Below are 57,671 nucleotides of genomic sequence, written 5' to 3' on the forward strand. Positions count from 1 at the left end.
TGGGTTAAATCCATAATCACTTTAATGCCGTCTCGATGACCGCAATGGCGGCAATAACAATCTCCGTTGCCGAACTTGTCAGTAAAAGAGAAACGATCGCTGCCTCCGCAGAATGGACAAGGCTGATTCGGTTTAGCTAATACTTCTTCTCCTAAATGCTGCTCCAGAACGCTTTTCCAGTTTCCTTTGAGCTGAGCTTTAACAAGCTGCTGAAACTCATCAGAAGGTTGGAATGAATTTTGCATGATTAAAAATCCTTAAAAATTCGGCGTTCTGTTACCGCACAGCGGAAAGGGAATCCGCCGATTGGTGAATTGATGAACCATCCGAAGATGGGCTTTTGAGAAAACAGAAAATTCTTAACGGTTTTTCTCGGAGCCGGTCGATGAGGGTCGACAACCATTGGCTGCGAACTGTACAGGAATCAAAAAATTAAAAAAAGACGACCTACTCAAGGTGATTTGCGGTTGTATGCAGAAAAAATGAAAACTTATCTGAAAGTATAAATTGTATATATACCTTGGGAGCCACTCATTATTTTGGTAAGTTAAATGATATTGATAAAGGGGTAATGGAGTAGCGGGTATTTTTACGAACTTTTGCTTTTCAAACGGGTTGACAATGGATTTTTCAGAGGTTGGAGAAGAGGAAGGGAAATATTGCAAAACGAATTCCGGCAAAATGTTTAACCGTAAGATGGTTAGAGAATCTAAAATACTCAACAGGGAAGAGAAAAGTCCTAGGGTAAATCACTCGCTAGCGGTGTTTGGCAATTTAGATAGTAAGACTCAATCTTGTTCCTTGGCTGGCAAGGATCATCCTGAAATTTGTTTTTCCTCCAATAACGGCTTGAGCGGTCAAATTTCTGATTTCTAAATGAACTGTAATTTATAATCCGGGCCTTCTTACGGACTGTTTTATATCCTCGAAAACTAAGAAAGGCTTTTGTTTACTTAGCTAAAAATAGGATATTTCGGATAACACCAGAAAATTTGGAGGATACTTTTAATGATTGAACCTAATGAACCTAGAGTTTGAGTCCCTTCCTGAAATTGGTTGACTCTCCTTTAGTGTAAAAACAGTTTTTTGTTGACTTAGCTTGCCTATTACTGCTTAAGGTTGACTTTGGGTTTACCTCTCTTTGAATTCTATGTCAACTTTTCTTAGTCTTAAGTTGAGCTTCGCCGGGTTTCGGCTTGAAGCGTAGCGTAAAGCCGAAATCCGACGAAGGCCGATTACACATCCGTGGAGACTAAGCTCTTCAAGGAATCTTCACGAGCACTTTCCCGTTTCTTGTGAAGCAGAGACGGACAATGGGTAACCTCGTCTGGAGTTAGCATTCCGCAATTTAGATGTGGTTTTTCTCGGCTATAAAAATTCACTGCATCTGCCACTTTTTTAAGGCTTCTGGGAAACTTCCAAGATTTTGTTCCCCAATAATTTCCTTTTTTATGATGCCATTTACTCGCTCAGCAACGGGGCTCTCTTTTGGATCCCCGCTTTTTGTCATACTGGGAAAAACGCAGTTATCCTTTAAAATTCGTGTGTATTTCAGACCTGCAAACTAAGTGCAGAAAGCGGGGAATCGCCGTCGAAAGTATTGGCGGTGTCCAGCGTTTTATCTGAGATATAAATTATTCTTCGCGTACGCTGTGGGCAAGTCAAGAAGCAATAGTGGATTGGTATAGAATGTACGAATTTCCATTTGAAGGAGCTTGTTGTGGCTATCTATGTAACGAAGCCTGCTTTGCCAAATATTGATTCTTTCTTACTGAGGGTTCGAAAAATATTTGAGAGAGAAGTTTTAACTAATCAAGGGCCAGAAGTACTAGAACTTGAGGGCAAAATCAAGAATTATTTAGGTGTAGACCATTTTCACTACGTAACTAATGGGACAATCGCATTGCAATTGGCACTTGAAGGACTTGGGATACGAGGTGGAGAAGTTATCACCACTCCGTTTTCTTATGTTGCAACTACCTCGGCAATTTTATGGCAAAGGTGTAAACCAGTTTTTGTAGATATTGAAATAAATAACTTCACCCTAGACCCGGAAAAAATACAAGAGGCCATCACTCCTGAGACAAAGGCAATTATGCCGGTTCATGTTTTTGGTTATGCTTGTGAAATAGAGAAAATCAATAAAATAGCAAAAGAAAATAATCTAAAAGTTATTTATGATGCTGCTCATGCGTTTGGCTCCTCGTATAAGCATAATTCGCTTGCATCTTTCGGGGATGTTTCAACCCTTTCCTTTCATGCGACGAAATTGTTCCATACAATAGAGGGTGGGGCTATAGTCACACAGAATAATGAGCTAAGTGAAAAACTAGATTTGATCAAACGATTTGGGCATTATGGTGACGAACATTTTACCCTAGGCATCAATGGAAAACAAAGTGAATTCAATGCTGCAATGGGAATAGAGCTTTTTCCGGAACTGCCTAAATTGATAGCTAAAAGGAAAAAGCTATCGGAGATATATGATGAAAAGTTAAGAGGAAGATTGGGCCGACCTCAGAATCAATCAGGACTTGATTATAACTATTCTTATTATCCAGTTCTTTTTGATAGCGAGCAGGATCTTTTGAATGTTTTTCAAAGGCTCAACGAAAAGGGCATATTTCCGAGAAGGTACTTCTTTCCAAGTTTAAATAAACTTCCTTACCTTGAGAAAAAATTTGAATGTCCTAATTCGGAGGACATCTCAAAAAGGATAGCTTGTTTGCCTCTTTTCCCAGACCTAGATGAAAAGAGCGCAATTCAAATAGCTAAAATTATTGTAGGCTAATTATGAAACTCGGAGTAATGCAACCCTATTTCTTCCCCTATTTGCCTTATTGGCAACTAATAAAAGCTGTTGATTTGTTTGTTGTTTATGACGATGTAACTTACATAAAAAACGGTTATATAAATCGTAATTCAATACTTGTAAATGGTAGCCCCTCGATATTTACAGTTCCATTATCTAAGGCTTCTTCATTTAAAAAAATTAATGAAATAGAGCGTATAAACGATTGTAAAACGTCTTCTAAACTTCTAAAAACGGTACAAATGGCCTACAAGAAAGCCCCTTTTTTTAAAGATGTCTTTCCTCTGGTCGAAGATTTTTTCCTTTCTACTGAACCAAACATTGTTTATCCTTTGGTGAGGCAAATAAGAAATGTTTCCTCTTATTTAAATATTCAAACTCCTATCATCTTGTCTTCCTCTTTGACGAAGGACGATACTTTGGCAGGTCAGGAGAAAATAATTGATATCTGCAAAAGGCTAAATGCAAGTACGTATATTAATGCTATAGGAGGGAGAACTTTGTATGAAAAAGAAAAATTTAAAGATCAAGGATTGGAATTGTTTTTTTTGAAAGGAAATCAGCATAGCTATAAGCAGTTTAAGAATAGCTTTGTTCCTAATTTATCAATCTTAGATATATTGATGTTTAACTCCAAAGAAGAAGTAATTAGAAGATTGGAAGACTATGAGCTTGTTTGAAAAATCAAGTGACAAAGGAATTGGTGGTTTTGTCGACTTTTCTGGCTCGAGCCCATCTTTTTTAAATTTTAAGGAGGGCCTGTTTTTTAATTCCGGAAGGAATGCTTTATTGTTCTTGCTAAAGAATACATTAAAAGGGCAAGCAATTCAGGTCCCAAATTACACTTGTCCCGCTGTTTGGGAGACTATAAAAAAAGCAAACATAGAACCTGTTGGTTACGAGATTAATTCTAACTTTGAACCTCTGAATTTTTCACCTGAATTGCCGATGATTGTAAATAATTACTTTGGTTTAAAAGATCGTTTCATAGAAAAATTTGTAAAAAACAACAGTAATATTATTATTGACAACGCTCAGGCTTTCTTTTCTCCTTCTTACGGAGTACCTGCTGTTTATAGCCCTAGGAAATTCCTTCCTTTACCTGACGGCGGAATCCTTCTTTCATCATTTCATCTGGAAGACAAGTATTCAACTTTGCCCTGTACTAGCTCAATTAAAAATCTTAATCACTTATTCTTAAAAGCGGAAAGAAAAGATCAGGAAGGTTATAAGTTATTTTTGGAGAATGAAAAAAGAATAGAGGTCCTTGAAGAAGGGAAAATATCCAAGATAGCTAACAATTTAATGAGGATTTTTGATTACAAAGTTGTTAAAGAAAGTCGGCGTAACAATTTTAATTATCTTCACAAATATTTGAAAAATACCAACGACCTTTCGATTGAGGCAATAGGAGGTTCTGGTTCTCTGGTATCAATACCCTTAGCCTATCCGTTTCTTTGCTGTAAACCAGGGTTAAGAGAAAAGCTTCTAAAGGAACGAATTTATGTGCCGCGTTATTGGCCAATGGTCCCAGAAGTAGAATGTATGAAGAGCGAGCTCTCTAAGTACTTGGCTGAGTATCTTTTTCCTCTGCCCATTGATTCTCGTTATTCAATAAAAGAAATGGAAAAAATCCTAAAGGTAATATATGAGTGAGACAATTAATGTATTGATTTTTCCAGCGGGAGAAGTTAATTCTTTGGAACTGCATGACGCTCTTTCCGGATGCGTCAATGTAAAAGTAATAGGTGCTTCGTCTGTAGATAGACATGGCCCTTACGTTTTTGATAATTATGTTAGCGGTCTTCCAAACATATTTGAAGCCAATTTCCTTGAAGAATTCAATAAATTATTATTAGAAGAAAAGATAGATGTAGTATTTCCAACTCACGATTCTGTGGCCTTATTTTTTGCGGAGAACAAGGATAAGATATCGTGTAAGGTTGTAGGATCAGATTTAGAAACTGCCTCGATTTGTAGAGATAAACGTAAAACTTATGAAGTATTCAAAGAGGAAGATTTCTGTCCTGTCGTTTATGAGCTTCCTCCGGATGATAAAATTTTTTTTATAAAACCAAAGGATGGACAGGGTTCCCAAGGAGCAAGAATCGTTAAGAATCCTAAGGAAATTTCTACTTTAGATCTTAATGATTTTGTGATGACAGAATATTTACCTGGGATTGAATTAACTGTTGACTGTCTGACCGATTATGATGGAAAACTAATTTTTATTTCCCCCAGATCCCGAGATAGAACTATGGCTGGGATCTCGGTTGCAGCGCACCTTTACCCTTTGACTCAAGAAATATCAAAAATCGCTCAAAGAATTAACGCCAAGTTATTTTTCAGGGGGCTTTGGTGGTTCCAAATTAAATTAGATTCGAACAACAGATGGAAGTTATTGGAGATTTCAGTGCGATGTGCTGGAAGTATGGCTGTAACAAGAGCTTCGGGGGCTAATCTACCTCTGGCTACTGTTTATATTTTAACAGGGAAAAAGGTAAGTGTATGCGCACAAAATTATTCGGTTTCAATGGACAGCTCACTAATTAGGAGGTATAAATTAGGAATCACTTTCGAAAATGTGTATATCGATCTAGACGACACGATAATCGTAGGGGGTAAAATTAATCTAAAAGCTATGTGGTTTCTATATCAATGTATCAATGAAAGAAAAAAAATTTTTTTGATAACAAGACACGAAGAATCGGTAAGTGATACATTAAAGAAGTATTCAATTTGTCCCTCAATTTTTGCAAAAATAATTCATATAACAAATAACCAAAAGAAATCACAGTTGATTTCGAATAGTAACTCCATATTTGTTGATAATTCTTGGCATGAAAGAGAAGATGTTAGAAAGAGCCTATCGATCCCAGTCTTTGATGTAGAAGGGATTGAGTTTTTAATGGACTGGAGAAGTTAAATTGAGAAGAGCTTGTTTATTTGCAGGCTTCAATCCAACGAAATGGATTAGTGGCTATGTTTTCAATTATCTACGAGAATTATCTAACTATTGCGAGATTTTTTATCTTTGTGACGGACAATTAGAGAAAGGAGAGTTGGACAAATTAAAGGGGCTTGTAAAAAAGGCCGCTAATATATCTCACGGGAAATACGATTTCGGCTCCTATAGCCTCCTTGCACAAAAAATAGTTGGATGGGAGGAGTTGAAGAACTATGATGAGGTCGTTTTTGCAAATGACTCTTGTCTCTGTGTGAACAGTTTATCTAAGGTGTTTTCTCACTTTGAGAGAAAAGAAGATTTAGATTTTTGGGCTCTCCTGGGAACTGATGAAAATAATACAAAACAAGTTTTTAACTTTCAGGAATACTGGAATTCTTCCATCATTTCTTCCACTTTTTGTCTTGGAAGTTACTTCCTTGTATTTCGTAAAAGATGTTTGACTGATCCAGCAGTAAGATCTTTTTTTATGGATTGCAATAGATTTTCGGATCGGAACGATGTGTGCCTCTTCTGTGAATATGGTTTGACCCAGCTTTTGCACTATAAAGGGTTCAAAGGAGATACTTACCTTCCGAATATCTATAGATTTTCTAGCACTTATATGCTTGAAAGTCTGAACTTGATCAAGAAGAACTTTCCTCTTTTGAAAGTTCGTATTTTTATAGATAATATTGGAGGGGAGAAGAATATAGAATTATTGGCCGCATCGGTTGAGAAGTATTGTGATTTTCCTTTTATAAATCTTGTCAAAGATATAAAAGAAGAACGAAATGTGAAAAAAAAAGCTTCTTTACCGGCTTATCAAAAAGATAAGCCTAAGAAAGCTCTGCACCTTCTTCTTCCTGTGCCATTTCATTATGCTTTACAAACCTTGTGGAGAGATTATTCAGGGCGCTCAGGTGTCATTAATAAATTACGTTTTTTTTATCCTCCGTGTTTTAGTTATGCCAAAAGGGGCCTTTCTTATTTGTTTAAGAGAAAAGGGTCAAAAAACAATTTTAGATTTGTCTTGCTACCCATGCCAGAGGAAGATAGCTACTTGCCGAACCATATAAAAGACTATAAAAAGGATCAACAAGAAAAAATTCTTAAATATAAGGATATGGATAATTTAATGATATTTTTCAATTTCTCAAGAAATACAGTTTCCGGGGGCATGTTATCCATTAACAGGTTTGCAACATATTTGAGAAATAAAGGGTACGAAAATGTAGTTCAATGTGGGGTACCTTTCCAAAACGCAACAATAAACAATGACTATTTTAATTACGGCACAGACTTTCTAGATTTTAATTTACTCATTGAAACTTGCTTTCCACAAAAGGTCCAACTTAATATCCCTGAGGTGTTCATTCCAATATTTCTAAGTAGTCTAACTGTAAAGATGGAAGAGTGGTTATGGAGCAGAAAAGAACTGAGAATTAATATTCTTAATCAGTCTGATGTACTTATGCCCTCAAATCTGTGGATAGAAAGATTAAGAACTCTTTGCAATGGAAGACTAACTATTACAGCGGCTCACGAAAAGTATTGTACTGAGAGTAAAGAAAAAGAGTACCGAACAAACATTTATTTGTTAACTCCATTTCTGCCAGAATTTCATCCAATTCCTTTTTATGAAAAAAGAAAAAAAATTTTGTACTCTCCCGATCACCATCCATTTAAAGAAAAAATAATAGGAAGAATCAGAGCGGAGTGTCCTGACTTCGAGCTAAAAGAAATTAAGAACATGACTTTGGAGAAGTATAAAGCGGAAATTGCTGAAGCCTTCTTTGTTATAACTTTTGGTGAAGGATACGATGGTTATTTTATTGAGCCATACTTGAGCGGAACCATTTCCTTTAGCGTATTCAATCGAATATTTTTTCCTCAAAGTTTTGAATGTCCCTCTACAGTTTTCAAAGACTATGAAAATATGTTACAAGGAATAGTTCCGATGATAAAAAAATTAACTAATGATACCGAGCTCTATCGTAAGTTAGTGAAAGTTGGGGAAAAAGAAGTCAGAAAGTTTACGAATAATGATAGGTCAGAAAGAGACATGGGGGAATTTCTCGAACGTTATGAGAATGAACTTAAGTGTTATTAGAAAGCAGCATTCAAGGCAACTAGACTTACCTGAAGTTTCATGAGGTAAAAGGTACTAACTGTCAGGGAAGAGAATTTAATTATTTTAAAATCATTGGGTTCACGATCTTATTCTCGCTTCTAAATATTTTGTTAGTTTTCGATGCCAAAAATTTGAATTTTTTGAGTAGTCATTATTAAACCTGAATAGTCCTATTGATGTATTAAACAATGATGAGACTGGAAATTGAAGTATAGGAACCGATTTTTTAAACCAACCAGTCTCTTTTAGTTTTTAATATTTATGAGAAAATACGAAATAATTCAAAAAACCTTAAGAGGGGTTAGTACTTTTTTTTTTGAACCCGGTAAAAGCCGTAAAATTTGTTCGTAAATGCCAAAGGAATGGGATCAGAGATACTCTCTCTCATTATTTGAAGAACAATCTCACCTCTTATGAAAACGAATTCAATAGCAAGTTGAGAAAATTTTCTATTCTCACTCCTTTACATTCAATGCCTCTCGCTCTAATGCTTAAAGATTCACTTTATAAGGTAGGCTTAGCTTGTGAAGTGACTTCAAATGAGGAAGAGTTTGCTTCTATCTCGAAAAATACTATTCCTATAGTTCTTGCCCCTCAAATATTTAAGAAACTTCCGACACAATTTATTGCATTCCAATTGGAGCAAAAAGAATCCAGCTGGTTTAATTCAGAATACTTTGATTTATTAAAGAACGCAACATTTGTATTTGAATTCGCAGAGAACAATTTAAATTATCTTTTGGAGAGGGGAATATCATTTAGTCGATTGTACTATCTCCCAATTACTCCTTCTAATTTTCTTTTTTCAAAATCTATCCATCAAGTTTCTTGTAAATATGACCTAGTTTTTTATGGCTGTCTCAATGAAAGAAGAAAAAAAATTCTGGAAGAATTAAAGAAACACTTTTCAGTTTTGGTAGTGACGGATTGTTTCGGCGAGGACCTCCATAAAAAGCTCTATTCCGCCAAATTAGTTATTAACATTCATTACTACCCCAACGCAGAACTTGAATCTACTAGACTAATAGAAGCATTAGGTTTAGGGCTTTCTGTTGTTTCTGAAGATACGCAAAGTAAAGAGGATTTGTTTTTTAAAGATGTTGTTACTTTTGCAAAGAAGGATGACATCGGAGATCTAATAACTAAGATTAAAGAGAGTCTAAAAAACAAGGATTCAACAAACAGTGAATCTTTGGTTTCGCAATTCTCTTGGTTTGAGTTTTACCTTTTTCGCTTCTTGCTATCACAAGACATCATAGACTTCCAATGTTTTATGGATAAGTTCATTTCTAACTTTCCGGTAGAGAATAATAAGATTTGTTTATCTCTCCCGGAAAGTGTAGAGAGAAGGCAGAACTTTCTAAGGCAACCAGAAGGCCAAAGCTATTCTTTTTTTCCAGGATTAAGACATTCCTTAGGATGGGTTGGATGTGGAATGAGTTATAAATTCATGTACTCGCTTTATAAACATCAGCCTTACAAACTTCTTCATATTTGTGAAGACGATGTAGTTTTTGCTTCAGATTTTCAGGTAAGACTTAACATAATTGAGAGGTATCTTTCGAACAACAACAACTGGCAAGTATATTGTGGATTAATATCAGATGTTAATAAGTCACTTAAACTTAAAAGCCATTTTCTAATTGACGGAGAAGAGCTGCTCCTCCTTAACCACGCAGTTGGCTTAGTCTACACAATATACTCGCCTAAGGCCCTTGATCTTCTAAGTAGATGGGATATATCGCAACTAGATGTTCAAAAGAACACTATTGACCGCTATATGGAAAGCAATCTTTCTGACTTTTTAGTAAGTATTCCATTTTTGGTTGAGCAAGATCCTGATTTAACCTCTACGCTTTGGAAGCAAGAAAATTCTAAAATATATTCTGAAGCAATACAATCAGCAGAAAAAGAATTGAAAGGCCTGGTACATTCAAACGTTTGAAAAACTTTCTAAAGAAAGAGAGTGCTACACTCCTTCTAGCTCTGAGAGGAGCCTTATCGGGAGTTATTTTCCTCCATAATTGCATTTAGCTATTGCTTTGGGTTTAAATATTTTCCCTCACATCTTTTTTGCTGTAGGGAATTTCTTTTCAATTTATTTAACTAGAGATGAACCAAAATCGTTATCTTCATAATTTTATAAGATTATTAGTAACCTTAGGGGGGGGGTATTGCGATTATTTCCCTAACATGTGGGTTAACAGAGCTTTTTTCTGAAAAATCTCTTTGTATACTTGTTGAATTTGTCTGCATATCTCTTTTAATTTCTTTTAAAAATAACTCGTTAAATTTGATTTGTTTATTACTAGCCATAATTAATACATTGCAATTTGCTAGCTTTTTTTCTACAAACAATTACATCATCCCTCTTACAGTAACAAACTTAGGTTCATATCAATCTTTAGGAATTAAAAGTCTTTTGAGCATTGTTCTTGCCTCACTTACCTGGTTTTTATTAATTACATCTTCTTTTTTCTTTGGGAAATTAAAATCAAGCAAGACACAGCTCCTATTATTTTTTTCTTTTGTAGTTTTGGAAGTATGTATCGTCGCTCTTCCTATTCATGATTTTTTTAAGACTTTAACTGTGGTAGCAAAAGAGTTAACCTTCCAATCAAATTCATCTGACAAATCAGCAGAGCAGTTGAGTAAAAACTTTAAGAAAATTTTTGTAGCTTCTCCAAACAAATCCTTTAATATTGAGGGTAAAAATATCATCCTAATTTTCTTAGAAGGATTTAGTAATGAAGTGATTGGCCCTAGACTGACACCTAATTTAGAAAGACTCCGAAGCTCGGGCACAGCATTCAAAAATTATTATTCTCATACTGCCGCCACTTTTAGAGGAATTAGAGGACAACTTATTTCAGGCTTTCAACTTGCTCAAGGATACACTGAAGCAAATAATGGCATAGGGCAGGTGAGTTCAGCTGAGACAAGACAAAATTTTTGTTCCCGAACGGTTGAATCAATCCCAAGCATATTGAACGACCTTGGGTATACAACAATTTTTCTTTCTCCTCATTCAAGGGAAGAAGCCCTCTTAAATTTTCTTAATTGCCTGAAGTTTAAACATTCTTATGGATCGGAAGATTTTGCTGAGAATCAAAATGCAACTGACAAAGAGACTTTCGAAGAGATTTTCAAATTAGCCGAACATTATGAAAGAGAAAAGCTGAAATTTTTCTTTAGTAGCTATGTTTGGGGAACACATCACGGAATGGATTCCCCCGATAAGAAATATAAAGACGGTAAAAATCCCTACCTTAATAAGTTCTATAACTCTGACTATTGGTTGGGAGAATTTATTAAAAAATTTGAAAATAGTCCTCTTTTCGATAATACCGTACTTATCGTTACTTCAGATCATTCCACATTTCCCACCAAAGAATTTAATAAAACTTTCCGATTGAATAAAAGTATATTTCTTGGTCAAATTCCTTTAATTATTTATGGCAAAAACATTCCTGAACAGGAAATTGACGCCTCCTATTTAAATTCTCTTTCACTGGCTCCAACAATTTTGGATCTCATTGAACCTAAAAAAAGCATCGAAACTCATTTTCTCGGAAATTCTCTCTTTAGTCATAAAAAAAGTAAATTTGCAAACTACAGTGCAATTGGTTTTGATATTTTTCATAATGATAATGGCACTATAAAAAAAATAGATTTCGAAATGCACCCGGAGCTTAAAAAAACAATAAAAAAAGAAATTTTTGATTTTTACAAATTGGGGGGATGATTTTTAAATTTCAAGGAGAGAAAAAAGTTTCAATTTCTCTTCAATCTCCTCGCTGCGTAAAATGTTCTACGAATTGATATTATTGGTCAGATAGAATTGTTTTTAGGAAAAATTTTTATCAAAGAACTAAAAGGTCATTATGTTCCGTTTTTTTAATAATCTACCCCCCCCCCTGTTCGGTCATTTCTTTCAATTTGACTAAAGGGATTTTTTTCTTAAAAAAAATATTGTTTAAAGTTAAAGATGCATTCTATGAGAAGAAAGAATCTACTCAATACACATCTCCTAAAATAGAAACAAATGAAAAGGTTGAGAAATCACTTCCGGATGGTAATAGGGTGATTTATTTTGAGAGTGACTCAGCGTTCCTGGATATAAATGTCCAGGGAAGTAATAACTTAGTAGAAATTGGCAAATTGCTCCCAGGCATAACTGGTAAAATTTCTATTAACCTCTACGGTGAGGATTGTTCAGTTGTTCTTTCAGATCGTCTTTGGGTATCTCAATACTTAACTATTTGTGTTGGGCAAAATCATCCTAATTTTGGAAAAGTTAGAAACGTGAAAGTCGAACTTGGTTCAGACGTCTCTATTGAGGGATGTGTCATTATCACCTACAATTCCAATACTAAGGTTTCGTTGGGATCACGTTGCATGTTGTCTTTTGGGATAACTATTTATAACACTGATGGGCATCCCATTTTAGACAAACGAACAAATAAAATTATAAACAAGGTGCGTGATGTTGTTATAGAAGAACATTGTTGGTTGGGGGCTAACTCAACTATTTTGAAAAACGTACATATCCCTCAAGATTCAATCGTAGGGTGGGGTGCCGTTGTAACGTCAGGTAGCCTTAAGCAATTTGGGACTAAAAATGATTCTCCTCTTCAGAACTCTGGAGTAATTTTATCTGGCAATCCGGCTAGAATTTGTAAAACTGAAATTACTTGGTCACAAAATGGTAGTGCGGGATATGTGGACAATGTCAATTAAACGTTTAGTTTGCAGCCTTAGCTTCCTGTTTAAAACATCCTATTTCGAATTAGTGACGGAAGAGGAATCCAATTCGCTTTAAACATACTTCCAGAGACTAGGGAAGAGTCGAAGAAAAATATGCTTCGCATACTTCTGAGGGGGCGCCGTCCATTTTGACAGTCCCATGCTCTAGCCAAATTACACGAGAGCAACACTTTTCGATTAACTCTCGAGAATGACTTGCAAGGATTAAAATATTCGATCGATCAACTAATTCACTTAATCGTTTCTCAGCTTTTTGTTGAAAGTTTTTATCCCCAACAGATAGCCATTCGTCCATAATCAAGATTTCAGGTTCGATCATTGTTGAGACTGCAAACGCAAGCCGTAAATGCATTCCAGACGAGTAAGTTCTAACAGGCATCCTGATGAATTCACCAAGCTCGGAAAATTCAATTATGTTTCTAAGCTCATCGTTAATCTTCTTTTTTGGGATACCCAGCAATGCTGCTCTTAGATAAATGTTTTCAAGTCCGGTTGCTTCAGTATCAATCCCTAAAGAAATATCTATTAGAGAGCCAACCTTCCCTTCAATTTTCGAGGTGCCGCAACTGGGGGCATAAACTCCACTAAGCACTCTAAGAAGAGTGCTTTTCCCGGCTCCATTGTGGCCTATTAACCCTACTCTTTCATTACCATTTATACATAAAGAAATATTATCCAGCGACCTGACAACAGTTCTCCCTTTTTCTGTTAGTCCGATCCTTCCACCAGTCGCGAAACCCATCATTGTCTTTTTTAAGGAGCGACCTTGAGAGTTATAGACTGGAATGTCTATCGAAATATTGGAGAGTTGAATGTGAGCCATATATGTTAAAGCCAATAGGCTATACGATCCCTATACTTATTGAAAAAAACAATTGTGATTATCCATCCCAGAAAAGCGAGCGTCAAAGTGTAAACGTAACTTGAAATTGAAGGAGGACAGCCAAGAAGAGGATCACGGACTATTGTTAAAAGTTGGTAAAAAGGATTTGGTTCTAGGAGCATCATTGCACTTCTAGCAGGCAACAGGTTCGGCATCCAAATAATAGGGGTGACGTAGAAGAAGATTTGGAGAACACTCGCCATGATCTGCGTTAAGTCTCTAAATCTTGCACAAACAATTGCAAGGAATAATGACATCCATCCTAAATTGATTAAAAGAAGGACAAATCCAGGGATAAAAAAAAGAATATCCCAATTTACTCCTTTTCCTACGCATATATACACAACTGGGACAACAAACATATTATGGGCGAGGATGTTGAGGTTCCTTATTATCATGCGAAGTATATGACTGAATAAGGGAATTGGTAATTGGCGAATAATTCCTTCAGATGAAGGAAATACCGTAGTAGATTCAGTCAATACGGTTGAAATGAATCCCCATAAGATCAAACCGATCGTCAAAAAGGGAAAAAATTCTTCCATGGGGGATTTAAATAGATTCCCGAAGATGACACCAATGCAGGCGATAGTGATTCCCATGGAAATGGTAATCCAAAAAGGTCCTAAAGAAGATCTCCGATATCTTTGTCTGATGTCACAATATGCCAGGTAAGCTGGCAACTTAATAAGGCTTAAGGATGCGGAGACGTCTCTTAGGCCTTTCCCAAAAAAAATTAAACTCATTAAAATAGTATATTTACTAAAATTCTTTGAAAACGATGCTAGTCTCTGTCATTATACCTAGTTACAATTATCGAGAGTACTTAGAAGATGCTGTCGACAGTGTCCTTTCCCAAACATTTAAAGACTTCGAAATAATAATTGTTGATGACGGTTCTAAGCTTGAAGTCTACCAATTTGTGGAAGAGGTTGCTCAACGGGACGAAAGAATACAGCTATTTTCTCATAAACACAGACAAAATAAAGGGCTTTCGGAAACTATCCAACTAGGGATAAACAAAAGCAAAGGTGAGTGGATTTGTATATTAGAAGCAGATGATCTTTGGCGCCATGATTGTCTTGAAAGAAGGATTGAATTAATCTCTCAAGAAGTATCCATCCTCGTTAATGATCTTAATCCCATATTAATGAATGCTGACTCAGACAGCTGGTTTCGAGGTTATGTACCACGAGTGATGACTCAATTGAATTTTAGGCAAAGAAAAAAGACTCCTTTCCAAGTTTCCGATTTAATGATGTGGGAAAATGTTTTCCCGACTTTCTCTGCCGTCATGTTTCGAAAAAGTTTGGCGCAAAGAGTAAATTGGAAGACTCCGGTCCGTGGTTGGACTGATTGGTTCGTCTGGGCTCAAATGTCGCAAGATGCCAGAGTAAGTTACTGCTCCGACAAATTAACTCATTGGAGACTTCATTCTGACAGTCAAAACAGTAAAAAAGCAGGGTTAAAAACTTATTTGCAAGAGTATTCGTACTTTAGAAAAGCCTTGTATGACGAACTTAAGAAAAACGGGCGGCATGACAGTAGAATAGTGCCCTTAAGACTGCCTAGCATAGTTCCGTTAGGCAGGAGAGCTTTTCTTTCCGTAAAGCAAATCGGTATTAAAAGTTTTTTAGAAAGCGTTTTCCAAAGATTAAAACATTAGATTATGGCTAAAACACTATTAGTTACGGGCGGAGCAGGGTTTATCGGCTCTTGCTTTGTATTGCAAAGAGTTCTGGGCGGCGACACTGTTATCAACTTAGATAAACTCACTTATTCCGGAAACTTAGAAAATCTTAAATCTATTCAGGCTAATAAAAATCACATCTTTGTTCACGGGGATATCGGTGACGAAAAACTTATAAAAGAACTTCTAGAAAAATATCGTCCTGACGCTATAGTTAACTTCGCGGCTGAAAGTCACGTAGATCGCTCTATCCATGATCCAGATGTATTTGTTAAGACAAATGTTCTAGGGACAGAAGTCTTACTGAGAGTTGTGAAAGACTGGTGGAAGGAGTTAGAACAAGAAAAGAAGGAAGCTTTCCGTTTCCATCACATTTCTACAGATGAAGTTTTCGGAACTTTGTCCTTAGAAGCTCCTGCGTTCACAGAGGAAACTCCTTTTGCACCGAATAGCCCGTATTCTGCATCCAAAGCTTCTAGCGATCATTTCGTCCGAGCTTTTCATGAAACATATGGTTTGCCAACTTTGATAACCAATTGTTCTAATAATTACGGGCCGAGACAATTCCCAGAGAAATTAATTCCTTTAATGACCTTGAATGCACTAGCTGGAAAGAATCTTCCAATTTACGGCACCGGAGAAAACATTAGAGATTGGCTGCATGTAGAAGATCATTGCGAAGCGATTTATCTAGTACTAACAAAAGGCAGAGTAGGCCAAACCTATAATGTTGGCGGAAAATCCGAGAGAACCAATCTCTTCATTGTGAATAAGATTTGTGAGCTTTTAGATGAAATTAAACCACTTGGTGCTGGTAAATCTTACAAAGATCAAATTGTTCATGTAACGGATAGACTTGGCCACGACTTTAGATACGCCATAAATTGTTCCAAGATCGAAAAAGAACTTGGTTGGTCTCCCAAACATACTTTTGAAGAAGGTATTAAAGAAACAATCGAATGGTATTTGAACAATCCTGAATGGGTAAAAAATATCCAATCAGGAGAATATCGTAAGTGGATTGAACTCAACTATGCGGAGAGACAATAATGGTTAAGCAATGGAGAGGAATTATCCTAGCCGGTGGAAGCGGGACGAGATTGTATCCATTGACTAGATCCATCAGTAAACAGCTTATGCCGGTTTACGATAAGCCCATGATCTATTATCCCCTGTCAGTGCTTATGCTTGCTGGCATTAAAGAGATAGCAATAATCACTACTCCTGAACAGCAGATTTTATTCAAAGAGCTGCTTGGCGACGGTACCCAATGGGGATGCACTTTCGAATATGTAGTTCAGAAAAAGCCGGAAGGGTTGGCACAGGCCTTTTTGCTTTGTCAAGACTTTATAAAAGGCTATAACACCTGCTTGGTCTTAGGAGATAACTTGTTCTTCGGCCAAGGCTTCCCACTTTTGTTAGAAGCTGCTAAAGGACGAGACTCTGGGGCAACTGTCTTTGGCTACCATGTTTCCGATCCCGAAAGATATGGCGTTGTTGAATTCGATGAAAACAGGAAGGCCGTTTCTATTGAGGAGAAGCCGCGTTTGCCTAAGTCCAACTATGCGGTGACAGGACTTTATTTTTATGACGACAAAGTTCTTGAAATAGCCAAAAAAGTCAAGCCTTCAGCTCGCGGCGAACTTGAAATTACAGATGTTAATTTAGAGTATCTGAAAAGAGGCACTCTCAATGTGGAAATCATGGAAAGAGGAATAGCGTGGCTGGATACGGGAACCCATGAGTCTTTGTTAGAGGCGGCATCATTTATCCATTCAGTTCAAGCCAGACAAGGTTTGATGATTGCCAGCCCGGAGGAAATTGCGTGGAGAAAGGGTTATATAACGAGTGAGCAATTAGAAAAGCTAGCTAAGCCAATTGCTAAAAATTTGTACGGGCAATACCTTTTAAACCTTTTGAGATAATATAAAAATGATCGTTGAGAAAACTCCTATCGAAGGCGTTCTCCTTGTTAAGCCCAAAGTATTTGGAGATAAACGCGGTTTCTTTGTCGAGACATGGCAAAAAAAGAGATATGAAGAAGCCGGAATTAACCTTCCTTTTGTTCAGGATAATTACAGCATGTCAACAAAAGGTATTCTTCGCGGTCTTCATTTTCAGAAGAAACACCCTCAAGGAAAATTGGTAATGGTCTCTCAAGGAGAGGTTTTTGACGTTGCAGTAGATTTGCGTAAAAATTCTCCAACTTTTGGTCAGTGGTTTGGATCCTTATTGACTGCAGAAAATCAACATCAACTATGGGTTCCCCCTGGAATGGCTCACGGATTCGTAGTGCTTTCTGAGACTGCGCATTTTCATTACAAATGTACTGATTATTATCATCCTGAGGATGAAGGTTCAATTCGGTGGAATGATCCAGAGGTTGATGTCAAGTGGCCAATTTCTTTTGAACCGGTCGTCAGTGAAAAAGACGCGAAGGCACCTTTCTTTGCCGATATAAAAGATTCCTTCTGAGAGAAGAGAGAATGTTAAAAGTAGCTATAACCGGTTCAGAAGGAATGTTGGGAACAACGCTTACCTCAACTTTGGAAGATGTTGAAGCAATTCCGCTGACGAGGGAGACCTGCGATATTACTGATCCAACCCAAGTGGACCAAGTAATCCGTAATACTCGTCCGGATGTGCTTATTCACTGTGCGGCCATGACTGCGGTTGACTTGTGTGAGTCCGAACAGTTTTCAGCTTGGAAGATAAATGCTTTTGGAACAACCAATGTGGCTCGAGCCTGCAACACTTATGGTACCAAGCTTATCTCCATCTCCACAGATTATGTTTTTGATGGAACTTTAGACCGTCCTTATCACGAATATGATGAGCCTGCAGGGGCTTTAAATATTTATGGAAAATCCAAATGGGCAGCAGAGCAGGCTGTCCGAGCACATTGTCCAAATCATTTAATAGCTCGAGTTTCTTGGTTATATGGAGAACAAGGACCAAGTTTTGTTCACACAATGCTTCGTCTAGCCGATGGAACTAGAGACTGCCTTAAAGTCGTTAACGACCAGGTTGGTAATCCTACAAGCACGGATTCTGTCGCATCGGCTTTGAACGTATTGATTCATAGACCGGAACTGGTTGGTACCATACATTTGACATGTGAGGGAGAAGCAACTTGGTATGATTTTGCAAAAGCCATCTTCAGAATAAAAGGGGTCGAGCAAAAAGTACTCCCATGTTCTTCGGAAGAATATAAAACTCCAGCCAAGAGACCCAAGAACTCCCGTCTTGAGAAATTAGTTTTAAAAGAATGCGGACTGTTCGAGATGCCGAAATGGGAAGACGCTCTCTACAAGTTTTTAAGGAAAATTTAATCTCGCCTTTATTAGTTCTCATTTTGCGTTCACTGGTGGAGGGAAAGATGATAGTTGTCTCTCGTCATGGTTCCGTTAAAGCAGAGACTATCATGAGTTATATTGGGACTGCCCACACGCCGGGCGATATCTGCATAAGTTCTCTCTCGGCTACTTTCAATTAGCACATAGAGGTTGGTGAGCTACGTGGACTTAAACTAAAGAAGGGGTAGATTTTAAATTAACCTTCCCCCTTTCTTTAAGTCAGGGCAAGTTCCGCTTGTACAGAAGAATTCGTGCTCCATTGTGGCCTACCTGCTCCTAATACTGTCAATGACAATTGTGGACAAAGCCTATAGTTTTCCGAACGCTTTTCTTTTCCTCTAGCCTCTTCCTGTATGTCTCCGGTCAACTCCCTTGCCGCATAATGTTTATTTCTCAATTAAATCGATAGCCCTTTACATACTACTGACACGTCTTTCATGAAGAATCTTTCACCGGTTTCATTTGTTTTGAATATGTCTTGCGATCTAAGATAGCAATTTTCTAGCAAGTGTCGGGTGCTAGAAACGGTAACGAAAAAGACTCAAGTTACGGCATTAAAGCTGAAGATGCTTTCTTGAAAAGTCATCTAGATGCACCAAAGAGTAGATTTGTCGAGAACTTGTTCAACCAGCTTTCGAGCCAAATGAAGGCATACTTGTAACGTGCTGGAGAGGGAGGCGTTCTCTAGAAACTACTGCTTTACTGTATTTGTAGTCAAAAGAAATCTATCTGGCTTTAATGAATAAGTTACTTGAACAGAAAAAGGGCTTGTTCATTTCAAAAAAGATTAAGAGCTTGATGTTTTGCTATGGCTTAAAAAGATGAGGTCGCCTTATCGGAATGTCTTTACGATACGCTCGAGGAAACGAGGGAATTCTGCTTCAATCACTCGATAAACTGAGATAACTAAGAACAAAACTGTCAGCAATGCGAGAGAAAAAAGATAAACCACGCAGCCTACTTTAAAAGCTAAAGCGATAAGAGTCATGAACATTACTCCTTGAAACTGCGTGGTTTAAATTGGAGGAAAGTCTGGAACTCTCTCCTCCTTGGTTAACATTGATATAGCTAGTTTGTTATTGTTTTAGAAGATACCGCATACGGCAAATCCGAAAGCCACGGAAAATACAATTGCTAATACGCCTGGAATAAAGAACGAGTGGTTAAATACCCATTTGCCAATGCGTGTTGTACCGGTATCGTCCATCTGAACAGCACCTAAAAGTGTCGGGTATGTCGGAAGCACGAACAGGGCTGAAACAGCTGCAAAGGAAGCGACCAGCATGTACGCATTATCCGGATTTGCAGCGGAGATTCCTAATGCGGCGACCACTGTCGGAGTGATGGCCTTAGCAGTAGCTGCCTGTGAGTAAAGTAACATAGCTGCTAAGAAGAAAACAACTGCAAGTAGAGCAGGGTACTGACTGATGGTCTGAGATGCAAAATCTTTGATTTCTTTAGTGTGACCTGACACAAAAGTATCACCCAGCCATGCTACGCCCAATACGCAAATACAAGCAACCATACCTGATTTAAAAACAGAAGTGGAAGCAATATCTCCGAGCTTAACATTGCAGAGTGTTGTAATTAAAGCACCGACCAACAACATCAAGCTGATGATGGCTGCATCACGAGGAACGACAACTTGTTTGATAAGGCCCACAGCCGGAGAAATGGCAGATGCGTAAAGGACAACGCAGACAACCCCGATTAAGAAAACCCAGACAGAGCGCTTAGCAGCTGGGGTGATATTCATTTCCTGCAAACCGACAGGAGGTTTAACCAAACCTTCTTTCAGGCGTTCTTGATAGATCGGATCTGTAGCTAAATCCATCTTGCTGATGAGAGTCATTATGAATGCTGTAATCATGCACCCAGCGAAGGTTGTCAGCAGCCATACGCCTAATAGCGTCGGATAACTCCATCCAAATGGTTCGAGAACACCGGTCATGTAAATAACTGCGGCAGAAACCGGAGAGGCGGTGATAGCGATCTGGGAAGCGACTACCGCGATAGACAGCGGAACCGAAGGACGAATGTTTTCGCCTTTAGCCACTTCGACGATAACCGGAATCATAGAGAAAGCGGTATGGCCTGTGCCCGCAAAAATCGTTAGTACATAAGTAACCAACGGAGCGAGATAGTTAATGTATTTTGGGTTCTTGTACAGAATCTTTTCTGCAATGTAAACCAAATAATCAAGCCCCCCGGCTAATTGCATGGCAGAAATTGCTGCAATAACCGAGGCGATGATCAGAATTACGTCCCAAGGAATATTTCCTGGTTTCATGCCTAAGCACAAACCAAGAATAAGTACGCCGGCACCGCCGGCGTATCCGATGCCGATACCGCCTAGCCGGACACCTACGAAGATTGCGCCTAAAAGCACAATAATTTGAAGAGCGACTATGAAGTCCATAAAGCCTCCATAAGTATTAATTTGTCTAAGTAAATGATTTCGAAAGTATGATTAGAAAAAACCTCCCGGAGAACAACCTAGATTGTTCTCCGTTGGAAGCATAGGTTCTGAAAAAGAGCCTAACTAGAGGGTAAAGAAAGCCTTTTTAGTTAAAAGGCGATCTTCAAAGTAGCGCCGACACCATTGGATTTGATCTTGCTACCGTAAGCACCGTAGTAAGAAACTCCTAAAGAAGCGCGTTTGCCTAACTGGGCTTCGACTCCAAGACCAACTGCTGCAACTGCGGAGAGTTTTTCACTCTGAACCTTAGCAGTGGCACCGTTGCCAAATTTGAGAGTAGATTTGCCTCTTGTGTCGCCCATGAATTGGGTCCAATTCACATCGGCAACTGCCTTGAACTTGGCTGAACCAACTTCAAACGGAACCTTTGCGCGGACGCCAAGATTAGAGACCGCTAAGTTCTGGTTGTCAAATTGTGTTTTAACCGTGCCTCCGGCGTAGTTGTCGCTGACGTCATCGGCTGAAAGATGCATCCAAGACAGTCCTACATATGGTTCAACTTCGACTGTGCCGAGATTCAAACCTGTATAGGCTGCTTCAGCAAAAATCTGAGCAACGCCGGCGTTGTAGCTGGTAGACGAGCCGAAAACTTGGTTCCCATAGAATAATCCGCGTGCGGAATCTCTGTCTTGACGAGTATAGGCGAAGCCGTAGTTCAAGCGAACCGGGTTCAATTTAGAGTGACCGTAGATACCGAAGTGGAGATCATTGGAATCAATCTTGCCGTCGCCGCCAGCTTTAAACTTGGTCTTGCCTGCTCCGAAGAATACACCGACCTTATTGTCTGCATTGATATCGGCCTCTAAGCCTACTAAGCCTGTATAGAAATCAGATTTCATCTTAGAGGCTGCAGCCCGATCCATCTTAGACCAGTTGCCGACTGCAGTCATCCACAAACGGGCACGACCGTTATCAACATCAGCAACCTTTGCTGCGCCATCCACTCCTATAGCTTGGTCTTTAATTGCACGTGCTAAAGTCTGACCATTAGCAATAGACATGGCATTAGCCGTAACGTGAAGGTCATTGCCTAAAGATGCAAGTGTTTTGGAGGTTTCTTCCTTGCTGGAACTGATAAGACCGTCGAATAAAGCATCATCTGCCATAAGAGCTTGCGCAACTGAGGCTTGATTGGCATTATTCGCATAACTTGCCAAAGTCTTGTCATTCTTTTGTAAAGTGCCGGTGATGGTGTTGCCTTCTACGGTAACGGTGTGATCAAGCAACGCATAGTCAGGAGTAACAATTGCGTTGTCTGCGCCCTCAAGTGTTTCGGCTGAGATTGTTCCGGTTTGGGGGGTGCCTTCGTAAGCTAATTTGAAAGCCTCCCCATCTAAAGAAGTCACCGAAATTTGAGACCCTTGATTAAATTTGAGACTGCCAACTTGAACGTTTTGGTTGGCGATCACTGCATAAGTACCGCCCTTGTTCACTTCTATATTAGCTTTCTGAGGAGTAGCTCTGGTTACTCCGCTAACAGCGGATTGAAGTTCGCCTTTTTGAGTAAACGTATCGTTATAAGTTTCAAGAACACCAAAGGTACCGCCGTTGACTTTCACGATCCCTGATCCAAAGGATTCAGTGAAACCGTATAATGAGCCTTCCTCAACGGTAGTTCCTCCGGAGTAGCTGTTGTTTCCGGTCATCACTAAGGTACCGGAACCGCGCTTGACTAAAGAGCCATTGTAAAGGCCGTTGTCAATCTTGTTCTGAATAGCGGCTGCTCGTTTGGCAAAATATTCTGCTCTCCAGGCTTTTGCATCTTCTTGGGAGATAACGTGATTCGTGAAATCAGCGTCTCCGTCCCCTACAACGAAGTTTTCCCCGAGCTCGTAGTCTCCTCCAGCGGCGATATCAGTGCCGTTCTTGGTTTTTTCCATCCAAGCTTTGTCTTCTTTTTCTCTTTGTTTAAGAGCAACTTCAGAGATGTCATTTGTCCATACATCAAGAGGAGTAGCATTCAAGTTGTAATCGAATTTTCCAAGGAATTGGCCTGGGCCGTACATGCCTTTATCAAGGTCCGGGACGCCCCAACCCATTGCATCAGAAACTTCTCCTTCAGCCGGAGTAGTTCCGTCCTTGTTATCCCATCCTTGCATATTGGTACCATCTGCGTTTTTATGATTAGCAGTGGTAAACATGACATCGCGAACTTGAGTTGCATCCATGCTCGCATAACGAGACATGAGCACAGTCATTGCGCCTGCTACGTGAGGAGCTGACATCGAGGTTCCGCTGCTGTTCCCCCATAAAGCAGCTCCTGTGTTGGTATCTACTTTAGAACCGTAAATCCCGCTTCCGGGAGCTGCAATCGTCCACCATTTTCCTAGACCGGCTTCGTTCCAAGTGTCCATTAATTTGAACTTGGGATTATCATCTGTGAAGTCTGGGGATTTGCCTAATCCCGCTACGGCGATCCATTGGCTTTCAGCCTCCGGATTGAAGTAGGGGAAAAGCGGGCGGTAGAAAGGATTGTCAGAGTTTCGATTGCCGGTGGTAAAAATTTGAACCACTTTTGTACCCTTAACCGCATCCCAGGCTGCATCAACAAAGCTCTTGTTCATTCCATCATATTTTTTGTTGTGATAGAAGTACTCATACTCTGCTTGTGCAATTGTGCTTGTGGGGATATGTCCTGTGAAAGATACACGGATATCTCCGGCCTGAGGATTTTCAATAGTCCCGTTATTGGGTTTTTCCATAGCGGCTTGCACTTCACTAATGGTGGGTAGAGCATTAAAAGTATCCCATTTAGTCCCGTTAAATTGTTGCAATATGCCGATGCGGATGTTAGTACCCCAAGAGTTATTAATTACTCCTCCGCGTTCAGCTCCATTGGCGGCAACAAGCTTGTCGGCAAGGGACTTCCAGTTGGTGTAGAAATATTGATAATCTTGGAAAGGACCATAATTGTTGTTATCTGTTGCGCCCGTATTTCCAACTATCACGTTCGCACCCCAAGCAACGCCGTGGAATTCTGAACCGTCACGGTTTGCACCGACTGAACCGGTAACGTGAGTACCATGAGAGTCGTTTACTCCATCCATCCAGTTTCCTGTAACTTCAAAGGTTTCGCCTTTCGTAAAAGGTTGTCCCTTATTCGGAGTAGGCTGTTGGCCGGCATAAATGGCTGAAATAACTGATTGTGGATAACGGTTGCCGTCTGAACCATAAGAACCCGTGACGTGATCTCCGGTGATTCGATCAGAATTTAGATCTGGATGGGACAGAAGTGCGCCCGAATCCATGACGCCAACTGTAACTCCCGAGCCATTAAATCCTAAGGAATAGGCGGTGGAAGCGTGCATTGCTGCAAGGCCCCAGTCTTTTTGGTATTCAGGAGTCTCCCACGTAGTTTTATCACCTATCACTCCGGTTTCAACGTAAGCAGCAACTGCAGAGGCAGCACCTATAAGCAAGGAAGTTGCTAGAGCAATACTCAATGCAGATTTAGATCTTTTGCCGTGAGATTTTTGAACCTCACTGGTCGTGACAAAAGCCTGTCTTGCATCGCTCCAAATTGATTTAAAACATTTATTCATTATTTCTCCTCTTGAGTATTGAGTAGCCATAAAACCCTTCGGATTGGAGGGTTTTACTTAACTACGGTAGTTATTTTTCTCGCAGAGGTGGTATTTAAATACCGAGAAAACCATGAAAAAAAGACTAACTTACAACCATAAGGTTAACTTCTTTAAATATAAAAGTTTTATTGAGAATGTATGTAATTGTTTGATTAAAATAATAAAATTTAAATTACATGGCTGAGTTCTTAGTTTTCTATTAAAACACCTACTAATTTACTAATATAAGATTCATTAAGTTCATTAAACTCAATTAAGAGATGTACGACAAACATTTAAATGTCTTTCTTACGGTTGCAAATTCTGGAAGTTTTTCGAAAGCCGCTAAAAAGCTAAAAATCACTCCGCAAGCTGTGCTCAAACAAGTGCAACTATTGGAAGAGAAGCTCGGCGTAAAACTTTTTTTAAGGACTTCTTCAGGTGTAGTTCTTACTGGGGGGGTAAATCAATTTTCAATGATGCAAACTATATAATTTCATTTGCAAATGAAGCACGAAAACGAGCAAGGTATATCGAGGACGGAAAAGTTAACTTAGTTCGTTTCGGTTTTTCTTGTCTAACCTCAGTAGATTATTTATCAAATATTTGGCCTTTGGTTTTGGAACGATATCCACGATTAAAGTGTGAGATAGTGCCTTTTGAGAATGATGGCTTGACGGTTTGGCAACTTTTGACTCATATGGGCGAAAGAATAGACGTTATTGCTGGTGCTTTCGATGATGATTTTTTAGAAAGAAGAAGTTGCCAAGCTTTGAAACTCACTGAGAAACCGTTAAAGATACTTCTCTCGGTTTTTCATCCCTTAGCCTCGAAAAAAGTCCTGTCAATATCTGATTTGGAGGGGTACGAGATTTTGGTTTCGGGGGATCTATGGATGCGAAGGTACGATGCGGCGAAATCATTCTTAAGTAAAAATTCAAAAATTAAATTGACTAACTACCAGTCTCTGGAGTTTTCTCTTTTGAATGAATGTGCTAATAGCTCAACAATGATCCTCGGTTTAGACGTGTGGGCAAATAACCACCCCTTGATCACGGCTGCAGCTTTGGACTGGGATCGGAGGCTGCCGTATGGAATCATATTCTCTAAAACCCCGTCTATTCCTGTTTCAAGGTTTATCGAAATGGTGTTCCCTGCTATCAAGAAATTGGGCTTTAATCCATTCAGCCAAATATAAGCAGAATGCTAAAGAAACGGAATGAGATTTTTATATCATCACATTGAATGGAAGCTTCTTTCGCGAATTGGAACCGACATGCAGTTCGAGTTTCCTCATTTTAGTATTTCTAATATTTCCGGCATTCTTCGCATAACCAACCCTCAATAAGAGCCTTAAATTTTCGTCCTCTTTGGAATAATCGGTTCTAAAAAACGTCAATTTTTGTAGTGGTCGGCCATGTGGACAAACTGGATTATTCAGCTCTTAAGGCCCTTTTGAACTATTTTTTCTCGGTTCTCTATGAGTAATCTCTCGCATTCCTCTTATCTGTCTCTTGTGGGGAATAAGGAGTAAACATTTAAACCAAAAGGGAGGCGGCTTTAAATTAGCGCCTCCCGTGGCTGTCTTTCATTTAGGTCATTATCTGCCTAAACAAAAGAATCTTTACTGCACCGGTTCTACTTGCCGGCAATGCTGTCGATGGCAATACGGCCGAAGCAAATTGCTTTACCGAATGCGGTTCCGGTCATGTATGCCGCTCTGTGTACGCCACCGGTCAATTCACCGGCCGCATACAAAGCAGGTATCACTTCGCCGAATACATTAATGACCTGAGCCTTTTCATTAATCTTCAGACCGCAGTAAGTACCGATCAAAGCGGCAGTGGTCGGCATGATATAGAACGGGCCTTTTTCTAACGGAACCGGTTTGCCAAAACCGCTGGTCAGGGAAGTACGTCCAAACTCATCTTTACCCTCCTTGATACCTTTGTTGTACTTTTCAACGGTTTCTTTAACCTGTTTCGGATCCAAACCGGCTTTCTTTGCTGCCTCTTCAATAGTTTCACCGAAATAAACCCATTTCTGACCGGCAGGATCATTGGTTAATGCCGTCATCATTTCAACGCCTTGCGTATCATTTTTGAGGTCATAATCAAGGATGTTCTTGTCAAAGACCTGATAAGAGTACCCGTCGGTCTGCGCTAAGGAAGCATCTCCTTGAAGCTTGTAGGATTGAGACTCATCAGTAAAGCGTTTGCCCTCTTTATTAATCATGATGGCACCGCTATAGGTAATAAGGCTCATATCTTGAATGATCGTCGGTTTGAGCTTGAATCCGTACGAAGCTTTGATGTAGGTAGTATCAAGAGTATCTGCGCCGATTGCCTGAGCCATCAAGATGCCGTCGCCTTGAGTGCCGCCGCCGGAAATGGCATCGGCCTTAGCCATGATGGGATTAAATTTAGCAAGCAGTTCCGGATTTCTGGAAAATCCGCCGGCAGCAAGAACCACTCCTTTGGTAGCGCCGAGAACGACATCTTTCTTATTAATGGTTGCCTTGACTCCGATTACTCTTCCGGTTCCGCATTCAGTAACCAGGCGGTTGGCTTTAGCGTTAAGGACAATTTCAACTCCTCGATCCTTTGCATACTTGGTCAAAGCTTTGATAACTTCCGGAGGGTTGAAAGTATGAGAACGCGGAACACTCATGCCGGACGCGGCCATGACGCCTCTAGGGTGAACATCTAACGTCTTAGTTAAAAAGTCATATTGAATCTTTGACATGTCCACAAAAGCTCGGACGACTTTCGGATCGTTCTTGCCTTTGCCGGTCTTAATCATGTCGTTGTAGAAAATATCGGCCGTATCAGTTTTGCCTTTGGCTTTTTGAAGATCTGTTCCGAAAGTAGAGAACTGACCGCCGCATAAGAGGCTTGAACCCTCGAGTAAGCCGGTTTTTTCCAATACGATGGCTTTCAAACCTAATTCACCGGCTCTGCATGCTGCTGCAAGACCCGCACCGCCCCCCTCCAACGATTACAACGTCATATTCTTTGTCAAAACCGGCAGCATTAGCCTGCACATAGGGAAGGGTGGCTAAAGTGCCTAAGCCGACTGTCTTCAAAAGATTTCTGCGAGATAGTGTCATAAGGTCCTCCTTGTTCAGCTTAAATGGAGCTCAGAGAAGATAACTCGTTGTTTTCTTACTTCTCTAAGTAAGATTCAGTCTAGAAAGCGAAATACGTAAGTATGTTGATGTAGATCAAACTTTTGCACGGAAAATACATTGGGTTGTTTTCAAAGGCGAGATGAGGCTATCCTTTCTTAATCTGATAAAAATTTAAAAGACTTCCAAGGAAAAAATCCAGATGCTGAGAAGAACAGTTCTCGCTTTACCAAGCTTATTTTTAAGCCCGACCCCGGCTGACAGGTTTTTATCCTCAGCTGATGCCTCGGAATTCATAAAGAAAGAAACTTTTCAGCTTCCCGGAGATGTGGAGTTATTAATAATTGGCTCCGGAGTTGCCGGTTTGTCGTGTGCTGTCCGAACAGCCGAACTCGGCGACAAATCTATTTTGCTTGTAGAAAGAGAACCTCTGATAGTGGACTCAGATACCGTTGATGATGGAAGAGCTTGTATTTCAGAAGATAAGACTGCTGGAGTGATGGAATAAGAGAAATGAATAGAGAGGCTTCGCAGCGAAAGATAGTGTGTATTCAGTGAGATGATTGGTTTGTGTTCCAATTTTTGTACAAGATTTCAGCCCTCTAATTGTAAAATGGTAAAAGTCTGGGCTAGCCTACTAACAGTATTCTGTAGACTTGTGGAGATTGCCGTATTGCCAATAAACTTTAAATCCATTTTTGTGTATTTTCAGTAATTTGAAATGCAGAATGTTTATAACTTTTTGAATATATGGAGGGAGTGATGAAGTTAAGAAGCTTTTGCGGTCGTAATGTTAGAGGTTATCTAAATTTTGACCTTAAGTTTGACGAAAGCTTAAACTTTTTAATAGGAATAAATGGGTGTGGTAAAACCACAGTTCTTAGGCTGTTGTATGGTTTAGTCACACCTTCTCTGGAAGAGTTGCTCAAAATTCAATATTCCTCTCTTTCTCTCCGTTGTTATGATGAAGTTAAAAATGATTTTGAGATTGAGATATTTTGTAAAAAAAATATCAAAAGCTTGACTCTTCAGGTAATAGACGTGAAGAGTGGGGAAACTGTAGAAGATTCGTTTATGCTTTCAGAGATTGAAGAAGAATCTGATCGTTTTGAAGAAAAACTTTGGTTGATAGACGATATTCCAAGAGCGAAGAAATATTTTGAGAACTCCAAAGTTGTCGCAAAAATTAGAGAAATTCAAAAGTACCAAAGGCCGTTATTCTTAGGTCTGAATAGAAGAATTGAGGGATTGAATCTACAACTTCCCAAAAGGAAATCTTATCTCTTTTATGAGCGAGAACGCTCTGAAGAGAGAGTTGCAGATTCTGTCATCCAGGCTTTACGAGAAATTGAAGATTTAATTCATGACTTTGTTAGAGAAAATGCTAAAAAACAGCTTTCCCTCTCCGATGAGTTCAGAAAAAAAGTTTTTGCCGAATCTTTCAGAATTTCTCCATCAGAGAACGTCTTTGAACTCTCTTGGCAGAAAGACATGAAGCATTTGAAGGAACAGCGACAACAAATTCGAGATGCTTTTGAAGAGCTCAAGATTAAAGATTTGTTAAGAGAATGTGATGATTTTTTAGATGATGTTTCTAAGACCCTGGACACGCTGTCAAAGTTAGAGAAGGATTGGACCTCGGAAAAGAAGGGACTTTTAGCTCTCACTAGATGGATGATGAGTAAATCCCAATTAGATAAGATAGATAAAATCATCCAGTATGCTAACGAATATAGACAAAATCTTCAGAGGATTAGCGAGCCTGTGACAAAATTTATAGAAAGCGTAAATCTGTTTTATAAAGAAGTTGGAAAGGAAATATTGATTGATCAAAAGGGCGATGTGCAGATCAGAATTAATGGGATCAAAAAATCGATTTCGATGTTTGAACTATCCTCTGGAGAAAAACAGCTTTTGATACTGATGGCTCACGTTGCATTTCACAAAAAAAATCGGGCGAAGTCTTTCCTGATAATTGATGAACCAGAGTTATCACTTCATATTACATGGCAGGAAATTTTTATAGATGCACTATTAAAAGCTAGTCCGGAAACCCAATATATTTTGGCTACGCATGCGCCTTCGATTGTTTCATCAATTTCACGCAGTAGAAATTGTATCGACCTATCATTGAATAACGAGGCTCCTAAGAAATGGAATTAAAGTTTTCTCTGAGCCAGCTTGAAGTTGTTCCTTTATTTAAAGCATATCGCAATGATATTGATATTTTCACTGAGGATGAGGAAGAAGATAGGGAATTTTATAAAGTTATATTTAATAGACTTTTAAAAGATACCGGAGTAAGAGTTAGCGATGTTTACCCTCTGGGCACTTCTCGAGCGGTGATAGAAGCCAGTAGGGGAGGAAGGTGTTCCGCTCGGCCCGCGTTATATTTAGTTGATGGAGATATATTTCTTTTGTATTGTCCAAAATCACCAACTAATAATTTATTTGTGTTAGACAGCTATTGTATTGAAAATCTTGTCGTAGACGAGAAGGCGACATACGAAACGATTAAAACTTTTTTGGGAACTAAGTCGCTCTCTGAGATTAAGTCAAAGTTTAAATTTTCTGAGTTAATTGACGGTTGTAAGAAAGAGTTGATTGATCTTTTTTTTATCTGGGCTATTCAATGCAAATATACGGAAAATTTTAAAATGGATAATATTGGGCGCTTTTATAATAACAAGACTCACGATCTGTCAAAAGGAAAAATTAAAAAGAGGACGAAGGAGATTGAAAATTCTCTGATTGATTCCGGCAAGATTCAAAGAAGCCAGCTAGCTTTAGAGATAAGCAAGTTGAGGGGGAGGTTTTCTTATTCCAATGAGACTTTTTTTAAGATAGTTTCAGGCAAAGATTATTTAATGCCTTTGTTGAGTCGTCAGGCTAGAAGAAATCTCAATCTGCGCTTCGAAATAGATAGACATGCATGGAAGTACAACTTGGCTTCACATTGTAATATGGATAGGTTTGCGAGTTTAAAAGAAAAGATTTTGTTGATATGTAGTCAAAAAAAATCTTAACTTGGTAGTGCAACTTCTCTAGAGGTCAGAGATAGCGCCTTTTAAAATTTCTTATATGTCAATGAAGAAGTCAGAATTACCAAAAAATAACTTTTTTGTCTTTCATTCTTTAGTTTCTAATTAGCGGTTGTGTCAGCGAAGCGGACTATGCTGTTAATTAGTGGAAGAGCTTGACCTCATGAATTTTGATGACTAACGACATACTAAACTCATAGATTATCATTTCTGAATTGAGACCTCAGGTCAGCCATTAAGATTGATGTTGCTTTTTTGGAAACTTCTGTCTTTAAAAAACTTTAAAATTTAAAGAAAAGGCAATTTCTAGCTCTTAAGTGCATCTCGGGGAGGAGGCATTTTTAATTTGAGTAAAATAGCTTTTTTAGAATGAAAAGCTGGTTGCTCCATAAAGCAGTGCGAATTTCTGGGTTTCTCTATGCTGCTTACTTATTGATTGTTCTTTGTAAACCAAAGACAATCACATAAAGCTCTTAGCAAAGAACTTAGTGGAAACTCAGCTGTTTAAGGAAAATAAAAACAATATTTTATTTAAAAATGAGTTTGTTACTAACTAACACTTTAGTTCCTCAACTGGCCGGTCTGATTGAAGATATGATTCTTGACGGCACATTTAAAGTGGGAAGTAAGCTGAAGGAGTCTGATTTAGAAGAAAAATTTGGAACTAGTAGAACTCCTCTCAGAGAAGCGCTTCGGCTGTTGGAGTCCCAAGGCCTCATCGAAACTATTCCACGCAAAGGAAGCTTCGTAAAAAAAATAGATATCCAAGAAATTTCTGATATAAGTGAAATCAGAATAACTCTTGAAACGTTGGCGGTTAAATTAGCTCATCAGAGGATGACGCCCGAGGGCTTGAAAAAATTAAAAAAAGAATTAGACGGGATGGAAAATGCTTGGCGCATACAGAATGCCAAGGGCTTCATGGAGTTTCATGAAAAATATCATTCAACATTAATTTCCTTGACTGGCAATTCTTGGCTCGAAAAAGAACTCTATAACTTACGCAAAATAATGCGTTGGCATCGGTTTTATTACCAATACCACGCAGCAAACTTTGAATATTCTTTAAAAAGCCACCAAGAGCAATATAAGTTATTGTCAGATCCTCTTTCAGATGAAGAAGTTCTGTGCCAAATTGATGCTAAGACAACTCGAAGAGGTTGCGAACTATTATTGGAACATATAAAGAAAACAGAGCAATCTTTACCTGAGAAAGATTGCTCTGACTAGTGGAGACTACTTAATAGAAAGAGAATGAACGAATTGATAAAGATCGGCAATATCCTCCTCCTCAATTGTTCTGACTCTTTCTTGAAGTTCGTTCATTTCGCTTTCTGAAATAAATGGAAGAAGTGTTTTTGCCTTGGCGACTAAGTCTGGCCAATCTAAGGGCGTTTCAGGTTCTCCCAAAGGATCGGCAATAAATGCTGAAAATTTTTCACCCGATTTCATTTCAAGTGTCACACGGCTTTGCTCATGAAAAGGATGAATCGCCTGGATGTCAGGCGCCACACAAACCGTACATTTTTCAACTAAAGACAATTTTGATTTGTCTCTTAGGCTTGTCTCGCCAAAACTTTTTTCAGAAACCGAGCCGTCTGCAATGGCGGTGCAAACTGTAAAAGGTAAGCTAAACTTCGCATCTTTGACTGAAGAGATTTTCTTGTTGCCTACGACATCATAGGCCGCCTGGTACGTTTCTATAACTACCTTTTCTATTTCCTCTGCGGACACATTTCCTAATTTCCGATGAAGTTCTAGGCCTGCATCAATCCCGCCATGCGTATGCCGGCAGCAGGGATAAGGCTTAAATGAGACCCCGTCGCTTCGCCACATTGAACCAAAATCTTGGAATAGCCTTTCATCAAATTTTTCTTCATGAAAGCCTTTGAAAAGTCCTTGTTTTCCTTCCAAAATTTTGTCAGCTCCAGTGAAATTTTGAGAGGCCAGTTGGCAAACAAGTATTGAATCTGCTACACCGTGACCGACATGCAGTATTTTGCTTTGTGCCTTTGTTGCATTAAATTCCCAAAGACCGGAGCAAAGAGTTCCGGCATTTCCGAATGCATGTCCCAGCTGATCGCGTGTGAGTTTATTCAATTTACCGACAGTAATTGAACCTCCGAGAGGACCGGTGGTCCCAGTGGTATGCCAAAGCGCATAATGTGACAATCCGAGAGCAGCGCCGACTCTAAGCATAATCTCATAGCCTGCAATACAAGCTGTAAGAAAATCTTTGCCGGAAGAGTGCTGCATACATCCTGCAAGAAGAGCTGGAGTTATGACCATTACTCCGGGATGGGATAGCCCCGTTCTGTCAGAATCGTCCATTTCTAGGGCATGCCCCGATGCTCCATTAAGCAATGCGGCGTAGTAAAGTGAAGTAGGGTGAGTTAACCCAAGAGGAGTGATGCCGGTTTGCACATCGTTCAAACGGCATAAATATTTAAAAGCATCGACCTCTTTTGTTTTTGATCCGGCTACAGCGCAGCAAATTAGATCAAAAATGTACTTTTTCATCTGTTCGCACGTGTTTGGCGCTGTGTCGTCAAACTTCAAATTGAAAGCAAAATCCAAACACGCCTTGGTGATGTTGTTCATGCCTTATCCTTTTATGACGTTGTCAATAGCTTTTTGAGTGAGTCCAAGATAGTTGCTGGGATTAAGAATATCTACGATCTCTTGTTCCGTTAAATATTCTCGAAGTTCCGGCATTTCTTTGACGTATTGTCCGTATGGGATCTTCTTTTCGAAAGACTCCATTGCGATTTTATGGACGATTCTCATTGCTGTATCTTTTTTCCCGGACTTGATGGAAAGAAGTAAAGCCAAAGGCTCAGCCATCAGCAATCCTTCATCTTTATCAAGGTTTTTACGCATGTTCTCTTCATGCACTTTTAATCCTTTGAATACTGTCAGCATTTCTTTCAACATGCTATCCATGAGAATAGCTGTTTCCGGCATACGGACATCTTCCACAAAGAATGGAGTGTCGTCTCGAAGATCGCGGTGGAAAATCTCTCCTTGGGCCGTGGCATTGGAACGAATTAATGTTGCCAAGCCTTTAATATTTTCGCAGAGGACCGGGTTTCGTTTCTGGGGCATAGTGCTTGAACAGATCTGGTGTTCTGTGTCAAACGGCTCTTCTAATTGCATGACTTCATTTCTTTGGTTAAACACAATGTCATCAGCAATTTTTTCGCAAGTATTGGCGATCAAAGAACAAAGATACATGTACTCAACGAATCTTTCATTGCGGGGCTGAACTGAAATGGGAGGAACGGTTAAGCCAAATTTTTCAAGAACCTTAACTTGCATGTCCCAGCATTTCTCTCCAAACAATAAATTGTACGAAGCAAAGTTTCCAGCGGCTCCTGATACCGTTCCTGTACAAATTCTTGGTAGAGCTTGGTCAATCCTTTCAATGTGTTCTTTGAAAGCCTGAGCCCAGGTTGCAACTACAAAGCCGAAGGTAACTGGGATGGCGTGTTGACCGTGAGTGATTCCTGCCATGACTGCATTGCGATATTTGTCAGCTAAGGGTAGGAGAACAGAAACGATCTGTTCTAAGTCAGCTCTATAGCTTTCTAATGATTTCTTGATCCTAAATGCCAGAGTGCTGTCCAGGACGTCTTGAGAAGTTGCACCATAGTGGATAAATTCTCCGGCCCCATTTTCGCAAATAGCCTTATAAGCTCGGATGAGGGCAACGGTATTTAAATTGGTGGTGGCAAAAATGTCTGCAATCTTGTCAATACCAATAAGATCAATGTTTCCTTTTTTTGTGATTTCATCGGCCACATCTTGGGGAATCATTCCTAACTCAGCCTGAGCTTGGGCCAAGTACACCTCGAAATCAATCCATTGCTGCAAAATCCCTCTTTCGCTCCAAAGGTTTCGCATTGCTTCTGTGCCAAAACCTTTTTCGTACATCTCATAATCAAAAAAATGCATTCTATTTTTCATAATCATTCCCTTGTGTTGAAGGTAAAAATTGTTGAGAAGAATTACCAAAGACCGATTAATTTCCACCAGATGGAACCAAAGACAACCACGATGGCTAAATGAAGCCAAGACAGGATGAAGCCAATCTTCCACCATTCGGCATTTGTGAAATAACCGGCATTAAAGAAAATTGGAGCAAACCCACAGGTGTACTGAGTAAGGCAAGCCGGAGTGTTAGCAATGAAGGCCAACATAAGAATGGAAAGAAGAGGAGGGCATCCAGCGCCTAACATAACTGTCAGGCTGGCTCCGTACAAAGCCACCATATGGGCCGTAGAACTGGCAAAGGCGTATTGTGTATAGTTAAAGAAGATGGCAATGGCTAGTGCAACAACCCACCAATCAGCGCCGACAAAAATACTTCCCAATCCGTTCCCAAGCCAGACCATAAAGCCTTTTTCTGTCAGGGCACCGGCCATACAAACTAGGACTCCCATCCAAATCAATGTGTCCCAGGCTCCTTTTTCTCCTAGGACATCATCCCAGGTAAGAATGCCGAAGTACAACATCACACACACAGCGATGAAGGCAACTAAAGTTGATCCAATTCCTGTGAAGTCTCCTAACATCCATAACGCAATGGACAGGAGGAAGATGACACAAAGGATAACTTCTTTTGAAGAAATGGGACCCATTGCATCAAGCATCTTTTTCGCTTCGATCTTTGCTTCAGGCGCTTTTTTAAGTGTTGGAGGAACAACAAAATAAACTGCCAAGGGAACCAAAGCAATTGATGCGATTCCCGGTAATAAAGCAGCTAATGCCCAGCCTCCCCAGGTCATCTCGAGATTTGCTAGATCCTTTGCATATTGCATCACCAGCACGTTCCCAGCCATGGCTGTCATGAATAGGTAGGAAATAAAAGCCTCTGACTGAAAGTAAGACTGGATTAAAAATCTTCCGGCACGATTTGGATTGTGATCTGGTTCGCTATCCAAGGCTTTGCACATGCTTCGCACGATTGGATAAATGACTCCTCCTGCCCTTGCGGTACCCGAAGGAATTCCGGCTGCCAGGATAGAACCGCTGATTGTTAATCCATAAGCAACTTTAAGAGTGCTGTCTCCAATTACGCTCAATATCTTGAGAGAAAGTCTTTCTCCTAACCCTGTCTTAAGAAAGGCCCGGGAGAACATGAAAGCCATGACGATTAGCCATAGCAAACTGTTGGAAAAACCTGCGAGAGCGACTTTTAAAGGCAATGCCTTAAAAAGAATGGCTGCTGTAATGCCGAAGATTGCTACATAACCGATGGGTAGAGGAATAAAAATAAAACCAGCAATTGTTGCCACCATGACCGCTAAGACATGCCAGGCTTCAGCGGTCACACCTTGAGGAATAGGTGAGAACCAAAGAACCAAACCGATAGCGATAGTGATTAGAAAACCGAGATTCTTTTTCATATCGACTCCTTTTAGGGAAAGAGCAATATTTTTTTGAATATTGCATATTGTATACAATATACAATATGTGTAAAAAAGTCAATAAGAATGTGTTCAATTATTTCTTAGATTCGGAGACAAAAAGGCCGCTTCCAGGTTCGAAGATTCCTCTAAAGAAGAGTTGGGATTACAAGATTTTTGTTGCAGCTCAATTCTCTCAGGGAGGTGTTATCCTCCTTTTTTCTAATGTACGGTTATAAATTTAAGAACTTACATCTTCTTAGGAGTTGGACCTTTTGGCATCTTTCTTACTCTCCTATCCAACTTCAGATTTGTACAGAACGGATAACCACCTGGAAAAAACTTACAAAGCTGAGAAGGGGGAAAGAGAATTCATTTAGCAGCACAAAGCGTTGCATAAAAGGTTAACTGTCTAGGGGGGGGGCAAAGTAATGGAAGAAGGTAAGTTATCTGAGGCAATTATGAGAAAAAAGTAATCTAACTCCTCCCAAAGCTTCTACTTAAAGGAGTCTGTTACCTGCCAAAAGGACTGATAGGGTCGATAAAAAATGATGAATCAATAACGAGATTCTAGAGAAAGAAGACGTTGCGTAATTCTGCAGATAGTCGCCTGCCGCTCTATTATCGTTTTCAAAAGTCTATTGACTATCTACGGAGAAATACCGGATAAGAAGAGTGCAGAAAGGATTGGACAAATGATGACGGCGGTAAGAGCTTCACATGAAAAATTTACTTAACTAAACAGAAGAGGATTGCTAAAATCCAAACATCCCTTCCTACTCAATTCCTAAATGGAGGAGTCCTATGATTTCACGCCGTAAAGTAATCAAACTTTCAGGGGCCATGGCTGCAATGGGTTTATCTCTTAATCCGGCTTATGCCTGGTTAACAGGCCAACCTGAAAAAACAATTTCCTGTGATGTCCTTGTTATTGGATCCGGAATTGCCGGAACAGTCGCCGCTCTGCAGGCTCAAGAAGACGGCGCAAATGTTTTAATGATTGACAAGGCAGCAAAAAATCAGAGGGGTGGAAATTCTAAAGTTTGTCTGGGCTCTTTTTTGATGCCGGAAAACAATTCTGAAGAGGCCAAAAAAGCTTTCATCGAGGACGTGAAGAAAAAATCCCTCGGTGGAGGACGTTCAGATCTTTACGAAGTCCTTGCTGATAATATTCTCGATTCAATAAAATGGGCTGAATCAAATGGCGCAGGCTTTGAGCCCTGGCTGCAGCAGGCTCCTTGGAGAGTAGGCGTGCGTATAGCTTCTCCGGGTCAATACAAAGGTATGCCGACCCTCCTTAAGACTCTGTTCGATAAATATATAGAAAAAGGTGGAAAGGTCCTATTTAAGACAAAGGCTAAACAGTTGCTGGTAAATGGTAAAGGTGCTGTCGATGGAGCAGTCTGCCAAACAAAGGACGGGTTAGTAAAAATTTCTGCAAAAGCTGTAATTTTGGCTACGGGCGGCTATTCGGCTAACAGAGAGATGCTGGAAGCGGCGCACCCGGGCGGAGCAAATATTTTGATTCGCGGTAATAAATTTATCACCGGCGACGGTATTCGTTTGGCTCAAGAGATCGGTGCAGGAACAAGAGGGATGGCTGGAGTTGAGTCATTGCATCTTCCCGTTGTGTATGACGGTCCTAATGGTAGAGGCTCTCCGACACGAGCTTTGCCGTACTGTTTAGGCATAAATGCTGAAGGTAAGAGATTCGTTGATGAGTCCTTAGGTTACGCCTCATTTGGCAAAGCCACTCTCCAACAAACCAGACAAACGGTTGCGTTGATATTCGATGAAGCAATGTTGCAAAAAGAAAAACGCATAGGAATGTCGGTCGAATTGTTTAAACGTGCCAAGGGTGGACTAATTGAGGCCAATGGGTATGAGCAGCTGGCTAAAGAGATTGGAGTCCAGCCTGCTGCTTTGAAATCTACTCTGGAGGCCTATAACGCATCTGTAAAAGATGGAAAGGCCCTAGGCGCAGAACCTCCGAAGACAAATCTGGCCGAGAAAATTAATCTCAATGGCAAGCTCTTCGCTTTCTATCCTCTTACACCTTCAATAACGATGGTTTACGGAGGACTTACCGTCAATAAGAATGCTCAAGTGACAGAACCGGATGGAACGCCAATCAAAGGTCTTTACGCCGCCGGAGAGACTATCAATCTCTACTACCACGACTACCACGGAGGCGGGATCCTTTCTCAAAGTCTAGTATTCGGAAGAATAGCCGCTAATCAAGCTGTCAAATACGCTAAAGAATAGAAGGTGAAATTTGCTGCGCGTCTTGCCATGCTTTCAGCATCGGCGGGACGCGAATCTGTTTTTAATTTAGCTTAGACATTGAAATACTTTTTGACTTCAATGGCTGAAGAGACTCCGAGTTTTTTATAGGCAGACGCTCTATGGTTTTCTATTGTCCTTTCACTGAGGCCTAAAGCCTCTCCTATTTCTTTATTAGACAAGTCCTGAAGAACTTTTTTTATAACTTGACTTTCTCGCGTAGACAAGGACGCTAGTTTCTTTTGCCTTGTTTCAGAATCTACACCAAGCCCCTTTAGATCCTGCTGCAGAGCTTCTGTAACCTTTTGAAGGAGAATAGCTGGAGAAATGGGCTTTTGTAAAAAATCATATGCCCCGTTTTTCATCGCCAGCACTGCTGAATCCACTTCGCCATGGGCCGTCAGAAAAATAATAGGATGTTCAAAATGCCTCTCTTTAAGGATCTTTTGGACTTGAAGGCCGGACAATTCGGGCATTTTTAAATCTAAAATTACGCAGCCGGGGACAGAATACGCGTCTGAAGTCAGGAATTCGTGCCCGCTTAAATAAGTGCTTACCTCAAATCCTTCTAATTCAAGAACGGTTTTCATCCCACGCAATACGGCTTCATCGTCATCGACAATTCGAATTCTGCTTTTCTTGTTATTCATAACTTTCTTTATCCTCGATGATTGGGAGAATACAATCTACTTGGACGCCTCCGGAGGAGGATTTCCGAAAAACGATCCTTCCTCCGTAATTTTCTATTAATGAACTTACTATCAACAAACCAAAGCCCAATCCATTCTCCTTTTGACTAATTTTGGATTTGCTTAGGCTTTTAATAAAGGACTCTGGGACTTCTGGTCCGTTATCGGCGACTGACAAGACAACCTCCCCGGCAGTTGGCTTGAATATGGTGATAGTAACTTTGGGTCCGCTCTGCTCGGCACATGCTTCATATGAATTTCTTAGAAGATTTATGATGACTAACTCGAGATCAAGACCGTCCGCTAGCACATACACCTCACGGGAAAGAGCCCGGAGTTTAAATTTACAGTTCTTGTGCAGAGTGGTGGTGAATGTGGTGATTGATCTTTTGACAATATCTGTAAGTTCAATGGGAACTGGTTTTGCCTTTTTCCCTATAAGGAAAAATCTGGTTTTCTGAACAATCTCATCTGCTCTGACGGCCTGATTCTCTATGTCTTTTACTAATCCTAGGACTTCTTTTTTGTCCTGTTCCTCTCCCTGTAGGCGTCGGAATAAAGAATAGCAAAAGCATTGGATGGCATAGAGCGGTTGACCTAATTCATGAGCAAACAAAGAGGAAAGTTGATTGAAAGCTCCGGTTCTCTGCATCTGTTCTAGTTTTTGTGAAGTCTCTAAAGCTTGTCTTTTTAAATCCTTTTCTCTAATGAGTGCCGAACGCAATTGTTCTGTTCTTCTTCCCACCAAGGCGCTGACAACGTAGCCGTATGAAATCAGTCCTAGGATGATCAATAAAATTGCGAGAAGAAGATGCCAATATTTAGTTATGACATTTTTTAGGGTCCAAGCTCTATCGGCAGTCCAAGCGTCTAAGTTCAACATCCTAAGAGTTTTGTCGGTCTGCCCGAAATCAGTTGCTACACTCCAATAACTTCCTTGGTCGGACGGGGACATGGCCAGAAGAGATTGAGTAATTTTTCTTGAAAGCCTCGGGTTTAAGGAGGGAAGGGAAGAAAGAGTCAAACCTGGGAAAAGAACGGTGCTGTGGGCGCAGCGTAAGGATGAAAAATGTCTCGGTTCTAATACTCTCAGCCAACTAGTAGGGAGGTCTTCTTGTTCAATAATGCTTTCCAGGAAGCAAGCCGGAAGAAGAACGGCGTCAATAGTGTCACTTCTAAGGTTGTCTAAAATGTCTCGAATCCCCGTTGAAAAAGCTACTGTTTCTTTAAAAAACTGATTAGCCTTGAGTCCTCTGGAAGTTAATTCCCCTTGTAGGGCAATAAAGCTTAACGGGCCGAATTCAGAACCATATCCGATTCGTTTGTCTTTTAAATCCGAGATTTCTAAAAATTCAGTTCTGTCTCCTTTAACAAGGAGGACAGCTCCGGCACTCTGGTTTGGGTCATCATCCTTAACAGTCTCGACAGAAACAAGATCTCGCGCACCCTGTCTTGCCATTTGCCTGTAGAAGAAACTGGAAGAAAGGATAAGATCTACATCATGATTTCCTACCGCCTTGGATAATTCATTTTCCTCTAAAAATATAATTTCCAATTTATGACCAGGCTCGAGCACCTTTTTTAATAAATTGAAGGTAGACGTTACGAGTTCAGTATGCAGACCTGCCTTGACATAGTCGGCCACGCCTAACCGCACGGATTCTGCAGTTGCTTTTGTTGATAAAGGAGAAAGAAGGCAAAAGGCCAGGAGAAATGGAGCAAACTTCATGAGAACTCCGTCGCCGATCTTCCAGCAATTTCTCCAAAGACAAGTGCTTTGCCTAGTCCTGTGCCGGTTATGTAGTTCATCCCGTGAACCCCGCCCATTATTTCGCCTGCAGCGTAGAGTCCTTTAATTGGTAAGCCGTTTTTCTTCAGAACTCGACAACTGCAATCCACTTTTAGTCCGCAATAAGTGCCCATGATTGCTGCGATGGAGGGCATGATATAAAAGGGAGATTGCGCAATCGGGACTAAGTCTCCATAACCGGAGGTGAGAGAAGAACGGCCGAACTCGGGGTCAAAGTGATTTCTGACAAAACTATTGTATTGAAGAACTGTTGTATTAACGCTATCGGGATTAAGCCCGGCTTTGTCGGCTGCTTCAAAAATCGTTTTTCCTACAACGGCGTAACCTGGTCTCATCCCTTTATCAAAAGGGCTCCATAACAAATTATCCACAGGGCGTCTCGACATCTGCAGTCTTCTAATATTTTCATCGAACAGGATAAAAGAGCTTGAGTTGGCTTGTGTAATCGAAACTTCTCCTATGGTCTTATAAGATAACGACTCGTTTACGAAACGTTTTCCTTCTTTATTGAGAATGATTGCGCCGCTGTAATAAATGGTCGTGAAATCGCGAATAGTCGAAGGATTTTTTGTAAAACCAAAAGACGCCTGAATTGTTTCTCCTGGGACGATATATCCTCCTTTTTGAAGAGCCATGAGAAGACCATCCCCTTGAGAACCAATGCCGGAAACGACCTTGACAGCTCTCATGTTTGGTGCAAGAAGGGAGAGCAAAGCTTGGTTCCTCGCAAATCCTCCGGAGGCAAGGATTACTCCGTTTTTACTCAACAGGTTAGTGAACTTTTTGCCTCTTGAAACAAAGACTCCTGTAATTCCAGCTGGTCCCTCTAAAAGATTAATGGCGCGAACGCCGGTTTTGATTTCTATATTTCTTCTTTGAAGTTCTCCCCGAAGCAATTGAATGAGTAACCCTGAATTAAACATATGAGAACGAGGTCGACTCATCCCTGAAGCTGCCATTAGATTTTGTGGAAGAAGTCCTCGGGATACAAGCCATTCGTAGCGAATTGGAATGTTGTTTACCAATAAACGGACCAAGTTCTCATCATTCGTATACTTCCCGGAGAGCATCATGTCCCTGAAAAAACGCTCCTTAGAGTCCGTAATATTTTTACTTCTTTGAAGAGAAGTTCCTGCTACAGCGATTGCTCCTCCTGACATGCCGCTTGAGCCCCCAATAATCGGTTCTTTTTCTAGGACTAGAATTTTTTTCTGACCGGCATCGTAAGCGGCAATTGCTGAAGAGAGAGCCGCAGCTCCGGAACCAACGATAATTAAATCGTAGCTTGGACTTTCCTTGGCCATAACCCAATGGAAGGGATTTGTTGCAAGGATTAAGCCAATTCTCTCCACTACCGTTCTACGTTGCATATCACTCTCCTCTAATTTGAATACTAACTTTTGTCTGGTATTTGAGCTATATAGAAAAATTCCTAGTGTCTTATTTGGCGCAAACTTGATCTAGATCAAAGTACCTAGGTACTGAGAAGATTGGAATTGAGACAGACGGTGAATACTGAAATGTTCTAAAGGCCTTCACTGATCTCCCTACTCAAACAATCCGTATAAAGGAGAACTATATGAATACTTCTCGCAGAACCTTTTTTAAACTCACTTCCGCCGTTGCTCTTGGCACATGTGGGACAGCTTGGGCCGTTCCAACAAATCAGCCTCAAAAGTGGGATGAAGAATACGATATCGTGATTATTGGTGCTGGCGGTGCAGGTCTTGCTGCTGGTGTCGAGTCAGTACAGCAAGGAATGAAGGCGATCATTATTGAAAAGATGCCCTTGATTGGAGGATCTAGTCTCCTTTGCGGAGGAAAGTTCTCTGTTGCTGGAACTCCTGAACAGAAAGCTAAGAATATTGCTGATGACGAGCAGCGCTATTTTGACGATATGATGAAAACCGGTGGATATCAAAACGATCCTGAATTAGTAAAAGTTTTCATTAAAGAAAGTCGCAAACACTATGACTTCGTAACGAAAGAATTAGGAATTCTTCCTCATGAAATAACGGCAGCGGCTGGTATGAGCGTTCCAAGAGCTCACGGCTTCAAACCCGGCGAAGTATTAAGCGCTATGAGAGATTATTTTGTTAAGAGAGGAGGAAAGCTCGTTACGGGGATGAAAGCTGAAAGGCTGACCTGGGATTATAAGAATTCAACGATTTCCGGCGTGAAGTGTTGCGGAAAAGATAAGAAAACTATCTACATTAAAGCAAATAAAGGTGTTTTGTTAGCATCTGGCGGCTTCAATCGCAATCCGGAATTGCTTAAAAAATACGCCCCTCCTATGGCCAAAGCTGCTGTAATTGCCGGCGTAGGTACCACCGGAGATGGTCTGCTCATGGCTCAAGCATATGGCGCAGACGTCCTAGACATGGCATACGTGAAAGCCACTTACGGATTCAAGCTTAACCCCAACACCATCGGAGATATGGCTCAAGTCTATTACGGTGGTGCGATTATGGTTAATAAAGAGGGCAAACGATTCGTTAATGAATCTTTGTCGTACAAATTGTTGGGCGATTTGGCTCTTAGCCAGCCGGAAGGCAAGAGTTTCATGATTTTTGATGAGCCAATGAGAAAGGCTCAAATGGGCAGAAGGGCGATTGATAAGAAATTATTCGCACCAATCGATGAAGGGAAGAAACTTGATTTCTTGTTTACTGGACAGACCCTCGAAGAAGCTGCAAAAAATGCTGGACTCCCTGTCAAGGCTGTCGAAGAAACAGTTGCCTCTTATAACAAAGGCGTTGAAGCAGGCAATGATACCGAATTTGGTCGAAATTCTCTAACTAGCGGACACGGTAAACCAACCAAAATTGAAACGGGTCCATTCTATATCATGCCGACCACTGCGGCATTGATCGGAACATATTGTGGCTTGAGAATTGATACAAAAGCCCATGTTATTGATGTATTTGGAGAGAAGATAAATCATCTTTATGCTGCCGGCGAAATAGTTGGAGGCGTGCACGGTGCAGCTTATATGACTGGAACAGCATGGGGTAAAGCTATGGCGTTGGGACGGTTGGCTGCAAGAACTATCGCTGGAAAGTAAAAGATAGTTTTTAAGCGTACTTTGTTTCTTAGCCAATTTTTAAACTAATCGGCCTCAGAAGGGAGGCCGATTAGCCAGTTGAGGGTGAGTAGAGTAATCAGACTTTGAAACAACTAGTTTTGCGTCGGCTCTAATTTCATAACCTAGTTTTTTAGAGGAGGCTGTTCGCTTGTGGGAAGTAGAGGGAACAAGCATCGGACGGTTGCTTTGTTTTTCTGACTATCTTCGATCCTTTACATAGAAGCTTAACAACCTTCTAAACAAACTAAAGTTGTTAAATCAAACAAGACAAAATTTCAGATTTGTTTGAAGCTTACAGAAGCTCAGTACTTTTCTGATCATTTTAAAAGGAGTTTTATTTGGGGGGCCAAACAGTAAAAGTAGGCGCTTTGCACGCCCTTTTCCTCCCCAAAAAATAAGGTTACTTGTGTCTTTTGACGTAAGGAGCCATATTGACTCCAAAATGAAATTCGGGTTCTTCCCCAAGTTTAAATTCTGAAAAGTTACTTATTCCATCATTTCCGTTTCCATTTTTTGTTCCTGAAGTAATCGCATGGTTCCCGGGTTCGGCGTAATAAGTTGTCATTTCTCTTGATTCTAATTCGGCAATTTTCTTGTTGTTGTCGAAGATATAAAAAGTGGAACCAGCAGCCACCAATGCTCCATAGTCTCTCATTAAGGTGACTTTGATTGGACGTTCGGGCGTGGGTGTAGCTTGTGCTAGAGGCTGCACCACGATGGCTTTATCGGGCGTTAGGTGTGAAGTCGAGCAGCCGACTAAAGCAAAAAATAATGGGATTAGAAGTAATTTTTTCATGGTCTTACTCTTTTAAGCATTTTTCTTATTTTAACGAGAAAATCGTTTTTTATATTCTGCACTCGCCATGTCATACAGCTTTTTAGCGTCAGAGGCATATTTTATGTTCACGAATTCTGATTTGCCAACCCCAGAAATCCAATAAAGCTTTCTTTCGAATAGGCTCTTAATTTTGTTTTGTGAAACAAGCGCTTCATCGGTAACCGCGAGCAAGTGAACTTTAACAAAGTGTGGTTTCTTTTTGCAAGCTACGAGTTCGGACAGATACGGAGGTCTGCAAAGGGTGTTGTTTTCAATAATCTCGCCTATGCCTGCAATTCCTTCAAGAGGTTTGGTCTTTTTTCTTCTTCCTTTTGTCCCAAACCACAAAATACACCTTGTTTCTTTTTCGATATGTTTATCTGAAAAGTGACGCCAGACCATAACGCCTTTTTCTTTTTTGTACGCCTCTTTGAAAACGTCGACGTCAAAATCTGCCTGATTCCAGTTCAGTCTGAAGATTTGCATGTTTTTCATATGCTCTCCTTTGGGCTTAGTGAAGAATAGAACAAAATTTAATCAGATGTCTTAAAAATGCAGAAAAAGCCCATTTTTGTATAACGTGTGGGTAAATATCCGTCTTCTTAATTGTCATTATTCAAGAGAACCAGAAACTTCTGATGAATAAAGTCGGTACGATAATGGATCAGCTCAAAGAGAAAAGAGTTGGAATGAAACGCTCTGTCTGGTCTAGCATAATGCAGTCGGATAGAACGGCCTCGCCTTGCTGCTATTATCTAAACAACAAAGAAGAACTGCCGACGTTTCTGGCGGACCCTGCAGTGCCGTGCGACTCAAATCTGATTGAAAATTTTATTCGGCCGGCCGCTGTCATTCGGAAGAACTTACAATGCCTTCAAACAATTAAGTCCGCCCAAAGCGTCTTTGATATCTTGTCGGTCTATAGAACATTACAACTCAACAAAGTTGAAGATTCTCAAGGATTCCTCCGGCGCTACTGCAGGAGTTTGTTCCTTTACATCGTAGAAAATGCTTGGACCGCGGCGCTGAAAGATGGCAAGGACCCAGCTAAGAAAATTAAGCGTTACGGTTTTAAAGAGCTCCGCAAAGGATTTGACTTCTCTGCTTGGCTGCCTTGGAAGGTAAACCTGACGAAAAAATAGTCAACCTGCTATAGCCCTCATCATAAAGAGGCCCTCATTTACAAAAAACCGGGTCTTGGGATTCTTACAATTGAAGATGGACCGAATTTTTTCTATTATGTAAACGTCTAGAGATGTCTTTTTTCAGAACTTAAAGAACAAGAAAAATGGCTGTTTTGAGATTCCCGCACATTGATTTCTTATCCCTAAGAAACGAATTAATTCATAATTTAGATTTTTATCTCAATATTGATCATCCCATCCGGGCGAGAAAGGTTGAATGTCCCCATGAATATGCCGCGAAAATCAATTCGATAGTAGATGAGGGATTAAAGGCATTCAATACTGAGTTTCTTTCTATTTCTTCGAAGGTTGTGAAGGGAAAAACTGTATATTTTTATACCAATGAGGGAACAAGATTGGTTGATACGCTGATTGGAAGATATTTAAGGCGTTTTTTTCAGATTAACTCTCCATCAAGAAACGCCCTAATAGATCTTCTTTTAAAACATCTTCAAGAACCTTTGCCTTACGGAATACTCAGACTAGATATCAAAAATTTTTATGAGAGCATCAATACGGCTGAGTTGATGAAAGAAATTACCCAATCTGACCTTCAATCTGAGCATCTTAACTTCATCAAAAACCAGTTCTTAGAGGGAGGAAGAGGGATTAAAAGAGGTCTTAGTCTTGGCAATGTTCTTTCCGAAGTATGTCTTAAGAAATTAGATAACATTTTTAATCAAATCGATGAAGTTATTTTGTATGAGAGATTTGTAGACGATATTTTGATCATCTATGACAGTGAGAAAGGAGATGCCCCCAGTACTCTTCTTGATTTTCAATCTAATTCGCTTATAAAGGAGTTTCTGAATAGATTTACTCTAGAATTTCATTCTGATGATGGAAAATTATTTAATACAACGATTCCATCTGTTTCGGAGGCAAAGGGCGACAAAAAGAAAAAAGAGGATCGCAAAGAATTCGATTACCTTGGATATCATTTTTCTGTTAGCAACAAATATATGGAAGCTCCGGGGCAAACAAATCTAAAGAAAGGTGAGAAAAATTCTCAAGGAAAAAAGGAAAAACAATCAAAGAAAAACTCTCAACTTCGTTTGGTTGAGGTTGACCTATCAGAAAAATCATTTAAAAAAATTGAGGCTCGCCTCAGGAGGAGCTTTTCCTCTTACCACACAAGCATATCTAGCATCGCTTTGGATCCCCATATTTCTGCTCAAATGGTACCGATAGATAAGTTTGAGGCCTCTCTTAATGTTTTCTCAGAGCTCAAACTCCTAGATAAAAGAATCTCTTTTTTGGCGAATAATTACAGGCTCTTTAACCAAAAGAAGAAAGTTCATTTCATTAACGGAATCTATTTTGGCTTCAGAGCTGTCAATACTCTCGAAGGGAGACTTGTCACTCTCGATAAGCTTCTTTCTCAACTTATTTGGAGAGAAAAGAGTAACGCCTCTTCTGCCTTTCTTCAGGGGGAATTAGACAAGCTAAACCGCCATTCTTTTAGACAAGGTTTTCAAAAACAAATATTTGTACATTTTTCTGTTAGCTCACTGAAAGAAATAAAGAGATGCTGGAGGCAAATATGAAGAAAAAGTACAAAATTAAAAAAAAGGATAGCATTCGTCCTCTTTTGACTGAAGTCTTGCCGTTTGAGACACCTTTATTCTTTTCAAATTCGGGTTTTTATTTACTCATTAACAAGATATTGAAGGAACATGACCAAAACGGCATTGACTTTTTTAAAGAATTGGGTTTCGAAAATATCACTAATATCCTGGAGGAAAATTACGATTTTTCTGTTCAAGAAAAGGAGAGAACGCCTTTCGTATATTCAATTCAAAAAGATGGGAACAGTAAGCGATTTCTTGCTATTCCTCACCCTATTTCTCAATTAAACATATGCCATTTTTACAGACACTTCTCTAACTTTATGGTTTATTTTTGTTCTAAGAGTCCTCTGAGTCTTAGACATCCTTATAAGATAGCTACTTCCTACTACGATTTCTCGGGTGCAAAAGATTTCTCTCGTTTTAAAACTGAATCTCAGGTTCAAGATGAGAACGAGGATGTTCAAAAATATGCCGCAAGTTACTTCGCTTATAAGCCTTATACCAGACTCTTTCATTATATAAACAGCGATGTTTTTTTCGAGGCGGAGCAACAATTTTCCTTCTTGAGAAAATTAGACATTTCTAATTGTTTCGACAGTATTTACACGCATTCTATTGTCTGGGCTACCAAAAATAAAGAACTTGCCAAAAGATACCGAAGGGAATTCAGTTTTGGAAATCAGTTTGACACGTTGATGAGAAGCTTGAATTGTGGAGAAACTCTAGGCATTATCATCGGCCCTGAGATCAGTCGAATTTTTGCGGAAATAATTTTACAAGCCATCGATTTAAGAACCGTTAAACTATTGGGCGAAAAACATCTAAAGTTAAACTGTGACTACAGTATTAAAAGATATGTTGATGACTATTTCATTTTCACTCATTCCGAGGAGGACTCAATACTAATTAAGTCGATACTTACTGAGGAGTGTAAAGCCTTTAAGATGAATTTAAATACACAAAAAGAGCTCTTCCTTAACACCCCTTTTGTCACTGAGAATACCTGTGGTATCGAAAAATCAAGAATCGTTTTGAAAAGCTTTTATTCAAGTTTTTTAAAGAAGAATAGAGAACATCTCACGATAGTTCCAAGAAAAATCTGGTCTGTCGATAATCTTGTTCGTTCTTTTGGAAATAAAGTAAAGGTAATATCTCGAGAGAATAGCCTAGGCCTTTCTAAATTGTCTTCTTTTTTACTTGGCAGCCTCAGCCAAAAAATGATTATTTTAACCAGAAATAGAAAGATAGAGCCAGGAGAGATAGAAAATTATGAAAATGCGCTTTCTGTTCTTTTGGGGGCAATTTTTTACATATACGGACTGAGTCCTAGCGTTAATTCTTCTTACAATGTTGCGCTTTCAATAGCACTTGCATTGCGCTTTTTGAGAAAAGAACAGCAAACGAAAAAAGACTCAAGAACGGGAGCTCCTACTAAATTGTTTTATGCAGTATTCTCCTCAATAGAAAAATTTTTGGAAAATCAGTTGCGCTGTTCACGCCCTTCTGCTTCTTTGGATGCACATTTAGAAATACTTAATCTTCTAATTGCTTCGAAAGAAGTAAAGCCATCTTTTTTCCTTCCTAATGAGCTTCTAAAAGAGATTTTTATAAAGCATAGAAAAGAAAATACCAAAAACTATTTTTTAATAACATCTTTTCTTTTTTATATAGGAGAAGACGCGCACTATACGGATCTCAAACTTTTTTTAGAAGATGAAATAAACACATCGTTTGAAACAGAGATAACCAACAAGCCACTGTCATGGGATTGCGAAACGTTTCTCTTTGTCCTCGATATGTTGTCATGCCCATTTCTTCCGGAAGAAAAAAGAATAAATTGGTGTAAAAAAGTTTTTAGTACAAAAAACAATACCTCACGGTTTGAATATATTTCCCAGAACTATTGGTTTACTAATTGGAGAGAATCAGATCTCTTGAATCTTTTAGAGAAAAAAAGAAAACAAATTGTCTATTAAAAAAGATATAACCCAAATTTGCTATTTTGATAAAATGCAGGGGAGGGCAGTTCCACCTCTCGAAGATTCATTGAATTATTCATTGAATTGTAATTTTTTCTACACACACACAGAGAAAACTGCTCTCCCTTTGAATCTCCGGTGCCCTTGATGTCCTCTTCCTTTTTGTTGAAGATAATGTCTAACAAGAAAACTTCGAGGTCTTTGTGCTGCCAGCCTTGTCTAAACTCAGTTCATATACCTGATTATGTGCTCCGCTTGAACATAAAGTTAAGGAGTTGAACTATTTGTCTTCATTTTTCTTGTAATTAACTCCAGAATCTCGGTTGTCAATTCTTTTTTTTTATTTTTTTTCTGCGCCGGCATTGAGTCAGCTAAAGACCATGCTTCCGTCACTTGGAAATAGACCGGCGGTGAGTTTTTTGTTTGAGAATCAGGAAGTACTAAAAGTTCCGATAAAAAACTAGAGAACAATGTGACAAGAGCGTTGAATTCGATGCTGTAATGCCAAAACTCTTGCCGAGAATAGTCTACATAAGGGCAATCTTTGGGGGGGATTCTCCAAAGTTCATAATGTTTGCAGAAGTTGAGCTTAGAAAGCGAAATTCCCGGCTGGATAAGGATCTCGGGAGGAAGACGCCATTCCCCTCTCTCATGTTTAAAACAGTTGTCGAGATCCCTGATAAGATTCAAAAAATTTAAGTATCTTCCAATAGGAGGAAGGAATTCAAAAGAACAGTCTTTTGTCGAGTCTATCACCGTTCCGAAATCTTCAATTTTGTACTGGTTAAGTTTGAGTTCAATCTCAAGATAAGGAACCAGAAGAATTAAAAGAATTCTTCGTATAGTGGCGATGATTTTCCTGGCCAGAGCTTGGTGAAAGATCAGATGAGAGGGAGAGGTGAAAGAGTTTGGGGTATTCTCTTTTTTTGGGAGGAGGTCGTGAGATTGATAAAAAAGTTGAAGATCTAAATTCAGACTTTTAAGCTCCAGCAACGCCATCATCCCTGTTCCAATTTGACTCGGGTCCTTCTCGGTTTTTTCTTTTACTGCTAATATGAATGGACAAACTGGGTCTATCCAATCCTCCTTATTTTTAACATAATCCGGCAATACCAGCGGTCTTGAATGAAACCTTAAACTTGGATGGAACATGCACACCACTTGATAACTTGGAGTAACTCTCTGTCTAGGGACTATTGTCCATTGCTTGGTATTCTCATCAAAAAATGGCCAATCTCCAATTTCTATCGAAGGAGGGTAAGGGATAGAAGTCGTGCCCAGCTCAGGTTCTTCACTTCTCACGCAATTGATTAAAAGGGCTCCGTCGCTTTTTCTGTAATGATGTTGATTAAGAGTAAGAGGTTGGGTCATTTTCTGTTTCTTTTCTATGGTTTGACGGAATAATCAAATGGCATGGAGAGCTGAATGGAAATTGCCGGAAGTGAAACTTTTTCCCGGTCTCCGCAGTAGGTGGATATGACATCACGTCTAATGGATTTGAGCCCTCCATCTGCAGAAAAAGTAAGAAGAGGGATCAGACTAAAATTTAAGAAGCAAGAACTGCCTTTTTTATAGAAATCCAGGAGCTGTTGGCCCCGAACAGGAAGAGAGTAATCAGCTAGGAGGTCAACAATTCTCTTCAGCTTTTTAGAATTTTCTTCGGATAGTTCTGTTACTTTCATTCCGCTTTCTTTGATATCGCTTATTGTCAATAAACTGTTATGGGGTAAGTCATTCTCTAAGAAGAGATTGAGAAGATTTTCTAACGTCTCTTCAGACAACTTCTTTTCCTTAAGTCTTTCTAAGAGTGCTCCTTTTATTTGATTCTTAGCTCTTAGAGCTTGGGCCATGACTATAGGGTCAGCGTTTTTATAGAGGGAGAGTAAAGAAGCGGCCCTCTCCTCAAACGAACAATTTTGAGAAAGAATGGCAGTAATATCCGAAACAGATACCGTTGGTGTCTTTGGATTAGTAAAGTTGTTAACCATGGGGTCAAACGGGCTAAAGAAGGAGCCCTTAGAGGCGATTAACTCGTCACCCATCAAAGCCAACAAGGAAGCTGCACTAAGTGCTTTGTCGGGAACAATAATAGAAAAGTACTCACAATTCTCTTTAATTAACTTGACAATATTCAAAACTGTTGGAAAGTTTCCTCCCTTGCTAGAAAGAAGGATACCTAATTGCGGAACCTTTTCTTCATCAGAAAGACCTTTTCTTTCTTTGATTTTTCTGAGTTGTTCCGCAATAAAATATTCCGCTGGATAGCTTATTTCTCCGGGCAGTTCATCGGAAGAGGAGGAGAAAAGGGAGATGATCGGCATTCCGAGGCTTTTTTCCGTTTCTTCAATTTCCTTTCTCACTTCTATGAGAAGAGGATCGATGATGTTCTGAGGATTTTTTTCTTTCTTCATAATTGATTGCTCTTTTTCTCTAATTTTCTAAGCTCGCTGCTTTGTTCCTTAGTGATGAGATTTACCGAAAGTCCGACTTTTTTGAGATCTGTGAAATAAGCGCAAGAATCAAAACTTCCTAATTCTTTTAAAAAGTAGTCAGGCAACTGCTCAGGAGCCTTGTATTTGGGGTTTGTAATTAAAAGCAATTCTTGTCTTAAGAAAGCAAGATGTTTCTCCGCCTTTTCTCTTGATTCCAAAGAAAATGCTTGAATTTGCAAATGTTCAATAAACTCTTTTACTGCTTGGGAGCTATTTTCGAAAATCTTGTTGACGAATTTCAACCAAGGCTGAAACTCATAGGGGTTCAAGTGCCACGGTTGTCCGTTGTGGACCACTAAAGGAAATCCATGCATATAAAAAGTAGGATCGATAGCAGCTAAAGACCCGTAGGATGAGATGTAGACTTGTTCGGCGCCAAGGGCTAACACGGTTGCTAGACTTCCTGCTTTAGAACGAATCCATAAGTTATAACGAATGTGAAGCGATTTTAAATATTTAATGGTTTGGATAGCGCTCCCAATATCAAAAGAAAAGCTATTGATAACGAGGTCTATCCTTTGAATATCCGTTCTTTTGACTGTCTTTTTAACCTCTGTTAAAAGTCCCGATTTTCTTTGGCTTAAAAAGGTCATCTCTTCTTTAAGAAAAAGATAACTCAAGAGACCATTTCCATCATTTGCGAGGGTTGAGAATTCGTTCAAGCAGGGCATAACAGTTTGTACCTTTCTCGGGAAGTTCGTTTAAGAATTCTGGGACATTATCTTTTTTAGCTTCCGAGATAGCGTGCTGTATAGAGCCAATATTTAAGATTTCCTTCGGGATTGTCGGTTTTTTATAGTTCGGAAAAAGTTTATTCATTTTATCCATGCATTCTGTTGAAGTTTGAATCCTTGCCCCGACTCCTTTATGCAGTACGAGCCAATATTCAAACTGGGGAGCACTGAATATCAGAAAGCACCTGTCCTTTTCCTGAAATTCAAGCAAAGGTTTCATCTGTTTCTCATTCCAGTTATCTTTATCGCAGACAATTGCCACAAAACTGCCGTGAGGAAACTTCTTGATCTGATCTGTAGCTTTTCCGAGCAGGGAAATTGGATCACTTTTGTTATTGCTGCATTCAACCTCGATATGCCAATTTGAACATAATCCTTTAATTGCGCAGAAGTAAGCCCGCTCTGTCTTTCCCTCGCATACGATCGAGAAGATAGGCTTTAAAGTTCTCCCGGGTCGCTTTCTTCTTCTTTGGTTTAGCATGGTTGTGTCTCAGAGAGAGAAAATTTAATCGGAGTCTGACAAGGAGTTTCTTCTACTTCTCTGAGATTTGTGAAGGAAATCAAAGAGCAAGAGATTGTCTCCGGATACACAGGCTCTAAAAAATTTTCATTATGTTCAGCACCTGAAGCCAAGAGTCTAGGCAGTCCTCCCATTATCCCTTGCAAGTAACTTTTTTGAATGTCTTTGTCCACCCGTAAGTCTTTAAAGTCTGTGACGGGATACATCTCCGATGAGCCGTCCTCAGCTCTTTCACAAATCCAAAGTTCGTCTCTTCTAAAGAGTTCTTGATCGATTAGTTGGACATCGTGGGTGGTAAAGATTAATTGCTTCCGAGAGTCTTCATTGCATTCCTCTAAATACCTAGCAATTAGGTGACTTGTGAGCTTAGTATGTAAACTTCTGTCAAGTTCGTCAATAACATACGTTAGGCTGCCATTGGATGAATTCAATTTGTCGAATGCTGGCTTCAGATCAAGGAGCCTCAAAGAACCGTCAGATTCATCCGTAAAAGAGAAAAGTTCTTCGGCTCCTTGGGTGTTCTTGTGAACAGTCATGAGCTTCTCAGCTTTTATCCCATTATTTTCCTCTTCATGAGTAATTCTTAAGGCTCCTCGCCTAGGATCCCTGACATTCAAAACAAAACCAGAAGGTAAGCCTGAACTGAGACGTTTAATGTCTTCCGGAAGTTCTTCAGAGACAGGAGTGGCTCTTATAGAACAAATTCCTGTTCCAAGTACAGAAAGATCATCTTCTGAATTTTTTTCAAGTTTTGCTATGGAGATGGAATTAGGGGTAATTATTCTCAGTGAGTCCTTAAACCAGTTAAAAACGGGAAGAATTTCGCTAATCTGGGCTCCTCCCAGAAGACTTAGTGCAGTATAGTTTTTCTGCAAAAAAGGAGTTAAAAATTTGATAGAGTCGGGTGAAATTTCTTTTCTTAAGAGTTCGCCGGAAGTTAGTTTTGTGTCCTCTCTTTGGAACAAAATTTTTTCAGAGCTTGTGTTTTTGAAAGAAAGCCTCTCGTTTAATATCTTTTGCTTATTTAACACTAAAGAATAACTGTAAACGCCATCGTTAAGCCATAAATCAACACCTAATTCAGTTGGTTGATTTTTGGTTTCAGGGTCAAGGCGGAATCCAAATGGTTCTGCGGACACAAAGACCTTGCTGGGATCAACAATGAGATTCTGAAGAAAAGAGAAGGCCTTGACGAAGTTCGATTTGCCCGAGGCATTTGGTCCGAATATGGCGCTGATGGGCAAAAGGTTTAATCTAAATTTTTTTAATTTAACAACTGTTTCAGAGTGATTCTTCTCTCTACCTGCTTCCATTGTGAAAGAGACTTGGTTTTTAAAAGATTTCCAATTTTTAATAGAAATGGCAATTAACATCTTATGGCCTCATTGTCTTTTTTGAAATTATTATACCAGTTAAGAGAAAAAATCACCTAATTTGCTTAAAAATTATTGTATTTATCAAATTTTTTCTTTTAGACAGAGAATTTTTAGTGTTAATTTGCTTTGCGTCCGGACTGTTGGAATTGTTGTATTCAAGATTTGTTCAATGTTTCACCAAATCTCATTCGTAGGGATTGTTCTTGCCAGAAGGGAAGGGAACCATTGGCTCTGGTAGGAGAATCTTCTCTTTCTCCCCGACTTTGAAAGTTCAAGAGTAAAAAAATCCTTCGATGTATTGATGCCCAAGGCCTCGAAGGATTTTTAAATTTTTTCGCTTGTAGTCCTACAAAAGCTTGTAGATGACAGGGGTAACCGTTTCCTCATCATTATGGAATTTTGTTTTCAAGCACCGCTCAAGATCTGCTCTGTTGGACAATGTCGGCAACTCCTCTAATCCGCAGCTTTTCAGTATTTCCGGCAAGAAACTCGTTTTTATTTCTCTTTCTCTAATTTTCTGCACTAGCTCTTCATTAGACACATCGCGCCAATTTCTTCTGAGATTTTCAAAGCTCTTTAGCTCTAAGAACAACAACTGTTGATCCGATTTAAGGACTGCTACTTTTGCATCTTGCAATGAACGGATAAGCATGTCGATTGATAATTTTGTTCCTCCCATATGGACTGCATGCTGCAGCAAGCGAAGAACCAATAGACTTAGGACACAGACACCAATATGCCCTCTGATGTGAACTGAATTCCACACGCGAACCGGTCTAAAGCCTAAATGACTTTCATTATCCTAAAGCAGTCTTCAATCTGGTTGAGGATGTGATAAGTCGAAGCGACATAACGGCCAATTCTATTGAGCCTTATTTTTTCCTCCTCCGGCTCTAATTGCTTTTCTTTATTCTGTTCTCCGGCCAGCTCCGGTGCCTCCTTATAGACCATCCCGGCAAAGTCAGCTAGTCTCTTCTTTTTTTCGTAGACTTTTTCATCTACGCCAACAATAATCTTCACGGCTTTCTTTGCTTTGGCTCGCGCTTTTTTGTTTATTTCTTTCTTTGCGTCTTCAGTTTCTTCGGGTTCATCTTCAGGCAGCACGGTCTCTGTCTTTACCATCCCCCGCCAACCGTACTTGGACGCTTTCAATTCTTTTCTTTTCGCCGCTTTCTCCTCGATGACCTTTCTCCAGGCCTCAAGAATGGATTCGTCACGTTTTTTTCTTTTCTCGCTGAAGGTAAACACAAGAGTGGTACTAACCGTTTCCGCTGGATCCCGACTGTTTGTCTTTTGATAATCGGCAATGACTTTGAATTTGCCGTGCTCCGGACTTCCGATTACTAAGTCTTCGTAGCCCGATAAATCAGTCATGACATCCGTAAGCTTGCCTCCGAGGTTACTGACTTTCTGCGACATTAGAAAGCCAAAGCCTCTATCTTCTAGCATCTTCAGATTGGATGCGGAGTTCAAACCTCGGTCTGCAACAAGTACCGTTTTTAGGAAATTGTATTTCTTCTGCAGCGTATCAATGGCCTGTGCCATTGTTTTGAATTCGGAGGAGTTTCCCGCAAAGACTTCGAAATCCATGGGAAAGCCGTTCTTATCGATTACAAGAGCGACAGAGACCAGCGGTAAATCTGTTCGTTGTTCTTTTGATGGACCACGCATCCGCAAATATCTTAATTTTTTGCTTTCTATTCTCGCCCAGACGTCGCTCGGAATTTTGCACAGGTCAATTTCGTCCTCTTCTAAAAGAGAGGCCTCCAGATTGCCGGCTTCCACCTCTTCGATCAAAGCGTCATAAAGCCTTTCGTGATAGTCCATCTGTCGTTGGTAAGAGAGGATTCAAAGTAGGTGTTGGTGACATCGTAGAACACTAGGCTGGCCCTGTCTTTTCCAAAGTCTTGATCCAGTTTGCGGTTTATTGTCTTGAAGAGCTCGTCTTGGTGGTCATTGAGCCATTGCAGGGTTTGATAACACCCATTAAGTGTTGCATGCTCTCCGATAGGATTTCCGATAAAGCTATCGCGTCGATCAAATTGAGAGATAACGGAAGCAGGGTCGATGATTTTGCAAAAGACCATGTAGGAAAGAATCGAGTTCAGAGAGTAGCGGGCTTTGCAGCCGGTCTTTTGCAGATAATTAATCCGAGTCTGAAGAGTCAGCGAATTCCAAATTTTACGCAAAGGCCACCAGGCATAGCTCAGAGTAAAGCAGCCTTCGGTATTGGCCGGAGTGTCTGCTGTGCATAGAACACCCTGTAATTTAGTGGCTAGTTCAGATTGCTTCTGAGCTTTGCGTGCTGAACTTTGTTCAGCGTATTTAGCTTTTAAATGCTCAAGAATATCCGGGTCGTTAGTGGACTTTTGCAGCTCATCAAGCCGACCGAATACTTGAACAATTTCTTTGCGAACTTTCTTTCCTTCTCGAAAACTGCGCACCAAGCGGGCATAGGTAATTTTCTTGTCTTTTCCGCCAGAATAGTTTCTACATGCATAAGACCTCCGGCAATTAGCCTAATTGTTGCATTTACATTAGGAATGCATTGAGAAAATATAGAAAAGGCAAAAAAATTAGACCCAATGGGTCTTTTAAGAAGTTGGAGAGTTAGATAACCATTAAACTCTGGCTTAGCCAGCGTGGAAGGCTTATGTCGTAACGGACTGTAGCCATGTTGCAGTATTAAAGCTGAGAGCACTCTACATAAAGGTCACGAGACATACGCTTTGGTGCTTTGGCTATGCATAACCAGTTTAAAAAAGCTCTCAAGCTAATCGGAGCTGAACGCCTGGGAGAGGGGCAGGGCGCGTCCCCAGGCAAAGATGCTTAAATAGTATTTGTATGCAATAAAACGGAAGATCTATCTCACAATAATTTCATCTTGAGCTCGAAGCAAAAGGCTGCCCCAAAATTTTCAGAGCAGC

At 39.8% G+C, this 57,671-nt stretch carries 50 protein-coding genes (1 of these 50 cut by a window edge); 25 read left to right on the forward strand and 25 right to left on the reverse strand.

Features of this window, described 5'->3' with window-relative positions; translation table 11 throughout:
• Positions 1-245, reverse strand: the 5' end (the start) of a protein-coding gene (locus tag ACYQ4O_RS00790) for a DUF7146 domain-containing protein (RefSeq protein ID WP_281523646.1). 739 nt of this gene lie to the left of the window's left edge; the window shows 245 of its 984 coding nt (coding positions 1-245); its start codon is at positions 243-245; its stop codon lies beyond the left edge, outside the window.
• A gap of 376 nt (positions 246-621) precedes the next feature.
• Between ACYQ4O_RS00790 and ACYQ4O_RS00795 the strand changes: the two genes are divergently transcribed.
• The gene (locus ACYQ4O_RS00795) at positions 622-876 is read left to right on the forward strand and encodes a hypothetical protein (RefSeq protein ID WP_281523645.1); all 255 of its coding nucleotides are present in this window, start codon (positions 622-624) and stop codon (positions 874-876) included.
• A gap of 502 nt (positions 877-1,378) precedes the next feature.
• On the opposite strand, the gene ACYQ4O_RS00800 is transcribed toward ACYQ4O_RS00795, so the two are convergent.
• A complete protein-coding gene (locus tag ACYQ4O_RS00800) occupies positions 1,379-1,510 on the reverse strand; it encodes a hypothetical protein (protein ID WP_460174445.1) in 132 nt (43 codons plus the stop codon).
• Between the two features lie 210 nt (positions 1,511-1,720).
• Here ACYQ4O_RS00800 and ACYQ4O_RS00805 point away from each other — a divergent pair, with 210 nt between their 5' ends.
• From ACYQ4O_RS00805 to ACYQ4O_RS00840, 8 genes are all read left to right on the forward strand, one after another.
• Entirely contained in the window at positions 1,721-2,791 is a 1,071-nt protein-coding gene (locus ACYQ4O_RS00805) for a DegT/DnrJ/EryC1/StrS family aminotransferase (protein WP_460174446.1), read from the forward strand.
• A gap of 2 nt (positions 2,792-2,793) precedes the next feature.
• Positions 2,794-3,492 (forward strand): WbqC family protein, encoded by a 699-nt coding sequence (locus tag ACYQ4O_RS00810; RefSeq protein ID WP_281523643.1) that lies wholly within the window; start codon positions 2,794-2,796, stop codon positions 3,490-3,492.
• Positions 3,479-4,468: a hypothetical protein gene (locus tag ACYQ4O_RS00815; protein ID WP_281523642.1), complete on the forward strand. Its 990-nt coding sequence runs from the start codon at positions 3,479-3,481 to the stop codon at positions 4,466-4,468. Before ACYQ4O_RS00810 ends, ACYQ4O_RS00815 begins: the two co-directional genes overlap by 14 nt.
• A complete protein-coding gene (locus tag ACYQ4O_RS00820) occupies positions 4,461-5,738 on the forward strand; it encodes an ATP-grasp domain-containing protein (protein WP_281523641.1) in 1,278 nt (425 codons plus the stop codon). The genes ACYQ4O_RS00815 and ACYQ4O_RS00820 overlap by 8 nt, the downstream gene beginning before the upstream one ends.
• Before the next feature lies 1 nt (position 5,739).
• Entirely contained in the window at positions 5,740-7,869 is a 2,130-nt protein-coding gene (locus ACYQ4O_RS00825; protein ID WP_460174447.1) for a rhamnan synthesis F family protein, read from the forward strand.
• 508 nt (positions 7,870-8,377) lie between these two features.
• Complete coding sequence (locus ACYQ4O_RS00830) at positions 8,378-9,835, forward strand: hypothetical protein (protein WP_460174448.1); 1,458 nt, start codon at positions 8,378-8,380, stop codon at positions 9,833-9,835.
• Positions 9,836-10,216: 381 nt separating this feature from the next.
• The gene (locus ACYQ4O_RS00835) at positions 10,217-11,635 is read left to right on the forward strand and encodes an LTA synthase family protein (protein ID WP_460174449.1); all 1,419 of its coding nucleotides are present in this window, start codon (positions 10,217-10,219) and stop codon (positions 11,633-11,635) included.
• A gap of 194 nt (positions 11,636-11,829) precedes the next feature.
• The gene (locus tag ACYQ4O_RS00840) at positions 11,830-12,630 is read left to right on the forward strand and encodes an acyltransferase (protein WP_460174450.1); all 801 of its coding nucleotides are present in this window, start codon (positions 11,830-11,832) and stop codon (positions 12,628-12,630) included.
• Between the two features lie 97 nt (positions 12,631-12,727).
• Here ACYQ4O_RS00840 and ACYQ4O_RS00845 read toward each other — a convergent pair whose 3' ends face one another.
• Together ACYQ4O_RS00845 and ACYQ4O_RS00850 are read right to left on the reverse strand one after the other, a co-directional pair.
• Positions 12,728-13,480 carry an ABC transporter ATP-binding protein gene (locus tag ACYQ4O_RS00845; protein ID WP_281523636.1) on the reverse strand — a complete coding sequence of 251 codons (753 nt, stop codon included), beginning with the start codon at positions 13,478-13,480 and terminating at the stop codon, positions 12,728-12,730.
• Between the two features lie 5 nt (positions 13,481-13,485).
• Entirely contained in the window at positions 13,486-14,286 is an 801-nt protein-coding gene (locus ACYQ4O_RS00850; RefSeq protein WP_281523635.1) for an ABC transporter permease, read from the reverse strand.
• Positions 14,287-14,321: 35 nt separating this feature from the next.
• Between ACYQ4O_RS00850 and ACYQ4O_RS00855 the strand changes: the two genes are divergently transcribed.
• From ACYQ4O_RS00855 to rfbD, 5 genes are read left to right on the forward strand one after another with little or no spacing between them, the layout of a single operon-like run.
• On the forward strand, positions 14,322-15,206 hold the full coding sequence (locus tag ACYQ4O_RS00855) for a glycosyltransferase family 2 protein (protein ID WP_460174465.1): 885 nt from the start codon (positions 14,322-14,324) through the stop codon (positions 15,204-15,206).
• Positions 15,207-15,209: 3 nt separating this feature from the next.
• Positions 15,210-16,280 carry a dTDP-glucose 4,6-dehydratase gene (gene rfbB, locus ACYQ4O_RS00860; protein ID WP_281523633.1) on the forward strand — a complete coding sequence of 357 codons (1,071 nt, stop codon included), beginning with the start codon at positions 15,210-15,212 and terminating at the stop codon, positions 16,278-16,280.
• Positions 16,280-17,155 (forward strand): glucose-1-phosphate thymidylyltransferase RfbA, encoded by an 876-nt coding sequence (gene rfbA, locus ACYQ4O_RS00865; protein WP_460174451.1) that lies wholly within the window; start codon positions 16,280-16,282, stop codon positions 17,153-17,155. The genes rfbB and rfbA overlap by 1 nt, the downstream gene beginning before the upstream one ends.
• Before the next feature lie 7 nt (positions 17,156-17,162).
• Entirely contained in the window at positions 17,163-17,705 is a 543-nt protein-coding gene (gene rfbC / locus ACYQ4O_RS00870) for a dTDP-4-dehydrorhamnose 3,5-epimerase (RefSeq protein WP_281523631.1), read from the forward strand.
• 11 nt (positions 17,706-17,716) lie between these two features.
• Entirely contained in the window at positions 17,717-18,562 is an 846-nt protein-coding gene (gene rfbD, locus ACYQ4O_RS00875; RefSeq protein ID WP_281523630.1) for a dTDP-4-dehydrorhamnose reductase, read from the forward strand.
• A gap of 856 nt (positions 18,563-19,418) precedes the next feature.
• On the opposite strand, the gene ACYQ4O_RS00880 is transcribed toward rfbD, so the two are convergent.
• From ACYQ4O_RS00880 to ACYQ4O_RS00890, 3 genes are all read right to left on the reverse strand, one after another.
• Positions 19,419-19,574, reverse strand: a complete 156-nt coding sequence (locus ACYQ4O_RS00880; protein ID WP_281523629.1) for a hypothetical protein — start codon at positions 19,572-19,574, stop codon at positions 19,419-19,421.
• 96 nt (positions 19,575-19,670) lie between these two features.
• On the reverse strand, positions 19,671-21,005 hold the full coding sequence (locus tag ACYQ4O_RS00885) for an anaerobic C4-dicarboxylate transporter (protein WP_304703079.1): 1,335 nt from the start codon (positions 21,003-21,005) through the stop codon (positions 19,671-19,673).
• Positions 21,006-21,154: 149 nt separating this feature from the next.
• Positions 21,155-24,607, reverse strand: a complete 3,453-nt coding sequence (locus ACYQ4O_RS00890; RefSeq protein ID WP_281523496.1) for an autotransporter domain-containing protein — start codon at positions 24,605-24,607, stop codon at positions 21,155-21,157.
• A 302-nt stretch (positions 24,608-24,909) separates the two neighbouring features.
• On the opposite strand from ACYQ4O_RS00890, the gene ACYQ4O_RS00895 reads away from it, so the two are divergent.
• A complete protein-coding gene (locus ACYQ4O_RS00895) occupies positions 24,910-25,122 on the forward strand; it encodes a LysR family transcriptional regulator (RefSeq protein WP_460174452.1) in 213 nt (70 codons plus the stop codon).
• 179 nt (positions 25,123-25,301) lie between these two features.
• The gene (locus ACYQ4O_RS00900; protein WP_277031056.1) at positions 25,302-25,826 is read left to right on the forward strand and encodes a type 2 periplasmic-binding domain-containing protein; all 525 of its coding nucleotides are present in this window, start codon (positions 25,302-25,304) and stop codon (positions 25,824-25,826) included.
• A gap of 440 nt (positions 25,827-26,266) precedes the next feature.
• On the opposite strand, the gene ACYQ4O_RS00905 is transcribed toward ACYQ4O_RS00900, so the two are convergent.
• Both ACYQ4O_RS00905 and ACYQ4O_RS00910 read right to left on the reverse strand, forming a co-directional pair.
• Entirely contained in the window at positions 26,267-27,568 is a 1,302-nt protein-coding gene (locus ACYQ4O_RS00905) for an FAD-dependent oxidoreductase (protein WP_460174453.1), read from the reverse strand.
• 7 nt (positions 27,569-27,575) lie between these two features.
• Positions 27,576-27,737 (reverse strand): UGSC family (seleno)protein, encoded by a 162-nt coding sequence (locus ACYQ4O_RS00910; protein WP_281523493.1) that lies wholly within the window; start codon positions 27,735-27,737, stop codon positions 27,576-27,578.
• A 220-nt stretch (positions 27,738-27,957) separates the two neighbouring features.
• Here ACYQ4O_RS00910 and ACYQ4O_RS00915 point away from each other — a divergent pair, with 220 nt between their 5' ends.
• The 4 genes from ACYQ4O_RS00915 (at position 27,958) to ACYQ4O_RS00930 (ending at position 32,026) form a co-directional block, all read left to right on the forward strand.
• A complete protein-coding gene (locus ACYQ4O_RS00915; protein ID WP_281523492.1) occupies positions 27,958-28,263 on the forward strand; it encodes an FAD-binding protein in 306 nt (101 codons plus the stop codon).
• A gap of 254 nt (positions 28,264-28,517) precedes the next feature.
• A complete protein-coding gene (locus tag ACYQ4O_RS00920; RefSeq protein WP_460174454.1) occupies positions 28,518-29,918 on the forward strand; it encodes an AAA family ATPase in 1,401 nt (466 codons plus the stop codon).
• Positions 29,909-30,781: a DUF4435 domain-containing protein gene (locus tag ACYQ4O_RS00925; RefSeq protein WP_281523490.1), complete on the forward strand. Its 873-nt coding sequence runs from the start codon at positions 29,909-29,911 to the stop codon at positions 30,779-30,781. The genes ACYQ4O_RS00920 and ACYQ4O_RS00925 overlap by 10 nt, the downstream gene beginning before the upstream one ends.
• Positions 30,782-31,333: 552 nt before the next feature.
• Positions 31,334-32,026, forward strand: coding sequence for a GntR family transcriptional regulator (locus tag ACYQ4O_RS00930; RefSeq protein WP_281523489.1), 693 nt, complete (start codon positions 31,334-31,336; stop codon positions 32,024-32,026).
• A 6-nt stretch (positions 32,027-32,032) separates the two neighbouring features.
• Here the strand turns inward: ACYQ4O_RS00930 and ACYQ4O_RS00935 are convergent, their stop codons facing one another.
• The 3 genes from ACYQ4O_RS00935 to ACYQ4O_RS00945 are packed head-to-tail and all read right to left on the reverse strand — an operon-like array spanning position 32,033 to position 36,204.
• On the reverse strand, positions 32,033-33,397 hold the full coding sequence (locus ACYQ4O_RS00935; protein ID WP_281523488.1) for an MmgE/PrpD family protein: 1,365 nt from the start codon (positions 33,395-33,397) through the stop codon (positions 32,033-32,035).
• A gap of 3 nt (positions 33,398-33,400) precedes the next feature.
• On the reverse strand, positions 33,401-34,762 hold the full coding sequence (locus ACYQ4O_RS00940) for an adenylosuccinate lyase family protein (protein ID WP_281523487.1): 1,362 nt from the start codon (positions 34,760-34,762) through the stop codon (positions 33,401-33,403).
• A gap of 41 nt (positions 34,763-34,803) precedes the next feature.
• Positions 34,804-36,204, reverse strand: a complete 1,401-nt coding sequence (locus ACYQ4O_RS00945) for a DASS family sodium-coupled anion symporter (protein ID WP_281523486.1) — start codon at positions 36,202-36,204, stop codon at positions 34,804-34,806.
• 804 nt (positions 36,205-37,008) lie between these two features.
• Between ACYQ4O_RS00945 and ACYQ4O_RS00950 the strand changes: the two genes are divergently transcribed.
• Positions 37,009-38,469, forward strand: a complete 1,461-nt coding sequence (locus ACYQ4O_RS00950; protein ID WP_281523485.1) for an FAD-dependent oxidoreductase — start codon at positions 37,009-37,011, stop codon at positions 38,467-38,469.
• Positions 38,470-38,540: 71 nt separating this feature from the next.
• Here the strand turns inward: ACYQ4O_RS00950 and ACYQ4O_RS00955 are convergent, their stop codons facing one another.
• From ACYQ4O_RS00955 to ACYQ4O_RS00965, 3 genes are read right to left on the reverse strand one after another with little or no spacing between them, the layout of a single operon-like run.
• Entirely contained in the window at positions 38,541-39,137 is a 597-nt protein-coding gene (locus tag ACYQ4O_RS00955) for a response regulator transcription factor (RefSeq protein ID WP_281523484.1), read from the reverse strand.
• On the reverse strand, positions 39,130-40,905 hold the full coding sequence (locus ACYQ4O_RS00960; protein ID WP_281523483.1) for a sensor histidine kinase: 1,776 nt from the start codon (positions 40,903-40,905) through the stop codon (positions 39,130-39,132). Before ACYQ4O_RS00960 ends, ACYQ4O_RS00955 begins: the two co-directional genes overlap by 8 nt.
• The gene (locus ACYQ4O_RS00965) at positions 40,902-42,356 is read right to left on the reverse strand and encodes an FAD-dependent oxidoreductase (RefSeq protein ID WP_281523482.1); all 1,455 of its coding nucleotides are present in this window, start codon (positions 42,354-42,356) and stop codon (positions 40,902-40,904) included. Before ACYQ4O_RS00965 ends, ACYQ4O_RS00960 begins: the two co-directional genes overlap by 4 nt.
• Positions 42,357-42,565: 209 nt before the next feature.
• On the opposite strand from ACYQ4O_RS00965, the gene ACYQ4O_RS00970 reads away from it, so the two are divergent.
• Positions 42,566-44,050, forward strand: a complete 1,485-nt coding sequence (locus ACYQ4O_RS00970; protein WP_281523481.1) for a flavocytochrome c — start codon at positions 42,566-42,568, stop codon at positions 44,048-44,050.
• Between the two features lie 421 nt (positions 44,051-44,471).
• Here the strand turns inward: ACYQ4O_RS00970 and ACYQ4O_RS00975 are convergent, their stop codons facing one another.
• Together ACYQ4O_RS00975 and ACYQ4O_RS00980 are read right to left on the reverse strand one after the other, a co-directional pair.
• Positions 44,472-44,867 carry a hypothetical protein gene (locus tag ACYQ4O_RS00975; protein ID WP_281523480.1) on the reverse strand — a complete coding sequence of 132 codons (396 nt, stop codon included), beginning with the start codon at positions 44,865-44,867 and terminating at the stop codon, positions 44,472-44,474.
• 30 nt (positions 44,868-44,897) lie between these two features.
• On the reverse strand, positions 44,898-45,383 hold the full coding sequence (locus tag ACYQ4O_RS00980) for a hypothetical protein (RefSeq protein ID WP_281523479.1): 486 nt from the start codon (positions 45,381-45,383) through the stop codon (positions 44,898-44,900).
• A gap of 143 nt (positions 45,384-45,526) precedes the next feature.
• Between ACYQ4O_RS00980 and ACYQ4O_RS00985 the strand changes: the two genes are divergently transcribed.
• The 3 genes from ACYQ4O_RS00985 to drt3b all read left to right on the forward strand — a co-directional run bounded on the left by ACYQ4O_RS00985 (position 45,527) and on the right by drt3b (position 49,619).
• Positions 45,527-46,030, forward strand: coding sequence for an IS66 family transposase (locus tag ACYQ4O_RS00985; protein ID WP_281523478.1), 504 nt, complete (start codon positions 45,527-45,529; stop codon positions 46,028-46,030).
• A 146-nt stretch (positions 46,031-46,176) separates the two neighbouring features.
• A complete protein-coding gene (gene drt3a / locus ACYQ4O_RS00990; RefSeq protein ID WP_290374572.1) occupies positions 46,177-47,619 on the forward strand; it encodes an antiviral reverse transcriptase Drt3a in 1,443 nt (480 codons plus the stop codon).
• Positions 47,616-49,619: an antiviral reverse transcriptase Drt3b gene (gene drt3b, locus ACYQ4O_RS00995; protein WP_281523964.1), complete on the forward strand. Its 2,004-nt coding sequence runs from the start codon at positions 47,616-47,618 to the stop codon at positions 49,617-49,619. Before drt3a ends, drt3b begins: the two co-directional genes overlap by 4 nt.
• Before the next feature lie 270 nt (positions 49,620-49,889).
• Here the strand turns inward: drt3b and ACYQ4O_RS01000 are convergent, their stop codons facing one another.
• The 8 genes from ACYQ4O_RS01000 to ACYQ4O_RS01035 all read right to left on the reverse strand — a co-directional run bounded on the left by ACYQ4O_RS01000 (position 49,890) and on the right by ACYQ4O_RS01035 (position 57,188).
• Positions 49,890-50,993: a hypothetical protein gene (locus ACYQ4O_RS01000; RefSeq protein ID WP_281523965.1), complete on the reverse strand. Its 1,104-nt coding sequence runs from the start codon at positions 50,991-50,993 to the stop codon at positions 49,890-49,892.
• 14 nt (positions 50,994-51,007) lie between these two features.
• The gene (locus ACYQ4O_RS01005) at positions 51,008-52,033 is read right to left on the reverse strand and encodes an SDH family Clp fold serine proteinase (protein ID WP_281523966.1); all 1,026 of its coding nucleotides are present in this window, start codon (positions 52,031-52,033) and stop codon (positions 51,008-51,010) included.
• Positions 52,030-52,707, reverse strand: a complete 678-nt coding sequence (locus tag ACYQ4O_RS01010) for a Clp protease/crotonase-like domain-containing protein (protein WP_460174455.1) — start codon at positions 52,705-52,707, stop codon at positions 52,030-52,032. The genes ACYQ4O_RS01005 and ACYQ4O_RS01010 overlap by 4 nt, the downstream gene beginning before the upstream one ends.
• Positions 52,708-52,747: 40 nt before the next feature.
• The gene (locus ACYQ4O_RS01015; RefSeq protein WP_281523968.1) at positions 52,748-53,329 is read right to left on the reverse strand and encodes an RloB family protein; all 582 of its coding nucleotides are present in this window, start codon (positions 53,327-53,329) and stop codon (positions 52,748-52,750) included.
• A complete protein-coding gene (locus tag ACYQ4O_RS01020) occupies positions 53,323-54,741 on the reverse strand; it encodes an AAA family ATPase (protein ID WP_281523969.1) in 1,419 nt (472 codons plus the stop codon). Before ACYQ4O_RS01020 ends, ACYQ4O_RS01015 begins: the two co-directional genes overlap by 7 nt.
• A 349-nt stretch (positions 54,742-55,090) precedes the next feature.
• A complete protein-coding gene (locus ACYQ4O_RS01025) occupies positions 55,091-55,510 on the reverse strand; it encodes a hypothetical protein (RefSeq protein ID WP_460174456.1) in 420 nt (139 codons plus the stop codon).
• Positions 55,511-55,527: 17 nt separating this feature from the next.
• Positions 55,528-56,571 carry an IS1634 family transposase gene (locus ACYQ4O_RS01030; protein WP_304703084.1) on the reverse strand — a complete coding sequence of 348 codons (1,044 nt, stop codon included), beginning with the start codon at positions 56,569-56,571 and terminating at the stop codon, positions 55,528-55,530.
• A complete protein-coding gene (locus ACYQ4O_RS01035) occupies positions 56,538-57,188 on the reverse strand; it encodes a hypothetical protein (protein WP_281523973.1) in 651 nt (216 codons plus the stop codon). The genes ACYQ4O_RS01030 and ACYQ4O_RS01035 overlap by 34 nt, the downstream gene beginning before the upstream one ends.
• Between the last annotated feature and the right edge of the window lie 483 nt (positions 57,189-57,671).

This window comes from Turicimonas sp. TL08 (genome assembly GCF_054660695.1).

What these genes read in the sequence shown, in the direction of transcription:
- ACYQ4O_RS00980 (WP_281523479.1), bottom strand. Translation starts at nt 45,383, where the DNA reads ATGAAAAACATGCAAATCTTCAGACTGAACTGGAATCAGGCAGATTTT.
- ACYQ4O_RS00850 (WP_281523635.1), bottom strand. Translation starts at nt 14,286, where the DNA reads ATGAGTTTAATTTTTTTTGGGAAAGGCCTAAGAGACGTCTCCGCATCC.
- ACYQ4O_RS01010 (WP_460174455.1), bottom strand. Translation starts at nt 52,707, where the DNA reads ATGACCTTTTTAAGCCAAAGAAAATCGGGACTTTTAACAGAGGTTAAA.
- ACYQ4O_RS00895 (WP_460174452.1), top strand. Translation starts at nt 24,910, where the DNA reads ATGTACGACAAACATTTAAATGTCTTTCTTACGGTTGCAAATTCTGGA.
- ACYQ4O_RS00945 (WP_281523486.1), bottom strand. Translation starts at nt 36,204, where the DNA reads ATGAAAAAGAATCTCGGTTTTCTAATCACTATCGCTATCGGTTTGGTT.
- drt3a (WP_290374572.1), top strand. Translation starts at nt 46,177, where the DNA reads ATGGCTGTTTTGAGATTCCCGCACATTGATTTCTTATCCCTAAGAAAC.
- ACYQ4O_RS00940 (WP_281523487.1), bottom strand. Translation starts at nt 34,762, where the DNA reads ATGAAAAATAGAATGCATTTTTTTGATTATGAGATGTACGAAAAAGGT.
- ACYQ4O_RS01020 (WP_281523969.1), bottom strand. Translation starts at nt 54,741, where the DNA reads ATGTTAATTGCCATTTCTATTAAAAATTGGAAATCTTTTAAAAACCAA.
- ACYQ4O_RS00890 (WP_281523496.1), bottom strand. Translation starts at nt 24,607, where the DNA reads ATGAATAAATGTTTTAAATCAATTTGGAGCGATGCAAGACAGGCTTTT.
- ACYQ4O_RS00810 (WP_281523643.1), top strand. Translation starts at nt 2,794, where the DNA reads ATGAAACTCGGAGTAATGCAACCCTATTTCTTCCCCTATTTGCCTTAT.
- rfbD (WP_281523630.1), top strand. Translation starts at nt 17,717, where the DNA reads ATGTTAAAAGTAGCTATAACCGGTTCAGAAGGAATGTTGGGAACAACG.
- ACYQ4O_RS01015 (WP_281523968.1), bottom strand. Translation starts at nt 53,329, where the DNA reads ATGCTAAACCAAAGAAGAAGAAAGCGACCCGGGAGAACTTTAAAGCCT.
- rfbA (WP_460174451.1), top strand. Translation starts at nt 16,280, where the DNA reads ATGGTTAAGCAATGGAGAGGAATTATCCTAGCCGGTGGAAGCGGGACG.
- ACYQ4O_RS00915 (WP_281523492.1), top strand. Translation starts at nt 27,958, where the DNA reads ATGCTGAGAAGAACAGTTCTCGCTTTACCAAGCTTATTTTTAAGCCCG.
- ACYQ4O_RS00955 (WP_281523484.1), bottom strand. Translation starts at nt 39,137, where the DNA reads ATGAATAACAAGAAAAGCAGAATTCGAATTGTCGATGACGATGAAGCC.
- ACYQ4O_RS01030 (WP_304703084.1), bottom strand. Translation starts at nt 56,571, where the DNA reads ATGGACTATCACGAAAGGCTTTATGACGCTTTGATCGAAGAGGTGGAA.
- ACYQ4O_RS00885 (WP_304703079.1), bottom strand. Translation starts at nt 21,005, where the DNA reads ATGGACTTCATAGTCGCTCTTCAAATTATTGTGCTTTTAGGCGCAATC.
- ACYQ4O_RS00855 (WP_460174465.1), top strand. Translation starts at nt 14,322, where the DNA reads ATGCTAGTCTCTGTCATTATACCTAGTTACAATTATCGAGAGTACTTA.
- ACYQ4O_RS00975 (WP_281523480.1), bottom strand. Translation starts at nt 44,867, where the DNA reads ATGAAAAAATTACTTCTAATCCCATTATTTTTTGCTTTAGTCGGCTGC.
- ACYQ4O_RS00845 (WP_281523636.1), bottom strand. Translation starts at nt 13,480, where the DNA reads ATGGCTCACATTCAACTCTCCAATATTTCGATAGACATTCCAGTCTAT.
- ACYQ4O_RS00880 (WP_281523629.1), bottom strand. Translation starts at nt 19,574, where the DNA reads ATGACTCTTATCGCTTTAGCTTTTAAAGTAGGCTGCGTGGTTTATCTT.
- ACYQ4O_RS00985 (WP_281523478.1), top strand. Translation starts at nt 45,527, where the DNA reads ATGAATAAAGTCGGTACGATAATGGATCAGCTCAAAGAGAAAAGAGTT.
- drt3b (WP_281523964.1), top strand. Translation starts at nt 47,616, where the DNA reads ATGAAGAAAAAGTACAAAATTAAAAAAAAGGATAGCATTCGTCCTCTT.
- rfbC (WP_281523631.1), top strand. Translation starts at nt 17,163, where the DNA reads ATGATCGTTGAGAAAACTCCTATCGAAGGCGTTCTCCTTGTTAAGCCC.
- ACYQ4O_RS00970 (WP_281523481.1), top strand. Translation starts at nt 42,566, where the DNA reads ATGAATACTTCTCGCAGAACCTTTTTTAAACTCACTTCCGCCGTTGCT.
- ACYQ4O_RS00815 (WP_281523642.1), top strand. Translation starts at nt 3,479, where the DNA reads ATGAGCTTGTTTGAAAAATCAAGTGACAAAGGAATTGGTGGTTTTGTC.
- ACYQ4O_RS00935 (WP_281523488.1), bottom strand. Translation starts at nt 33,397, where the DNA reads ATGAACAACATCACCAAGGCGTGTTTGGATTTTGCTTTCAATTTGAAG.
- ACYQ4O_RS00965 (WP_281523482.1), bottom strand. Translation starts at nt 42,356, where the DNA reads ATGCAACGTAGAACGGTAGTGGAGAGAATTGGCTTAATCCTTGCAACA.
- ACYQ4O_RS00950 (WP_281523485.1), top strand. Translation starts at nt 37,009, where the DNA reads ATGATTTCACGCCGTAAAGTAATCAAACTTTCAGGGGCCATGGCTGCA.
- ACYQ4O_RS00920 (WP_460174454.1), top strand. Translation starts at nt 28,518, where the DNA reads ATGAAGTTAAGAAGCTTTTGCGGTCGTAATGTTAGAGGTTATCTAAAT.
- rfbB (WP_281523633.1), top strand. Translation starts at nt 15,210, where the DNA reads ATGGCTAAAACACTATTAGTTACGGGCGGAGCAGGGTTTATCGGCTCT.
- ACYQ4O_RS00820 (WP_281523641.1), top strand. Translation starts at nt 4,461, where the DNA reads ATGAGTGAGACAATTAATGTATTGATTTTTCCAGCGGGAGAAGTTAAT.
- ACYQ4O_RS00795 (WP_281523645.1), top strand. Translation starts at nt 622, where the DNA reads ATGGATTTTTCAGAGGTTGGAGAAGAGGAAGGGAAATATTGCAAAACG.
- ACYQ4O_RS00960 (WP_281523483.1), bottom strand. Translation starts at nt 40,905, where the DNA reads ATGAAGTTTGCTCCATTTCTCCTGGCCTTTTGCCTTCTTTCTCCTTTA.
- ACYQ4O_RS00830 (WP_460174448.1), top strand. Translation starts at nt 8,378, where the DNA reads ATGCTTAAAGATTCACTTTATAAGGTAGGCTTAGCTTGTGAAGTGACT.
- ACYQ4O_RS00800 (WP_460174445.1), bottom strand. Translation starts at nt 1,510, where the DNA reads ATGACAAAAAGCGGGGATCCAAAAGAGAGCCCCGTTGCTGAGCGAGTA.
- ACYQ4O_RS00925 (WP_281523490.1), top strand. Translation starts at nt 29,909, where the DNA reads ATGGAATTAAAGTTTTCTCTGAGCCAGCTTGAAGTTGTTCCTTTATTT.
- ACYQ4O_RS00910 (WP_281523493.1), bottom strand. Translation starts at nt 27,737, where the DNA reads ATGACACTATCTCGCAGAAATCTTTTGAAGACAGTCGGCTTAGGCACT.
- ACYQ4O_RS00930 (WP_281523489.1), top strand. Translation starts at nt 31,334, where the DNA reads ATGAGTTTGTTACTAACTAACACTTTAGTTCCTCAACTGGCCGGTCTG.
- ACYQ4O_RS01005 (WP_281523966.1), bottom strand. Translation starts at nt 52,033, where the DNA reads ATGAAGAAAGAAAAAAATCCTCAGAACATCATCGATCCTCTTCTCATA.
- ACYQ4O_RS01000 (WP_281523965.1), bottom strand. Translation starts at nt 50,993, where the DNA reads ATGACCCAACCTCTTACTCTTAATCAACATCATTACAGAAAAAGCGAC.